Here is a 56,540-nt window from a genome sequence, read left to right as displayed (position 1 = left end):
GCCCCCGAATCGCCAACCCGGCAGGACCGATGCACACAAGACGGACTACCCCCGTGGGACTTTGGCGAGGCTCCATCAGGGGTACTTGATATGGCGCCCATACCCCCGTCTGCCTCACAAGCCGCATCCGAAAATGCAGGCCTGGGTCTTCCTTCCGTCGTCGGGCCTTCGCCCCGATCATACCGAACCCGCCGCAAGACGGCCCGGTCAAAACCCGCCTTTCCCGTCATCACGGGAACCGGACACACTTCGGGCTTCCGCCCACCGTGCAACTCGCCCGGCAAGGCCGACAGCTCCCGCCACGATCCGGGCAGGCGCGGCCAACCACAAGGCGCACCTCGGGCATCCGCCACCCAAAACCGCCCTTCCCGCGAACGCGGGAATCCAGACAGCCTTCGGGCTTCCGCCCGCCGCGCCAACAGGCCACCTTCGGCCCCACCACCCGCTCCTGCCTTCCCCGGTAATGCCGGGGTACGATCCGGGCAGGTCTTGCCACCGACAAGACGCAACTCGGGCGTCCTGACAAATGGCCGGGTTAGCGGACCGGCAGAATGCCCCCGTAATGGCTTTTCCATCCACCCGTCATGATCCTGCGGGCTGGCCCGCCGCCTTCTCTGTCCATGTAGTAACGCATCATCATCGTCTCTTTCCTCTGGCCCAAACGCAAAAACCCGCAAGGCACAAGGCCTTGCGGGTTTCGGTCCGGGCGGATTTATCCCCTTGACTTTTCTGTTATGCCACAGCGAAAAGAACAAATCAAGAACTTTTTTCAAAAAATCCGAAAAAACTTTGCAGGCCTCTGCCGCATATTCTCAAACCCGCGCCGGGATTTGAAAAAACAATATTTATTTCAATATGTTATGCGCATTTCCCGATACCTCCATCTGCGGCACCCTTGGCTGGATACCCGCATCCCGTGTGCACGATTGCACGGCAAACAAGAACAAAATTATTTCGGGTTGAAATTTATGTCTTGACCGAATTGGAAAGAAATCGAAACCTTATCCCGATGTATAGCCGGAATAGAGAATTTACATAGTATTTCCTGTCCGGCTGGAACAAGGGAGGACAGAATATGAGACCCGGTTTATCAACCTGCATTCTGGCAGGAACGGCGGCATTCGCGGCACTCGCCGCCATGACGCTGCGCCCGGCACCCGCCGCGGCATGCAATTTGAACGGCTATATCGGCAGCATCTGCTGGACCGCCATTTCCTTTTGCCCCGAAGGATATTTACCCGCATACGGGCAAAATCTCCAGATCGGCCAGTATCAGGCGCTTTATGCCCTGTATGGTACGACCTATGGCGGGTCTGCCCGGCAGGGTAATTTCAATCTGCCAGACATGATGGGCCGGGAACCGGTCGGCACCGGCACCGGCCCCGGCCTGTTTCCGATGGAGCCGGAATACCCGATTAATGGTCCGGAAAAAGTTACGCTTACGACTGCCAATCTGCCGCTGCATGATCACGGCGTCAATATCCCTGCGGATTCGAAAATTTCGGTGGCGGTTCAGGAAACAGCCGGATCGCTCACCATGCCCGCAGGAAACGTTCTGGCCGCGCCACAAAATACGAACGTTAAAATCTATGCCGATACGACCGATGCAACCATGGCCGCCGGAATGGTATCGGCGCATATATCCGGGCAACAAATTACCAGTGGCATCACCCCCGGCACAGATCCTCAACCGATGGCGGTTCTTGGTCCGCAACTGGGGATGCTGGCCTGTGTGAACTATGACGGTTACTTCCCGATCAACCCGAATTAACCGCGCCGCAATTGCCAGGTTTGATTTTCATCGATTCTATACCGGGGAACCACAAATGACCCATTACACCAAAACCCTGCTGGCAGTGGTGGCAACAGCCGCATTGACCAGCATCTTCCTGCCGCAACCGGCCTGGGCCACATGCAGTGATGATCCCATGCTCGGGGCGATCTGCTGGATGGCGACGGATTATTGTCCGAATAATTATGCCAAGGCGAACGGGCAAAGCCTTCCGGTCCAAACCAATGCGGCGCTTGCTTCCCTGATCGGAAACACCTATGGCGGGGATAACATAAACTTCAACCTCCCGGACCTGCAAGGACGCAGCGTCGTCGCCCAGGGACAATATTCTAACGGCACTGTATTGCGCGGACAAAAGCGGGGGGCGGCGACCACCACCATGACGGTCAACAACCTGCCGCAGCACCAGCACCTGATTGATCCATCCACCTTTGTACTTTCCGGGACGCTCAAGGCCAACAAAACCGCACCAACCGACAACAGCCCCGCAAACCGTTACCCTGCTGTTTCATCGGCGACCCAGATGCCCCTTTATGGCACCGGCACCCCCCACGCCGATATGCAAAGCGGCATCGTGTCGGGCGATCTGTCCGGAATGACGGGGAATACTGCTGTTTCGGGCGGCGGTGCGCCGATCGATGTTACGGCCCCCCGCCTTGGCCTGACCGCCTGCATCGCAGTCAAGGGTTACTATCCACCACGGCCTTAACCAGAACCTGTTTTCGGAAAGGAAATTCAACCATGAAAACATCTTTGAACCATATGGGCCGGGCGGGCATATTGGCTGTTCTGGCGACTGTGGCGACCTTTGGCATCCACCAACCGCAGGCCACCGCATCGGACTGCGCAGATGATGGCTTTGCATCCTCCGTCTGCTGGACAGGGGCGCGGTATTGTCCGCAAAACTACCTGCCTGCCGATGGCAGGTTACTGGCTGTCAATGGCAATGAAATGCTTTTTTCCCTGCTCGTAACCCGTTTTGGCGGCGACGGAATAACCAATTTCGCCTTGCCGGATCTGCGGAGCCGCACCATCGCCGGAACCGGTCAGGGTGCAGGCCTGCCTGCGGTTGCCCTTGCGCAATCCTATGGCGCAGAAAGATCCACGTTAACCATCGCCAACATGGCACCCCATACCCACAGTTGGACCCTTGAAACGGCAGAAGTCACCGGAACATTGCAGGGCCTTGCGACACAGGGCAATTCATCATCTCCTGAAAACAGGCTTCCGGGGAACCTTCCCACCGTCGGGGCGCTGATAGCCAGATCCCCATCTTATGGAAATGCGCCCGATGCCAGCCTGAACAGTGATGTGGTCAGCCTGACCAATACTTCCACCGCCAACCGCACGGAATCTGAGGGAGCACCCTATCCCTATGACATTCCGTTGCGCCCGGCCCAGCAACCGTTGCTGGCCTGTATTATGACACAGGGCCTTTATCCGGTGCGACCCAATTAAGAAATTGGCCGGATGTCAGATGACGCATAAACTGACATCCGGTCATGCCCGGCCCAGCAACAACAGCAATGCTTGCGCCGCCACCACCCCGCCGCCGATCACAATCAGGAATGCCATAAACAATCCGCGCCACGATCCGGTTGAAAACCGCATCTCCAGATAATATTGCAAGATCAGCCACGCCTTGATCAGACCGGCGATCATGATCACCATGACCGGCACAATGCCCAAAATGTTGGCGGTGGCGGTTCCTTCGGTTGCCCCGGCGGCCAACAGGGATGTGACCGTCATGCCAACGGCAACCGCCCAGACAATCACCGGAATTTTTACCGAACCCTGATTCTGTCTGGTCATCAGCGCACCAGATAAATCACAGGAAAAACCAGCACCCAGACCAGATCGATCATATGCCAGAATGCCACACCGGTTTCGATATTGATCCGGCTGGGCGACAGGGCGACAATCCCCAAAATCCCCAGCCCCATCCCCACATGCAGCGCATGAAACCCGGTAATCAGGAAATACAGGGTAAAGAAAGTATCGGTTTCAATGCCGATCCCGGCATCGAATTTCGCCTGATATTCAACGATCTTGATCACCAGAAACACCACACCCGCCACCGCCGCCAGCAACAGCCACAAACGGCACAGGCCAACCCGCCCCGATGCAATGGCGCGTACCGCAAAAACCGCGAAAAGGCCGCTGGTCAGCAAGATGACGGTATTGATCCCCCCGGCCACCCGGTCCAGCATGATTTGCGATTGGGCAAACCCGACGGGATCGACAATCCGCGCCCCGGAAAAAGTCAATAAAAACGCCCCGAACACCACCAGTTCCGACAGGATCAGAACCCACATCAAAGGATGACCGGGCAGGTTTTCAAGCCCGCCCCAATTATCGGACGTTTCGGATTGGTCTTGCGGCAAAGCTGTCATCGCACCAGTTGGCGGTAAATGCGTGGCAAGGCGGCGGGCAATTTTTCAAGATGGCCGACAATGGCATGCCCCCCCGCCCCGAAAATATAGGGGAAATAATCCTGGGCCTTGCGATCGATCGTCACCCCGAACAGGCCAAGCCCCTGTCGGCGGCATTCCTGTACGGCGCGGCGGCTGTCCTCGATCCCGTAACGGCCTTCGTAATGATCGATATCGTTGGGTTTGCCATCGGTAATCACCAGCATCAGGCGGTGCTGCTGCGGACGGGCGGCCAGCAATTTTCCGGTATGGCGGATCGCCGCCCCCAGACGGGTATAATAACCGGGTTTCAGCGCGCCAATCCGGTCCTGACAGATGTGGGAATAAGGTTCATCAAAATCTTTCAGCGTCGTCACCCGCACCCAGTCGCGGCGGCGCGAGGTAAAACTGAACACCCCGAAATCATCGCCACAGGCATCAAGCCCCCCCGCCAGTACCTGCAAGGCCTGTTTTTCAACATCCAGCACCCGGTGATTGTCGATCCACGCATCGGTGGACAATGACACATCCACCAGAACCGCCACCGCCAGATCGCGTGCCCGGTTGACCGTGCGCAGATAAACCCGGTCATTTTGCGCACCATTCCCCGCCAGATCACAGCGCGCCCGCACCAGCGCCTCCAGATCCAGTTCACTGCCGTCGCTTTGGCCGCGCAACATTTCATGTTTGGGGCGAAAGGCTTCAAACTGGCGGCGGACATGGCGAATTTGACGACGTTCGCGGTCTGTCAAAATCCGGGCATCCGGGTCGCTCGTGCCGGTATCCCCGACGCCGGTGATCACCTTGCAGAAATCCTTGCGATATGTCTGGCGGCGGAAATCCCATTCGGGATACAGAAATTCTCCGCACAAGGCCGGGCCACTGGCATCGGCGGGTGGCAGGTCAAGATCGAACCGCAACCGGGTCGCCGCCTTGCGCTGGCAATTGGAAATTTCCATTTCTTCCAGTTCGCTGGCCGCCCGGCGGGCATCCTGTTCGTCTTCGTCATCCATCGGACGGTTGACATTGACCATCTCGGCAATCGACAGGATTTTTTCAAACCGGTTCACCGCCAGCGGATCATTCCGACCTGCCTGATCATTTTTGCGGCGACGCGACCGTTTTTTATGATCACTGTCCCCGTCTTTGGATGTGCCATCCTCATCGGGGTCATCGGCACCGTTTTTTGCCGATGTGCCACAGGCCAGAACCTCGCCCCACAAAGGCACAGGCAGGAATGGCGCATAGCGAAACGACACATAGCCGGGCGGTGTCGCAAGCGGCGAAAAATCGCCGATGGGCGTCCCGCCGTCATCCATCTGTTGCCAGACCGGGTTATCCCCGCAGTCATCCGCTCCGTGCAAAATCGCCAGAACGCATTCTTCCACCCGCTGTTCGGCCATCGGCAATTTACGAACCGGGCGCAAGGCCATAAAGGCCTGATACAGCCGGTGACGCAAGGCCGTGATGCCGGGAAACAGGCGCTGCACGCGCAAATCCGTTTCCCGCGCCTTGTACAGACGCCAGACATCACGACGATACGGATCGTCAATGCCCTTTGGGCGATCCAGCCGGGCCGCCGCAAACCACGCCATCAACCAGATATAAAGATCACGGTTCAGGCTTTGATGCGCAAACAGCGACAATTCGGATGGCAGTTTGACCGCCGATTCACTCAGTTCCGCCAGGGAAATCTGTTCATCCACCAGCCCGATGCGCTGACGCAATCGCAAACGGTGGGCCGATACCCGCTTGTCAATTTTGGCAAATTCGGCGGCAGGATTACCGCCCAGCGCCCGAAAAATCACCGGCAGAACAGGACGCATATCGGCAAAACGGACGACCGCATCGCGATGATCGCGATAGCTGTCCTGTCCATGACTGGCAATGCGATGCCACAACATGCCGACATGTTCTTCAAATTCCAGCAGATTAACCATTCCGGTCTCCTCATCCGGACGAACCGCCCGCCATCAGCCGCGCAGAATGCTGATGGCTTCGATCAGGCCTGCCTTGACATCGGCATCATCGGACAGGGGTTCGATCACCGCACACCGCAGGGCATCATCGAATGCAAAACCGGCATCCAGCAGCGTCGCGCAATAAACCAGCAAACGGGTCGAAACGGCTTCTTCCAGATCAACCCCCTTCAGGGTGCGGATATTCCCGGCAATCCGCACCAGAAGACGCGCGGTTTCCGCGTCAATACCGGTCTCGCTCATGATGACTTCGGCCTCGATCTCCGGTGCCGGAAAATCAAATTCGATGGCCAGAAAACGTTGCCGGGTTGACGGTTTCAGTTGCTTGAGCAAATTCTGATAACCGGGGTTATAGGACGCCACCAGCATGAAATTATCGGGTGCTGTCAACAATTCACCGGTACGTTCCAGCGGCAACAAACGGCGATCATCGGTCAGCGGATGCAAAACCACGGTCACATCCTTGCGCGCCTCAACCACTTCATCCAGATAACAGATGCCGCCATGCCGCACGGCGCGGGTCAGCGGACCATCGACCCAGACCGTTTCCCCACCTTTCAGCAAATAACGCCCGGTCAAATCCGCCGCCGTCAAATCATCATGACAGGACACGGTATAAAGCGGCACCCCCAGACGGGCCGCCATATGGGACACAAAACGGGTTTTGCCGCAACCGGTCGGCCCTTTCAGCAACAGGGGCAATTTACGGTGCCATGCCGCCTCAAACACCCGGCATTCGTTACCCGCCGGGGTATAAAAGGGCATGTCAGCGGCATCGGGCAGGGCTTTAACAGTCGCAAGCATGATTTTCTCCGCAAGGGTCAGGGAAGAAAGGCGTCGGCCGGTCGCCCGGGGAGAGAGCTAAACCGGCCTCGGCCTGCCGATATGTTCTGCATCGTTTAAATCACGCTGCGCGACATACCGTCTTGATCGCGGTCATTCGGCGGGACGGGCAACCACGCGGGTCTGTCCGGCCAAAGGAACACGGCGCGGAATCACCACCAGCGACCAGACCACCAGAACCACCCCGATCAGAACGGCAACCCCTGATCCAAGACGCATCCAGTAGAAAAGGGCAACCTGATCCTGAACTTCCATATAACCCATGCCCAGAACCCGTTGCAGATGGGTTTGCACCACACCGGCAAAGGTCAGGGTAAAGGTCATGAAGGCCATGGCGCTGGTCGTGATCCAGAAACCCCACATATTGAGTTGCTGGTTAAAGGGTTCACGCCGGCGCAGATACGGCAACGCATAGGTAAAGATCGCCAGATTGAGCATCACATACGCGCCATAGAATGCGAGATGGCCGTGGGCTGCGGTAATCTGGGTGCCGTGGGTGTAATAATTGACCGCCGACAACGTATGCATAAAACCCCATACACCTGCGCCAAAAAACGCCATCACCGAACATCCCAGCGACCACAGCAAGGCCGCCTTGTTGGGATGATCGCGACCGCCTTTCCACACCATGTAGAAACAGAACACGACCATGGCAAAGAACGGCACGACTTCAAGGGTTGAAAACACATTGCCGATCCACTGCCAGTAACCGGGTGTTCCGATCCAGTAATAATGGTGCCCGGTCCCCAGAATGCCGGTAAACAGCGACAGCGACACCATGACATACAGCCATTTTTCAATCACTTCGCGGTCAACACCGGTCATCTTGATCATCAGGAACGCCAGTATCGACGCCATGATCAGTTCCCACACACCCTCGACCCACAGATGGACAACATACCACCAGTACATCTTGTCGAGCGCAAGGTTGGACGGGTTATAAAAGGCAAACAGGAACAACAGGGCCACCAGCCACAAAGCCACCATCAGGACGTTGGAAATCGCCGTCTTGCGGCCCTTGAGCAGGGTCATCGTCGCATTGAACAGAAACATCAGCGCGACAATCACAATGCCGACCTTGATGATCAGCGGCTGTTCAAGAAATTCACGGCCTTCGTGAATTCCAAACAGATAACCGACCACAGCCGCCCCTGCGGCAACCATAAACAGCCAGAACTGGATAATCGCCAGTTTCGGGCTATAGATTTCGGTTTCGCATTCTTCGGGCAACAGATAATAGGCTGCCCCGAAATACCCCATCAACAACCAGACAATCAGGGCGTTGGTGTGGATCATGCGAATGATGTTGAAAGGCAGAATTTCCGACAAAAGATTCGGAAAAACATAGACCGTACCGGCAAGGACACCGAACAGAACCTGCGCGGCGAACAATGTCAGTGCGCCGTACATGTAATACAGCGCCACTTTTTGCGATTGATATTTCATTGTAGCCTCGTTTCCATCAGAACAGCCTTAACCGGCTTCATTTGGTGGCCAGTTCTGGGTGTCGATTTTGCTGGTCCATTCCAGAAAATCGATCAGTTGATCGAGTTCCGGATCGGTCAGGTTAAATTGCGGCATTTGACGCCGCCCTTCGATCCCGGTTGGCTGTACGGCCATCCAGGCTTTGAGCGTGTCACGCGCACCTTCCGGGTCGTCTTCTCCGCCATAGCGCACCCAGACATTGCCGAGTTCCGGCGCGTAATAGGCACCTTCCCCCAAAAGCGTATGACAATTGATGCAGGAATGGCGTTCCCAGATATGCTTGCCTGCCACCACCGACGGCGACAGTTTCGACTCATCGGTCGATACTGTTTTGATGTAAATGTGGCTGTGCAGGGTCAAACCCAGGAAAACGACCAGAAAGAAGATCGTCCCGCCATAAAAGATATTTCGGGCGGCGGATTTGGTCAGACGTTCAGACATGTGAACGGATCCTCATTCCGGTTGAAACGCGAAAACCGCTCTGTCCCCAAAGCGGCAGTTGCGCATCATTTCCCGAAATCGCGAGAAGACCCTTGATAGTGGTCAAAATTCACAGGATGCCCGCCGGGTGGACATCGTTCCCCATCCCCAACCGGTTCAGTCGGCCAGCTCAAACCGTACCGAAAAAACAGCCCCGCTGTGATGTTCCGGTTGATCCAGATTGATCTTGCTGCCGTGGCGCAGGGCGATTTCGCGAACAATCGACAGACCCAAACCACAGCCATCACCGGTCGATCCCGGCCCACGGTAAAAGCGTTCAAACACCTGTTTGCGGTGTTCCAGTGCAATGCCCGGCCCATCATCCTCGACCACAAGATCAACATGCCCGTTACCGGGGCGCAAATGCACTGTTACATTGCTGCCCGCCGGGCAATAGGTCAGGGCATTATGCAACAGGTTTTTCAGCAATTCCTCAATCAGGGTGGCATCGCCCATGATCATCACTTCACCCGGCACCCCGTCATAGCCCAGATCAATACCGCGTTCGATCGCCAGCGGCACCTTGGCCCCGGTGACACTGCGGGTAATATCGCCCAGATCAACCGGACGAAAAGGTTGCCCGGCCAATCCTTCGGGCGCGGCCCGCGCCGAAGTCAGCAACTGATTGGCAAGATGGGATGTTTGCCGGGTTGCTGCCGCCAGTTTTTCCAATGTCTGGCGCAAGACATCCGGGTCGGTTTCACGCAGGCCCAGTTCCGCCTGGGTCCGCAAGGCGGCCAAGGGTGTGCGCAACTGATGTGCGGCATTGGCGGTAAAGCGTTGCATGGTCGATAGCGCATTTTCCAGCCGCAACAACAAATGATTGATCGCCCCGACCAGATGTTTGACCTCGGTCGGGACATCATGAAGGATCGGGCGCAAATCGCTGGAAGACCGACGGTTCAGGGCTTCTTCAAGCCGGGCCAGCGGTTTAAGGCCCTTCTGAACACCAAACCACACAATCAGGGCAGCAATCACAATCAGGGCGGATTGCCGCACAGCGGCGCGGGCCAGCATATCCTGACTAAGACTTTGGCGCGTACCCGTGGTTTCGGCGACCATCACCTGAAAGCGCGTTGCCATCCGCGCACTGGCGACATAGCGCGACAAGGCCCCAATCCGTACATCCTCGCCCTTATACACCGCATCGTAAAATACCGGCTCATCGCCCAGCGGCAGCAAATTATCCGGCACCGCCGGCAAATCGTCATAGCCGGTGATAAATTCGCCGGTTGCCGCCCCCACCTGATAGAAAACCCGGTCCTGTGAGGATGATGTCAACATTTCCAGCGCGACATAGGGCACATCAACTTCGATCCGCCCGCCAATCAGCACCACCCGGTCGGCAATCGCCAGCGCCGAACTCATCAGGGCGCGGTCAAAGGCCTGATTGGTGGCATGCACGGCGTTGGAGCGTGCCTCAAACAGCAACAGGGAACTGATCGCCAGTAACGGGATCAACAACCAGATCAGCAATCTTCGCCGCAGCGATGCGTTACGCCATTTCATGGTTTTTTCAACAAATAGCCCAGCCCGCGCACAGTCTGAATGCGAATACCCGCCGGTTCCAGCCGCTTGCGCAGGCGGCTGATATAAAGTTCGACCGCATTGCCACTCAGATCATCATCAAAACCGGCAAGCTGGTCGGCAATCTGGTCCTTGCTGATCACATGTCCGGCCCGCAACAGCAAGGTTTCCAGAATGGCAAGTTCGCGGCGCGGAATATCAATATCCTGATCATTGATCATCGCCCGCCGCGCCACCGTGTCATAGGATAATATGCCACAGCGCAGCGTCGTATTATGGGTCCCGGCATGACGGCGCATCAGGGCGCGTACCCGTGCCTCCAGCTCCACCAGTTCAAACGGCTTGGCCAGATAATCATCCGCCCCCAGATCAAGCCCACGCACCCGGTCGTCAATATTGTTGCGGGCCGTCAGGATCAAAACCGCGCATTCCGACTGACGATCCCGCAACCGCTTTAAAATTTCCAAGCCGTCCATACCCGGCAAATTCAGGTCCAGCACCACCAGCCCGTATTCCTGGGTACGCAGGATATCATCGGCTTCTTCACCATCTGCGATGACATCAACGGCATAACCGGCATGTTGCAACGACCGGGCAATACCATCGGCAAGGGCTTCGTGATCCTCGACAACCAGAACTCTCATTGTATCTGCCGGTATCCGTTGCTATCTGTTAATGCCATAACGATCTATACTATGTCTTTCTGTCCTGGACAGAAAGGTCCGGTCCGTATCCCGAAACACTGTTTTCAAGGCCGTGGTAACAGTAATGACATTGCGCAGTACTATCATTACATGCCTTGTCGTCGCAGCCTTTTTCCACACGTCCACAGGCCGCGCCGAAATTTTTCAGTTTCCGCCGCTGTCACAGGCCGGCAATGCTGGCCTTGCCGAAATCATCGCGCCGGATACCCCAAAAGTCATCATTTACGGGTCGGCAGATATCGAGGCGTTTCAGCCCGCTATTGATGGGTTTCGCCACCACGCGCCGCAAGTCGCCGTCGAATATCATCAGCTTCAGACCCTTGAAATGTATGATCGCGTCCTTGCTGAATCCGGTGATGGTGAACTGGCTGCCGATCTGGTGATCAGTTCATCGATGGATTTGCAAATGAAGCTGGCGAATGACGGATACGCCCGCCCCCATGACAGCAATGAAATCGCCGCCCTGCCCAAATGGGCATCATGGCGCAACGAAGCCTTTGCCATCACACAGGAACCCGCCGTCATCGTCTATAATCGCCGATTTTTCCGCGATCATAACCTGACGCCGCCGACCACCCGCAACGCATTGCTGAATATGTTGTCGCAACAGGCAGATTTGTTTGAAGAACGCATCATTACCTATGACGTTGAACGATCCGGCGTCGGATTTTTGTTTCTGGCCCGCGATGAACGCCATTATGACCCGATCTGGGATTTGATCCGCGAATTTGGCAAGGTACGGGTCAAACTGTTCAGCAACACATCGCCCATGCTGGAAAAAATCGCCGAGGGGCAGGTTGTGCTGGGTTACAACCTGCTGGGCAGTTATGCCGAAACCTTCAGCCACCGTAACCCCAATGTCGGCGTGATCCTGCCCGATGATTATATCGTGGTGTATTCGCGCATCGCCATCATCCCGCGCAGTGCCCGAAACCCCGATCTGGGTGGACAGTTTCTGGATTATATCCTGTCGGTTGAAGGACAGGAAATCCTGCAAAATGACGGCAATTTCAGCCCGGTGCGCAGTGACGTTCCATCCGGCCCCAACATGACGATCCAGTTGGATCGTCATGGCGAACGGGTGCGGTCATTCCCGGTTGGCCCCGGCCTTCTGGTCTATCTGGATCAGGCCAAACGCGAACGTTTCATTACCCGCTGGCAGGATTCCCTAATGGGAAGACGCTAATTCAATCGCGTTTGGGAACCGACCGCCGGGCCGGGCCGTCATAACTCCAGATCAGGCGGCGCGGGATCGGCCCCTTGTTGCGCCCGCCCTGTTGGGTTTGTTCCCACGCATGGGCCAAAATCCCCACCGACCGAGACAGACAAAAAAGCCCGCGCGCCAACGGCCCGGCAAAGCCCAGTTCGGCATAAATCACCGCCGTCGCCCCGTCGATATTCATCGGGATGCGTTTGCCCTTGCGCTGTTCCAGCGTTGTTTCAATTCCACGGGCAAGGGTTGCGAAACGGCCCGACACCACCCCCTTGCCCGCTGCCTCATCCACCATTGCCAACAGGCGCGGGGCGCGTGGGTCAACCGGATGAAAACGATGGCCAAAACCCGGAATATGTTTGCCGTGCTGATCGATCTGTTCATCGATCCCGGCGGCAACCGCTGCGTCCAGATCAAGCCCGGCCTGCATACGGGCATCAATATCGTGATAGAGGGTAATCGCCTGTTCCCCCGCCCCGCCATGCACATCGCCCAGAACATTTACCGCACTGGCCATCGCATTATTCAGGCCAACGCCACAAGTCGCCGCCATGCGGGCAATCGCGATACTGGGGGCCTGCGGCCCGTGATCTACGGCGGCCACCAGGGCTGTTTCCAGCAGGGCGGCCTCGGCCCGGTTCGGTAAATCACCGCGTGTCATCAACCAGATCATATCGGCAAAGCCGACCTGCCCGATCAAATCCTCGATGGCATAACCGCCATAATGGATTTTGCCCGGTTCCATATCAATGATCGAGGTCCGCCACCAGTCGCTGGCTTCCTGTTCAACAGATTGTGCGGTACGTTCGTTCATAATGCGCCCTCATGTTTCAGGGTTTCAATGTCGTCCTTGCCATACCCAAGTCTGGACAGGATATCGGCGGCATGTTCGCCCAGTTGCGGCGGCGGGGCTGCTACCGCCGGGGCATCGCCATTCATCTTGATGCCAGTACGCAAAATGCGGATATCGCGCCCCACACCGGGCACATTGTCAAACCCGGCAATCATGCCGCGCCCGGCAATCTGATCAAGCGACAGGGTTTGCTGCACAGTCAGAACCGCCCCGGCCGGAATACCGGCATCATTCATGATCGTAACCCAGTCATCGGTAGTCTTGCCGACCAGGCTTTGTTCCAGCGCCACGGTCAGGGCCTTGCGGTTTTTGATACGATGGATACGGGTGGCAAACCGGTCGTCTTCCAAAAGATGCAAAAGGTTCGTCACCTTGCAGACCGCCTCGAACTGTTCCTGCTTGTTGGCCGCAATATTGATTTTGCCATCAAGGGTCCGGAACGTGCCGGATGGGGCCGATGTGAAATTGTCATTGCCATTCGCGGTCGGTTCCTTGCCCGCCACCAGAAAATTCGACACCACCCACCCCATGGTCGCCACCACGGATTCCAGCATCGAAATATCGATAAAGCTGCCCTTGCCGTCATGATGGCCCGCCGCCCGGCCATTCAGGGCGGCGACAATTGCAAAGGCCGCCGTCAGCCCCCCAATCGTATCGGCAACCGGATAGCCGACGCGATAGGTTTCATCCTGATCACCGGTGATGGTCATGATCCCCGACAATCCCTGTACAATCTGGTCATAGGCTGGCAGATGACGCATCGGCCCGGTTTGCCCGAAACCGGAAATCGCACAATAAACCAGACGCGGATTAACCGCAGACAGCACGTCATAGCCCAACCCCAGCCTGTCCATCACGCCGGGGCGGAAATTTTCAACCAGAACATCGGCGCGTTCGACCAGTTTTTTCAGGACTTCCTTGCCGCGCGGATGTTTCAGATTAAGCGTGATGGATCGTTTCCCGGCATTTTGCGCCAAAAACGACACCCCCATCAGTTTTTCATTCAATTCCTGATCGGCCCCCAATTGCCGCGCCAGATCACCATGCCCCGGTGCCTCGACCTTGATCACATCGGCCCCCATATGGGCCAGTTGATGGCAACAGAATGGCCCGGCCAAAACATTGGTCAGGTCCAGAACCGTGATCCCGGCAAGCGGTTGGGTATATGTCATGACATTTCCTAAAAATTCTGTCTGGTAGAATTATGTTCTATTATATAGAATTTCGTATCTTCGGCAACCACATTGACCGCATCCTTTTGAGAGACAGGACAAAAATCATGACAGAACAATATGTTGGTGCAGTCGAACGCGCCCTGATCATTCTGGATGCCTTTGGCGACAAGGATGCCGATCTGTCATTAAAGGACCTGTCCGAACGCACTGGCTTCTATAAAAGCACCATTCTGCGCCTTGCCGGAACATTGGAGTCGCGCGGTTATCTGGTGTTATCGGGTCGGGGGCGGTATCGGCTTGGCCCCGCCCTGTGGCGGCTTGGGTCGGCCTATCGCCGGTCCTTTCGTATGGATGATGTGATCCGCCAGCATCTGGAACAACTGGCGGCACAAAGCGGCGAAACCGCATCGTTCTATGTGCCCGAAGGCCAAAATCGCCTGTGCCTGTTTCGGGTCAATTCATCACGCAGCCTGCGCCATCATCTGGAAGAGGGAGCATTATTACCCTGTGATCGCGGGGCGGCCGGACATGTGATCCGGGCATGGGGGCATGGGATCGATGATCGTGCCCTTGCTGTCCACGACGCCGGATTTGCACAAAGCGAAGGCGAACGCGATCCCGATATCAGCGCCCTTGCCGTTCCCGTTCTGGATCGGGACAGCCTTTTGATCGGTGCCCTTGCCCTGTCTGGTCCGCTTAGCCGGTTTGATTCTGAAAAACGCAACGCCGCCCTTGGCCTGCTGCATCAGCATGCCGCGCAATGCGCAACCGATCTTGGTCATTAAGGAAAAACCGGCCTCGAAAATCCGGGCACTCATGCCGTTTGATCAAAGATCTTGTGATTTTTTTGCATCCATCCGATGCGATGACAGGTTGGTGACAGGTTTCACTGTTAGGGTCGCGCGATTGCCGGTCCGCGGGGCAACCCGACAGGAAACCCATAAAACAAATATATCGGCAAGGGAGGTCGTCCGGCGCAAGCCGTCATCAAACGCCAGTCCGGCGTTTGCCTTTCTTGCAAGTATATATTCTTGTCATGGCCGGTATACTGCCCTTGGGTGGTTCAGGAAACAGGTCTTTATGTCCGGAGGAGACGTTTACTATGAAGAATTTGACGATGTTTTCGCGTCGTGGTTTTGTGGCGGCTGCGGCTGCCATTGCTGTTTCGGCAGCGGCTTTCGGCCCGGTTAAATCCCATGCTGCCGATATGGACAGCATCCATTTCATCATCCCCGGTGGCGCTGGTGGCGGCTGGGACGGCACCGCACGCGGTACTGGCGAAGCCCTGACCAAATCGGGTATGGTCGGTTCGGCATCTTATGAAAACATGTCGGGCGGCGGCGGCGGTCAGGCCATTGCCTATATGATCGAGGCATCCGACCGTCTTGATACCACCCTGATGGTCAATTCCACCCCGATCATCGTGCGATCATTGACCGGTGTTTTCCCGCAATCCTTCCGCGATCTGACCCCGATTGCCGGTGTTGTTGCCGAATATGCCGCCTTTGGCGTTCCGGCCGACAGCCCCTATCAGTCCTTTACCGACGTCGTTGACGCGATGAAAGCCGATTCCAATGCTGTGAAAGTCGGCGGTGGTTCGGTCCGGGGCGGTATGGACCATATCGTTGCGGCCTTTGCCTTCCAGAAAGCCGGCGGCGACGCCAAACAGCTGAAATATGTCCCTTATGATGCAGGTGGCAAGGCAATCGCCGGTCTGCTGTCGGGCGAAATTGACATGCTGTCAACCGGTCTGGGCGAATTGCTGGAACTGCACAAAGCTGGTCAGGTCCGGATTCTTGCCGTAACCTCCAAAGAACGTGTTGAAGCCGCATCCGACGTGCCGAGCCTTGGCGAATTGGGCATTGATGCCGAATTCATCAACTGGCGCGGTTATTTCGGGGGCCCGTCCCTGTCGGCAGAAAAGGCCGATGCCTATGCCGAAATGCTGAAAAAGCTTCAGGAAACCGAAGAATGGGAAGTCGTCCGCAAACGCAATGGCTGGGAAAAGCTGTATGTGCCGCGTGCTGAATTCACTGCCTTCATGGAAGAACAGGAAACCATGGTTGGCGGCCTGATGCGTGAACTTGGCTTCCTGAAATAAGCCTGGGTCACACAGTCAAGAAAATCTGAGGAAACCACGTCATGACGATCAATCGGGATAAATTCGGTGCTTTGCTGTTTCTGACACTGGCGCTGATTTATGGATATTATATCAAGGATATCCCGCTTTTATACGGCGACGAAGATGCCGCCTTTAATGCCCAAACCATGCCGACCGCTGTCGCATGGCTGATGGGCGTGGTTTCCTTTCTTCAACTGGTTTTACCGCCGCGGACCGAGGTCCACAATCTGCGCGATGCCTTTGTCGGCCTGCAATGGCGCAAAGTGATCCTGCTGTCGGTCCTGATGATTTTTTATGGCCTGACCATCCGGTATCTCGGCTTTATCATCTCGACCTCGATCTTCCTGTTGATCGGCTTCATGATCCTTGGCGAACGCCGGATCAAGGTGCTGCTGGGCGCGTCGATCCCGGTTGTGGTGGTGTTCTGGTTCCTGCTCGCCAAACTGATGGGGGTCTATCTGGCCCCTGGCGACCTTTTTCAAATTTTCGGCTAAGGCGCACGGAAAATGCTTGATGGAATTCTTTCCGGTCTGACGACCGCAATCATGCCGATCAACCTTTTGATGGTAATGGTTGGCTGCTTTGTCGGTACCTTTATCGGCATGTTACCGGGCCTTGGTCCGATCACCGCCATTGCCCTGATGATCCCGCTGACCTATGGATTTGACCCCTCAACGGGTATGATCCTGATGGCCGGGGTTTATTACGGTGCGATTTTCGGCGGATCGACATCCTCGATCCTGATCAATGCACCCGGCGTTGCCGGTACAGTTGCCACCGCCTTTGACGGCTATCCGATGGCCCAGCGGGGCGAGGCGGGCAAGGCACTGGCGATTGCTGCCTATTCGTCTTTTTCCGGTGGCACCATTGCCGCGATTTTTCTGCTGGTGGCGGCCCCGGCTCTTGCATCCGTTTCCCTGTCTTTTCAATCGGCGGACTATTTCGCCCTGATGGTACTGGGTCTGACGGCGGTAGCGGCGTTTGCTGGCAAGGGGCAGTTCCTGAAGGCTGTGATGATGACGCTGTTTGGCATCATGCTGGCGACCATCGGCACCGATCCAGCCGCAGGCGTTGCCCGCTTTACCTTTGGCAGCATGGATCTGATTGACGGTATCAGTTTCCTGTTGCTGGCAATGGCGACTTTCGCTTTGTCCGAAGCTCTGATGTCGATCCTGCGCCCGCCCAAAAACACAACTGCCGCAGAACAGGCTGCCCTTAAAAAGCTGGGTTCAATGAAGCTGTCGCGCGAAGAAATCAAAACCATGATCCCGGTGATTGGCCGATCATCGGTTCTGGGGTTCTTTACCGGCGTTTTGCCCGGTGCCGGTGCGACCATTGCGTCCTTCCTTGCCTATGGCATGGAACGCAATATCGCCAGCGCCAAGGAAAAGCTGAAATTTGGCAAGGGATCAATCCGCGGTCTTGCTGCCCCTGAAACCGCCAATAACGCGGCATGCAGTGGTTCGTTCGTGCCATTGCTGACCCTTGGCATTCCGGGGTCGGGCACCACGGCCATCATGCTTGGTGCGTTGATTTCCTATGGCGTTCAGCCCGGCCCGCGCCTGTTTGTCGAACAGCCGGAAGTCTTCTGGTCAGTGATCATTTCGATGTATATCGGCAATATCGTGTTGCTGATCCTCAATCTGCCGCTGATCCCCTATATCTCGAAATTGCTGGCCCTGCCGCAGCAAGTGCTGGTGCCATTCATTCTGTTTTTCTCGCTGATCGGGGTTTACCTCGTCACGTTCAACACCATGGATATTCATATGATGGTGTTTGCCGCGGCGATTGCCATTGGCTTGCGGTTGCTGAATTTCCCGATGGCGCCGATGTTGCTGGGCTTTATCCTTGGCAGCATGATGGAAGAAAATCTGCGTCGTGCCTTGATCATCAGTGACGGTTCGATCTCCTTCTTGTGGGAACGTCCGATCACGCTGGTCATCCTGATCATCAGTGTCGCCTTCCTGATGGCACCGCTGCTTGGGGTCGTGCGCGAACGCCTGCGTAACCGTCGTGAACTGCCAAACGACGGCGAAATGTAATCATAATTCCGGTCGGAACCATCTGGGGGAAAGATAATGCGCATTCTGGATAATTTGGGCATTGGCCTTAAAACCCTGGTGGTTCCGGTCTTTTTGATGATTGTGATTGTGCTGATGGGGGCGGCCACCGTGCTGACCCTTGAAGCCGAAAAAACTACCCTGACCAATCTGCGCGTCGAAGCCTATGAACGCAGTACCGATGCCCTGACCCTTTCCGATGAAATCAACCGTGCGCATGGATCGCTGTTTCGTCTGCTGACTTGGGATTCCAACGGCATGAATTCCAGCGCTGTGTCAAACCTGCGCGACGATGCCAGCCAGATCAAGATTGAACTCGCCCCACTGGTTGAACGACTGTCAAACGTCGGCGGGCCGGAATTCATCGCTGCCTATGACGATTATATCGCCATCGTCGATGAATTCCTGATTGCCAGCGAAACCAATGTTTATGGCGCACTCGAAGTTATTTCGCGGGCCGATATCGCCTATGAAGCCCTGCAAATCCCCCTGCGGGCAATTTTGGACGGATCGGCGGCAATAGCCGAAACCTCCTTTGCCGATGCCGCCAACCGGGCCGAAACCGTCCAGACCGTTTTTGTCATTGTCGCCCTGGTGGTGATTGTCATGGCCGTGGTGGTATCGGTGTTTGTATCGCGCCGCATTTCCCGCCCGATGACCAATATCGCCACCCTGATCGACCGCATTGCCGGGGGCGATCTTGACCTTGAAATTCGCGGACAACAACGCGGCGATGAAATCGGCGTGGTGGCCCGGTCGCTTGCAGTGCTGCAAAGCCAGTCGGTCGAGGCCGAAACCCTGCGTTCCGAACGCGAACAGGCCCGTGAAATCGAACGACAGCGCCAGCGCGAACTGGTTGCCGCCACCCATGCCTTTGAGGCCGCCGTGCAGGAAGCCCTGGGCGGGTTTGACCGGGAATTCGGATCGCTGAACGGATCGGCCACCGATATGCGGTCGGTCGCCTCATCGGCCAGTGCGCGCGCCAACGAGGCCAGCCGCCATTCCGACGATGTGTTGCGCCATGTTGAATCGGTTGCCGAAACCACCGCCAGCCTGTCCGAGGCGATCACCGAAATCGGCCAGCAGGCGCAAAGATCGGCCGAAATTGCCGGACGGGCACGGACCGAAAGCGAAAATTCCCGGCAATTATTTGAACAACTGACCAGTGCCACCCAACGCATTGGCGATATTGTCACCCTGATCGAAGACATCGCCAGTCAGACCAACCTTCTGGCCCTGAATGCCACCATCGAGGCCGCTCGCGCCGGGGATGCAGGCAAGGGATTTGCCGTGGTGGCAGGCGAGGTTAAAAACCTTGCCTCGCAAACGGCACGTGCCACCGATGAAATTGGCACGCAGGTTGGCGAAATTCGTGGTCTGACCGAAAATGTCGTCCGCGCTCTTGAAGGAGTGGCCGAAGTGATTGGCGAGGTCGATCAATCCGCCGCCGCCATTGCCGCCGCGGTTGAGGAACAACAGGCCTCCACCCATGGCATTTCACAAAGCATCCATGATGCCAATGGCGGCATGCAAACCGTGGCCGAGGCCGTCGGGGCACTGGATCAGGAAACCGGCCGCGCCAATAACGGGGCCGAAGACGTGTTGCGTGCTACCGATACCCTGAACCGCGAGGCAGCCAATCTGCGCCGGGCGATTGCCGGGTTCCTTGATCAGATCAATGCACAAAGGGTCGATGCATAATGCCCCCGGTGCCCGACGCCCCCAAACCCGCCGGTTTTATGGCGGATATGACCCCTGCCTTTTTCCGCAAACTGTTTTCCGCCCTTGGTATCGGCCTGATTGGCGGGGCGATTGCACACAGCATCGACATGCCGCTGGCCTGGATGATGGGGCCGATGCTCGCCACTTTTATCGCCAGCCTGCTGCGCGTCAAAATGGGCATTCCGATGCGGGTGCGTTCGGTTATTCTGGGCGTAATCGGTATTTTTCTGGGCGCATCCTTTACCCCTGAAACCCTTGATCAGGCATCGCGCTGGCCGCTGAGCATGATTGCGGTTCTGATCTATGTGCCGGTCATCACCCTGATCGTCACATGGTTCTACACCAAAATCGCCAAACTGGACCCTGCCACCGCCCTGTTTTCCGCAACACCGGGTGGCCTGACGCCGATGGTGGTTCTGGGGGCGGCTGCCGGGGGCAATGAACAGGAAATCGCCCTGACGCAAGGCCTGCGGGTTTTATTATTGGTGATGTCGGCCCCGCTGATTGCCTTGCTGGTGACCGGGGTGGTAGCGACCGGGCATGGCGATGATGCCGCCCTGTCGATGGATTTGACCGGCGGGGCCATCACGGTGGCCCTTGCCCTTGTCACCGTCTGGCTGTTTCGCCGCATCGGCGTTCCCGCCGCCGAAATGACCGGGGCGATGATGGCCAGCATGGTCTTGCATGTCAGTGGTCTGGTCGAAGGCAATCTGCCCGGCTGGTTGCTGGCCGGCAGTTTGTGGATTCTGGGTTCGGCCATCGGCAGTCGCTTTGCCGGTATCAAACTTGCCTTTCTGATCCGCCTTGGCGGCTATGCCGTTCTGGCCACCGCCGTTGTGCTGGCCTTTACCGGGCTTGTCTCGTGGGGGGTCTCTCAAGCGCTTGATCTTGATTTCATTGCCGTGCTGCTGGCCTTTGCGCCGGGCGGGGTGGCGGAAATGTCGCTGATTGCGTTGGCACTAAATGTCGAACCCAGTTTTGTCGCTTTTCACCACATCATTCGCATTTTTGAAATCGTCCTGCTCGCCCCGATCATGGCGAAATGGATGCAGAAACGACAGATGCGCAACGGAGCTTAAGCGCCCCGTCTGCGCCAGATCAAATCATTCACCCGGCAATCTGGTAGTCTCATGGTTCCGCCCCGGCATGTCATCATGCCTTGCGACAGGAGCCTGCCATGTCGATGGAAGAATTTCCGCTATCTGATGTTTATCAGTTGCTGGAGCCCGGCCCCGTGGTCTTGCTGACCACAGCACACCGGAACGCACAAGGCCACGCCGACAAAGCCCGGCAAAATGTCATGACCATGTCATGGCATATGATGGTTGAATTCACCCCGCCGACACTGGCCTGCATCGTCAGTGCCGCCGATCACAGCTTTCTCGCCCTGCGTGCCAGCGGCGAATGCGTGATTGCCATTCCGGCGGTGGAACTGGCGGCAAATGTCGTGGGAATTGGTAATTGTTCGGGCCGCGATATCGATAAATTTGACAAATACAAACTGACCCGCGCGAAAGCCGCCAAAGTCCGCGCCCCGCTGATTGCCGATTGTTTTGCCAATCTGGAATGCAAGGTGATCGACACTCGGCTGGTGGATGATTTCAACCTGTTTGTGCTCGAAGTCGTGCAGGCATGGCGCGACCCGGCTCAACCGGATCCAAAAACCATCCATCATCAGGGCTATGGCAAGTTTGCAGTTGATGGTGAAACCATTATCCTAGCTTCACAGATGCCGTAGTCAGAAGGAAAAGGCGGCATGTTACAAACAGTCGGTTTGTCCGGATCCTCCGTACAGATAGCCCTTAATCTAGCTTTATTTGTGAATCAACAGCACAGTCACCACTCGTTGCTCTCGATCAAATCATTTGGATATTCAAGTCCATCCCGGTTATGCTGAAACCAACGGCATCAGTCTCAGGCATGGTGACGGTCCATTTTTTGGTAAAACATTTACATCACATTCCCTTGATGCCATTCAATGACCTATAAATAGGCTCTTACCACCAGAAACTGAAAATAGTTGCACAAGTTCGTGACACACCCAGTGAAAAACGGAAAAATTACCAGTCCCCAACCTATTTTCATTAATATTTATTTAGGAAGATAAAAATGGTGGAAGAAGAAATCGGCGAAAAAAATTTGACAGATAGTGAAAAAAAAATATATGTTGAAATATGGAAAATTTCAGTAGAAACACAGATGCATTTTAATGAAATGTCCGTTAAATCTCGACAGCTTGGATTGACATTTGTTGCAGCGGCACTTGGCGTGGCGGTGGTTCTATTTACTAGAGATCAAGATTTTGTGCTAGATTTGTTTAGCATTAAAATACATGCATCTGTAATATTAATCTTAGCATCAGCATTGGCAGTTAGAGCAGTACGAGAACTTGATCTTAACGTATACCACAAGATGCTAAGAGGAGCGGTTACATTTGGGGAAGATTTCGAAGAAAATTATCTGAAATCTATATTTAAACTAGAAAAAGGAATGACGCAATCTATCAGCCATTTTAGTAGGTTCTCCGACGCAAATATTGATAAATCTCAGAACATCTATAAATACACTGGAAAAACAAAAATAACAGCACTTGATAAAATTGAATCATTCTATAAGAAAATTAATAAATATTTAGTAATCACATCAATTTTAATATTTTTAATAAACAACCAATTTTTCTTCAATCACATCAAACGTCTATGTTTAGTTATCATTTCATTTAAATAGATGACACAAAAAAGTAAAATACAGCTACTGGTATGTGACCTTGACAATACAATTTATGATTGGATTTCATATTTCGTACCTGCATTTTATGCGATGATTGACAAAGCTGTTTCTATTTTAGAGTGTGATCGAGAATTATTATTAGATCAAATGCGAGACGTTCACGTCAAAAATCATGACTCTGAACATCCGTTCGCATTGCTGGATACCGATATTGTCAAGAATCGCTTTCCAAAACAATCAAGAGAAGAGATCGCGGAGAAACTTGATGAAGCATTATATCAATTCAACTCTGTCCGAAAACAAAAACTAAAACTATACGACGGCATCAAATCAGGTATAGAAAATCTCAAAGAACAAAATATTAAAATTGTTGCCCACACAGAAAGTAAGCTATTTACAACGATAGATAGACTACATAAACTAGAATCATTCGATTATTTTGATCATATATACTGTCGAGAAAGACCAGACTCGAATCATCCAGACCCAAAAGCAGCAGAATACTGGCTTGGAAAATTTGATCTTTCAAATATTACTGAACTTGCATTCAAAGACCGAAAACCGGCACCACACATACTCAATCAGATATGCCTTCAACAAGGAATTCTTCCTGAGCAAACCGCATACATAGGCGATAGCATTGCAAAAGACATTCTCATGGCCCAAAGAGCGAATGTCTTCGCAATATGGGCAAAATACGGAACTCAAGTTCCACCGGAGATGTATGCCAAGTTAGTCAGAATTTCTCACTGGTCCAAACAAGACATCGCACGGGAAATGAAACTAAAAGAAGATGCGAAAAATATTTCTCCAGACTTAACGGTTAACTCCTTCTCAGAAGCAATACAGTATATTTTGTAAATACTCAAAAGGGCGGCCAATTGGCCGCCCTTTTGCATTCAGATTGAAATGTCGATCACCCATCCAGATGCGAAACAATTTCCTCACACATCTTTTTGGCATCGCCAAACAGCATCATCGTATTGTCCTTGAAGAACAATTCGTTCTGAATACCGGCATAGCCCGCCGCCATGCCGCGTTTGATAAACAGCACGGTTTTGGCCTTTTCGACCTCCAGAATCGGCATACCGAAAATCGGTGATGCCGGATCGGATTTGGCCGCCGGGTTGGTGATGTCGTTGGCCCCGATCACAAAGGCAACATCGGCGGAACTGAAATCGCGGTTGATTTCATCCATTTCCACCACATCGTCATACGGTACACTGGCCTCGGCCAGCAGCACATTCATGTGCCCCGGCATGCGCCCGGCCACCGGATGAATGGCATAACGGACCTTGACCCCCTGCGCCTTAAGCAGATCGCCCATTTCGCGCAGCGCGTGCTGTGCCTGCGCCACCGCCATGCCATAACCGGGCACGATGATGATGCTGGATGCATTGCGCATGATAAAGGCCGCATCATCCGCCGAACCCGATTTAACCGGACGGTCGGCATCGCCGCCCGCCGCCGACCCGGCCCCTGCGGCCTCGCCGCCAAAACCGCCAAGGATGACATTAAAGATCGAGCGGTTCATACCCTTGCACATAATATAGGACAGGATCGCCCCCGATGCACCGACCAGCGCCCCGGTAATGATCAGGGCATTGTTTTGCAGGGTAAAGCCAATGCCACACGCCGCCCAGCCTGAATAGGAATTGAGCATCGAGACGACAACGGGCATATCCGCCCCGCCAATCGGGATGATCACGGTAATGCCAAGCACAAGCGCCAGGGCAACCATGATCCAGAACGCCGTATGGCTTTCGGTGGCGACAAAGAAAATACCGACCACAATCAGGGCAATGCCAAAACCCAGATTGAGCATATGCTGCCCCTTGAACTGCACCGGCACGCCCGAGACAATGCCTTGCAGCTTGCCAAATGCCACCAGCGAGCCGGTAAAGGTGATCGCACCAATCGCAACGCCAAGGCCCATTTCAATCAGGCTGGCGAAATGGATGTTGCCAACCGTGCCAAGGCCATATGCCCCCGGCGCATACAACGCCGCCCCGGCGACAAACACCGCCGCCAGGCCGACCAGCGAGTGAAAGGCCGCCACCAGTTGCGGCAGGGCCGTCATCTTGATCTTGAGCGCAATCACCGTACCGATGGAGCCGCCAATCAGAATGCCGACAATAATCGTGGTATAGGACAACACCATTGGCGAGGCCAAAGTGGTGAGAATGGCAATCGCCATCCCGATCATGCCCAGGATATTGCCCGAACGGGCGGAATCAGGTGACGACAGACCGCGCAACGACAGAATGAAGCAGACCGAGGCCACCAGATAAAGGAAAGCCGACAGGTTTTCCGACATTTTGTTACCCCTCCCTTACTTCTTTTTCCGAAACATTTGCAACATGCGCTGCGCAACGATAAAGCCGCCAAAGATGTTGACCGACGCCAGAACCACGGCCAGAAAGCCCATGATTTTGGAGAAATTCATGTCAACCGGCCCGGACGCCAAAAGCGCACCAACAATGATCACCGATGAAATGGCATTGGTCACCGCCATCAGGGGCGAATGAAGGGCGGGTGTGACTTTCCACACCACGTAATAACCGACAAAACAGGCCAGAACGAAAACCGTCAGGCCCATGACGGTGGCACTAACACCGCCCGATGCTGCAACATTCATCGCACCATCGGCCATGTTATGGGCACCATCGGCAAGACTGTCGGCCAGTTGTGCCGCTTTTTCCGCAAGGCTAAGGGCGGCGTCGCGCACCTCTCCTGCATTTTGGGATAGGGTTTGATCAGCCATTTGCGACCTCCTCGCCACCGAATTTCGGATGCACGATCTTGCCATCTTGCGTCAGCATGGTTTCGGCAATGATCTGGTCTTCGCGATTAAATGCCAAGGTGCCCTTTTCCTTGTCCACCGACAGGGTAATGAAATTCAGCAGGTTTTTGGCATACATCGCGGTGGCGTCGGTTGCGACCGAACTGGTGATATTGGCCGGGCCGATAATTTTGACCCCATTGGCGGTTTCCACCGTTTCGCCGACTTTCGCCCCGGCAACATTGCCACCTCGTTCCGCCGCCAGGTCGATAATCACCGACCCGGCCTTCATCCCCGCCACCATATCGGCGGTGACAATTTGCGGGGCCGGACGGCCCGGAATAAGGGCGGTGGTAATCACGATATCGGTTTTGGCCAGAACCTCTTTCAGTTTGGTCGCCTGTTTCTCCTTGTAGGCGTCCGACATTTCTTTGGCATAGCCGCCCGATGTTTCGGCCGCCGCCGCCTCATCGTCATCCACCTCGATAAATGTCCCACCCAGCGACTGGACCTGTTCCTTGACCGCCGGGCGAACATCGAATGCCGACACAACCGCGCCAAGGCGCTTGGCGGTCGCAATCGCCTGCAAACCGGCAACCCCGGCCCCGACCACCACGACACGCGCCGGGGCAAGGGTGCCTGCCGCTGTCATCATCATCGGGTAAATCCGGCCAAATTCATATGCCGCGTCAATCACAGCGCGATAGCCCGCAAGATTGGATTGAGACGACAAAACATCCATCGCCTGGGCGCGCGAAATGCGCGGCACCAATTCCATGGCAAAGCCCGATACCCCGGCCTCGGCCATTTGGGCAATCAAATCGGCCCGATCATAAGGATCCAGCAACGCAATCACCGCTGCCCCCTTTTTATAATCGGCCAGTTCACTGGTTTTACCATCCATCACCGGCGGTCGCACCTTGAGGATCACATCGGCATCCTTGACGGTGGCCTTGGCGGTTTTGGCGATGGTTGCCCCGGCTTCGGCAAATTTTTCATCCGGTATGGCAGCGTTTTGACCCGCCCCCGCCTGAATTGCTACCTCAAAACCCAAACCGATCAGTTTTTTGACGGTTTCGGCTGTGGCGGCAACGCGCTTTTCACCGGGCCATATTTCCTTTGGAACGGCCAGTTTCATCGCAATCAGCCTCCTTCCCTGTGAGTAAATTCACGATTTGTGGTTTCTTGACATAAGACCTGGATAACATCCCGCAACGATACGTGGTGCGACGAAAAAAGGCGGTCCTTCCGCTTTGATATCGCAGAAGAAACCGCCCGCTTTCCCACCACGCAATCCGAGGCCGCAAAGCCTTGGTGACAAGTCAGGTCCCACCCGCCAATGATGCTCAGGACAAACATTCATTGACGCCCCGCCTTGTCTGCGTTGAATGCAAGATGCGATTTTCCCCTGTCGCCGACAACATCAAAAAACACCAAAATTCACGATTAACTTAAATAAAGTTTATACACATTCACTCGAAAAATGTGCGAAAATCCGCACATTCATAATGCCGATATACCCACACTCTTTTTCCGGACAATTTCAAAAATAATATTATTTTTCATAAACTTAACTTCATGACAGCCCAGCAGATAAAGATAATTTCCCACCCAGAACACGACCATAGAGTTTCACGCTTGCGCGCAAGTCGCAAGCGACAATAACAAAAAAAATTTCGGGATTTTCCGATTTATTGATCAAACAGTCCGCAATCACCGCCCAAAGCATCCCTTGTGCGATTCGGGCGGTATTCTTGCAATGACACTTATTGCGGGCGGTCCAACCCGACCAGATCAAGGGCCGTTTGCTGATTTTCTGCCAGTTTGGCCGGGTCGAAATCGCCAATCAGATCATGAAAAATCCGATACCAGTTCACATGAGCATCCAGACGCAAAAACACCGCGCCAAGGCCAATCGCCGCCCGATCCACCAGCACAAATTCACGCGGCGGCTTGACCCCGCCCAGACGGCGCAATTCCTTGTGAACCTTGGTCGCAACTTCGGCGCCATAGGCCACCGAATTGCTTTCTTCCATCCGGCGGGGCCGGTCATCCAGCAACGGGCCATAAACAAACCCGGCCCAGACATTCAAAACGTCGATCAATTCATTCGACAGGTTTTGAAACCCCCAACTTTCATAAGCCGCCACCGCCTTGTCGGTATCGTTGTCGCGCAGCGCTTCATAAAGCGAAATCACCGCATGGACGAAACCGGGCTGAAAAATGCGGATACAGCCGAAATCCAGAAGATTGACCGAAAAATCATCGCGCAAACTATAATTGCCCAGATGCGGGTCGCCATGAATAACGCCATAGCGGTAAAACGGCACATACCAGGCGCGAAACATATTCAGCGCCACCGCATTGCGACTGTCGGCGTCCGGGTTGGTATCCAGAAAATTTTGCAATTTCCGGCCATTCAGCCATGTCATCGTCAACAGGCGCTGTGTTGTCAAATCGGCCACCGGTTCGGGGATATGAACGGCGGGTTCATCTGTCAGCATATGACGATATAGCAACATGTTGCGCGATTCCCGCTGATAATCCAGCTCCTCGCGCAGGCGGGCAGTCAGTTCCAGCAGGATATTGTCGGCATCAATTGCACTGTCATAACGGCGATAAATTGCAAAGGCAGCACGCAATTGTTTCAAATCCGCCTCGACCGTCGCCGCCATATCGGGATATTGCAATTTGCAAGCAACATCCCGACCATCATGCAAACGGGCGCGATGGACCTGCCCCAACGATGCGGCCGCGGCGGCCTCCTTGCCAAAATCGGCAAAACGACCTTGCCATTCGGCTCCCAGTTCGCTGCGCATCCGGCGTTTGACAAACAGCCAGCCCATTGACGGCGCATCGGCCTGAAGGCTGGCCAATGCCTGGCTGTATTCACGCGGCAAGGCATCAGGGATGGTAGACAGGATTTGCGCCACCTTCATCAGTGGCCCCTTAAGACCGCCAAGGGCGGCGGTCAGATCGGCGGCGTAACGGGCATGGTCCATTTCGCCGCCGAACATCCTGCCAGTCGCCAGTTTGGCCGCCAGCTTCCCTGCCGACGCCCCCACCCGGGCATAACGACGAACACGTCCGCCCAATCGATTATCTTCGGACTGACGCGGTGTGTCGTCGTTATCGGTGGTCATGTCAGGAAAGCTCCTCCAACTCGTCGATAAAGGATTTGATCATGTTCAGGCCGCGCTGCCAGAATGCCGGGTCGGTCGCATCCAGCCCGAACGGTGCCAACAATTCCTGATGGCGTTTGGTGCCGCCGGCTTTCAGCATATCAAGATATTTCTGCTGAAAACCACCATCGGCATTCTGGTATACGTCATACAAAGAATTGACCAGACAATCACCAAAGGCATAGGCATAAACATAAAACGGCGAATGGATGAAATGCGGGATATAGGACCAGTAATATTTATACTCGTCATCAAACCGGATCGCATCACCCAGACTGTCATGTTGTACGGCCAGCCAGATCGCGCAGATTTCCTCGACGGTTAATTCTCCTTCGCGGCGCGCATCGTGCAGGGCCTTTTCAAATTCAAAAAAGGCAATCTGGCGCACGACGGTATTGAGCATATCCTCGACCTTGCCCGCCAGCATGATGCGGCGCATCTTCGGATCGGTTTCGGCCCGCAACATCGACTGAAAGGTCAGCATTTCGCCAAATACCGATGCCGTTTCCGCCAAAGTCAGCGGCGTATCGGACAGGAAATATCCCTGATCCCCGGCCAGAACCTGATGCACCCCATGCCCCAATTCATGGGCCAGCGTCATCACATCGCGGGTTTTGCCATGATAATTCAGCAACAGATACGGGTGCGCAGACGGCACCGTTGGATGGGCAAAGGCACCCGATGATTTACCGGCCCGCGGCGGCACATCAATCCATGCATTATCAAAAAACCTTTTACCAACGGCGGCCAGATCAGGGGAAAATTCACCATATGCCGTCAGAACCGTTTCACGGGCCTTATCCCACGAAATTTCGCGATCATCGGCATCGGGCAAAGGCGCATTGCGATCCCAGTAATCGAGACGATCCACACCAAACCATTTGGCTTTCAGGCGATAATAACGATGTGACAGGCCTTCGTAAGAATCGCGAACGGCGGTCGACAGGGCCTCGACCACATTATCTTCGACCTGATTGGACAGGTTGCGTGCGCTGACCGGCGTTGCAAAATTGCGAAGACGGTCGTCAATTTCCTTATCCTTGGCCAGCGTATTGGTGATGTGAGCCAGCAATTTGATATTTTTGCCCAGAACCTCGCCAATCGATTTGGCTGCGACCTTGCGATCCTCGACATTGGTCGATGACAGCATATTGGCGGCGTCCGACATCGTCAGGTCTTCACCATAAATCGGAAACCGCAAATCGGCCATCGTCTGATCAAACAGGCGAATCCACGCGCCCGATCCGGCGATGTGGCGTTCATGCAGAACCTGTTCAACCTCGTCGGACAATTGATGCGGGCGGTAGGACCGGTTTTCATCCAGCCATGGCCGATAGCGACGCAAGGCCGTACTCTGGTCATACTTCGCTTCCAGAACATCATCCTCGATCCGGTTCAGCTCCAGACCGAAAAACAGCGTGACGCTGGAAATCGCGGTTAATTGTTCACGGATATACTGATAAAACTGGCCAATAACGGCGTCCGAGCTGTCCCCGGCATACATCAATTGGGAATAGGAACCGATTTTGCCACATAATTCACTGATCGCTTCATATTCGGTAATGGCGGTAATCAATTCATCGCCCGACAAACCGGCAAGATTACCCTGATATTTCTTTTGAAAAGTGTCAGACCGCTTGCGGGCAGCATCCAGATCGGCCTTGATCGCCGGGTCGCTGGTCGAGGTGTAAAGGTCGCTCAGATCCCAGGTCGGCAGGTTCTTGTCGATCACGTTCATCGGTCCTCCGGAATTATCGAAAAATAAAATCGCTTTAATGCGATATAAGACACAGTTATTTTTTACGCCAGTCATCTGACAGGAAAGTTTGAACGGTGGTACGCTGATCACCGTAAAAAAACAAACGCGATTAAAAAAGCAGGGCAAGGAAACCGCCATGACGCATTTGCAGGATTACGCCAACTGGCAAAACTTGCCGACCATGTTTTTCGATCAGGCCGAAAAATTTGGCGACCAACCCGTTTTGTGGACCCGGAAAGACGACGGTTATGTCGCGACAAGCTGGCGCGATGCCGCCGATCAGGTCCGGGCACTGGCGCGTTCGCTTTACAAGGCCGGAGTGCGGCCCGGCGACCGGGTGATCCTGCTGTCGGAAAACCGTACGGAATGGGGCATTGCCGATCTGGCGATTATGTCGGTCGGGGCGCTGACAGTTCCGGCCTATATCACCAATACCGAACGCGATCATTTGCACGTCATTCAGGATTCCGGGGCGGCGGTCGCTATCATTTCGACCAAAAAACTGGCCCAGCCTTTTTTACATGCGGCCCTTGATTCCGGGCGCTGCCGCCATGCGATTATCATGGAAGAATGGGGGCAAAGTTTTGTCGGCGACATCACCATTTCAAAATGGGATGACCTGATTGCGCAGGGCCGCGGTCTGACCGATGAGGTCGGCGACTGGATCGCTGGAATCAAACGCACCGATCTGGCCTGCCTGATTTACACATCGGGTACCGGCGGTGCGCCCAAAGGGGTGATGCTGACCCACGGGGCGATCCTGTCAAACTGTGCCGGGGCCTTTGACATCATCGAAACCCTGAAGATCGATAATGAAGTATTTCTGTCATTCCTGCCTTTATCGCATTCCTATGAACATACTGCCGGGCTTTATTTCCCGATGAGTATCGGCGCACAGGTTTATTATGCCGAAAGTCTGGAAAAACTGGCGGCCAATATGGCCGAAGTCCGTCCGACCATCATGACCGCCGTCCCGCGTCTTTATGAAATGCTGTATCAACGCATCAGCCGGGCGGTGGAAAAGGACGGCGGTTTCAAGAAAAAACTGTTTGAAATGACCCTGCGTCTGGGACGCAAAACCTATGAAGGTGAAAAACTTTCACTGATCGAGAAATTACAGAACTGGTTATGCGAAATCCTGCTGCGGCGGAAATTGCGGCAACGGTTTGGCGGACGGCTCAAGGCGATGGTATCGGGTGGCGGACCACTGAATTATGAACTGGGCGTTTTGTTTGTGTCTTGTGGATTGCGGGTCTTGCAGGGATACGGCCAGACCGAATTCAGCCCGGTCGTGTCATGCAACCGGGCAGAAAACAACAAATTGCGCACGGTTGGCCCCCCGATGGTCGGGGTCGAAGCCAAAATTGCAGAGGACGGCGAAATTCTGTTGCGAGGCGAAAGCATGATGGCCGGATATTGGCAAATGCCCGATGTCACCGCCCAAACCATCATTGATGGCTGGCTGCATACCGGCGATATCGGGATGCTTGATAATGAAGGCAGCCTGATCATTACCGATCGCAAAAAGGATATCATCGTCAATTCCGGTGGTGACAATATTTCGCCGCAACGGATCGAAGGCTTGCTGACCCTCGAAACTGAAATTTCACAGGCGATGGTCTATGGCGATAACAAGCCTTATCTGGTTGCCATCCTGTGGCCTGACGAAGACGCCCTGCGCGATTTCGCCCGCGACAAGGGCTTGCCGATTGATGATATCAAGGGCCTGCTACAAAATGAGGAATACCGCAAACATGTTCGCAAGGCCGTTGATCATGTCAATTTACGACTGTCGAGCCTGGAAAAAGTGCGCAGCTTTGCCTTTGCCGACGAAGCTTTTTCCATCGACAATGAAATGCTGACACCTTCCATGAAAATCCGCCGCCACAAAATCCGCGCGGTTTATGGCGAACGGCTTGAAAATTTATACAACCGGAAACGTGCTGGTGGGTAACTCACCCACCTTTTCCCTGACCCTGATACGCGGATTGCCGGGATCGGGCAAATCGACACTGGCGCAGCAGATTTGCCCGGCGCGGGATGCGGTGCATCTTGAGGCCGACATGTTCATGGTCGATGCCGCCGGAAAATACGTTTTCGACAGAAGAAAGCTTAAAGACGTACATGCCCGGTGCGAACAGGAATGTGCAGATCATCTGCGTCATGGGCGCAGTGTGGTGGTATCAAACACCTTCAGTCAAATCTGGGAAATGCAGCCCTATATCGATATGACAGCCCGATGGACCATCCCGCTTCAGATCATCGAATGCCACGGCAATTTTGCCAATATTCACGATGTTCCCGATGACCGCATTACGGCAATGCAGGATCGTTGGGAAACCCTGCCCCAAATTTTATTGCGCCGCTGAAAATACCTTTTTGAGGATATCGGTGGTCCATCGGCCCGGATTTTGCCGGATATCGGCTTCCTGTACTGCCAGATAATGGAATATCCCGTCCATCGCCGCCCCAGTCGCATGATCCTCCAGCGACGCCTTGACATCGGGCACCAGAGGCAGGCTTTGATATTGCCCCATCATCTGATCATACATGCCAATGGCACCGGTTTCGGCCAAGGCATCATTCATCACCGGTCGTAGTTTTCCTTCAATCTCGCCGCCTGATACCCGGCGCAAATATTGGGTCGCGGCATCTTGCGGTCCGTCCAGAATGCTGCGGGCGTCGGCCATCGTCATCTGACGCACGGCGTTTAACAGGATATCCCCGGCATCGCTCATTGCACTTTCGGCCGCACGGTTCATGCGCAATTCAATTTCATCGCCATAACTGCCCAGCCCGGCGGTGGTCAGCAAGGCCTGCACCCGCTGCACGCTGGCGGGTAGCGGAATATGCGCCACTGGATCAGCGTTAAAACCGTCGGTTTTGCCCAGTTGCGCCGTCACCAGATCAATCCCGGCATCCAGCGCCTGTCGCAAACCATCGGCAACCGTATCCTGTGACAGCGACGATGATGATGACGACGCATTCCCGGAAGAATTCCCGCTTAACGCCCCGCCCAGCGCATTTTTGGCGGCATCAAACAAGGATTGTGCGGCAACATTGCCACTAACCGACAAGGCCGCGACAAGGCACCCTGTCGTCATCGTCAAACGAAAGTACCGGGGGAATTTGCGATGCATCGGATATCCTTCTTGATCAAAAATGATCGCCTATCATGACCGTCTTTATCGCCACATCAAAGCACAAAACCCCGGCACAAATTGTACCGGGGTTTTGCAAAGCCGTTTCCGATCAGGTCAGTCAACCATTTCGATTTTCTTACCATTGATGGTCAGAAAACCACCTTCGGCCGAGACCGGTACGGTGCTGCCATCGGCAATCGTGCCTTCCAGAATCTGCATCGCCAGCGGGTTTTGCAGATAACGCTGGATCACCCGTTTAAGCGGACGTGCCCCGTAAACCGGATCATAGCCCTTGTCCGCCAGCCAGGATTTAGCAAATTCATCAAGTTCCAGACTGATCTTGCGATCAAACAGCAATTTGTCCAGACGTTCCAGCTGGATATCGACAATATGATCCATCTGGACCCGTTGCAGACGATGGAACAGTAAAACCTCGTCCAGACGGTTGAGAAATTCCGGTCGAAAGGCTGACCGCACCACTTCCATCACCTGGCTGCGCAATTCGCCGCTGTCATGGCCTGGTTCCTGATTGGCAAGGATATCTGCGCCAAGGTTCGAGGTCAGAATGATCATGGTATTACGGAAATCAACCGTGCGACCCTGACCATCGGTCAAACGCCCTTCGTCGAGAACCTGCAACAGCACGTTAAAGACATCCGGATGGGCTTTTTCCACCTCGTCAAACAGCACCACCTGATAGGGGCGACGGCGTACTGCTTCGGTCAACGAACCGCCTTCTTCATAGCCAACATAGCCGGGAGGCGCGCCAATCAACCGCGACACAGCATGTTTTTCCATGAATTCGGACATGTCGATGCGGACCATCGCCTGTTCGTCATCAAACAAAAACTGCGCCAGTGCCTTGGTCAGTTCGGTTTTGCCAACCCCGGTCGGCCCCAGAAACAGGAACGATCCAATCGGACGATTGGGGTCCTGCAACCCGGCCCTCGCCCGGCGCACGGCGTTGGAGATCGAGCGCACCGCTTCGTCCTGTCCGACCACCCGCTTGCGCAGGGTGTCTTCCATTTCCAAAAGCTTTTCACGTTCGCCTTCCAGCATCTTGTCCACCGGTATCCCGGTCCAGCGCGACACAACCGAAGCAATGTGCTTTTCCGTGACCGCCTCGTCCTTCATGCCGGTTGTCGCCTGATCATCCTCGGCCTTGGTCAATAACCGTTCAAGGGCGGGGATTTCTTCGTATTGTAATTGCCCGGCCCGATCCAGACGGCCTTCGCGCATCGCACGTTCCAGTTCGCTGCGTGCCTGATCAAGCTGTTCCTTGATATGGGTCGCCGCCGCCATTTCATTTTTCTGGGCCTGCCATTTCGCCGTCAGTTCTGCCGATTTGCCTTCCAGTTCCGCCAGTTCCTTGTCCAGACGCACCAGACGGTCTTTCGACGCCCGGTCGTCTTCCTTTTTCAGGGCTTCACGTTCGATCTTGAGCTGAATGATCCGGCGGTCCAGTTCGTCGATTTCTTCGGGCTTGGAATCCAGTTCCATCCGCAGGCGGGCGGCGGATTCATCCATCAGGTCAATCGCCTTGTCAGGCAAAAACCGGTCGGTAATATAACGGTTCGACAGGGTAGCGGCCGCCACCAATGCCGCATCAGCAATCCGTACTCCGTGATGGAGTTCGTATTTTTCCTTGATCCCACGCAGAATCGACACCGTATCGGCCACTGTTGGTTCCGATACAAACACCGGCTGGAACCGCCGGGCAAGGGCTGCGTCCTTTTCGATATATTTGCGATATTCTTCAAGGGTGGTCGCCCCGACGCAATGCAATTCGCCGCGTGCCAGCATCGGTTTGAGAAGGTTCGACGCATCCATCGATCCTTCGGCCTTACCCGCCCCGACCAGCGTGTGCAATTCGTCAATAAACAGAATGACCTGACCGGCCTCGGATTCAATTTCCGACAGCACGGCTTTCAGGCGTTCTTCAAATTCACCGCGGAATTTTGCCCCGGCAACCAGTGCCCCAAGGTCAAGCGATAAAAGTTTTTTGTCTTTCAGGGTTTCCGGCACATCGCCCTTGACGATACGTTGCGCCAACCCTTCGGCAATCGCGGTTTTCCCGACACCGGGTTCACCGATCAAAACCGGGTTGTTTTTGGTCCGGCGCGACAAAACCTGAATGGCCCGGCGGATTTCCTCGTCCCGGCCAATCACCGGGTCCAGCTTGCCATCCCGTGCCGCTTCTGTCAGGTCACGGGCATATTTGTTCAGGGCGTCATACTGGTTTTCTGCCCCGCTACTGTTCGCCGTGCGCCCCTTGCGCAAATCGTTGATCGCGCTATTGAGTTTTTGCGCCGAAATTCCAGCATCCGCCAGAACCTTGCCTGCCACCGATTTCGGATCAAGGGCAATCGCCAGCAGCAGTCGTTCGGCGGTGACATAACTGTCCCCGGCCTTTTTCGCGACTTCCTGTGCCTGCTCAATCAGGCGGGCAAAATCGCCCGACAGGTAAATCTGGCCATTGCCACCTTCGACCTTTGGCAGTTTCGCCAGTTCCTGATCGGCGCGCAGACGGGCCTGTTTGTGATCGCCGCCTGCCGCAGTGATCAGATTGGCTGCCAGCCCTTCTTCGTCATCCAAAAGAACCTTCAGAAGGTGTATGGGCACAAATTGCTGATGGCTTTCGCGCAGGGCAAGCGATTGCGCTGCCTGTAGAAAACCTTTGGAACGGTCGGTAAATTTTTCAAATTCCATGCTGTCACTCCACGAGCCAACAGTTACACACGGGCGGACCTTCCCGGAAGCATCCGCACTTTTTGGGGATCATCCCCATGGTTTTGATCCTGACGCAATTGATCGGGATTGTCATTGATATGTGTCACCAAATCCGCATCGCAAGTTGCCTGCCCTACCAAAGTTGCAGGAATTCTTTTTGCACCGCACACAGATTTTCTGGCATGATTTCAATATACAAGGCAACGGCGTGGATTTACCGGTATTTTTCTGTGATTACCCGCTATCTGGCGCTATAACAGCGGAAAGACCCCGCACGACAGGACACAGAACAATGACAGCACATCTCACAGCAATCAAACGATACCCGGTCAAGGGATTGCGTGGCATTGACATGATTGATGCCACCATCACCCCCCACCAAATCCTGGCCGATGACCGCCGCTTTGTGATTGCCACCAGCGGGTCCTTTGAGCAGGAGCAGCTTGAAGGCTGGGCACGCAAAAGCAATTTTTTGCAACTGGTCAATACCCCGAAACTGGCGGAACTGGGCATCGAGTATGACGATGCCACCTGCAGCCTGACAATTTTGCGCAATGGCCGCACCATTTGCAAAGGTGCACTTGATACGCCAATGGGCCGCACCGTGATCGAGGATTTCCTGACCGCCTTTCTGAAAAACGACATCGCCGGTCGCCCGAAAATCATGTCGGTGCCCGATATTGCGTTTTCAGATATGGAACAACCCTATATTTCCGTGATCAATCTGGCATCCGTCCGTGATTTTGGCGACCGCATTGCCCGTCAGGATGTTGATCCGATGCGCTTTCGCGGCAATCTTCTGATTGATGGCCTGCCCGCCTGGCAGGAACTGGACTGGACCGAAGGCCAGATTGTGAAGATTGGCGACGCCACCTTCCGCGCCATTCATCCGATCACACGGTGCAAGGCCACCACCATCAACCCCGACACGGCCATATCGGATATCAATGTGCCGCGCCTGTTGCATACCGGCATGAACCATCTGTTCATGGGTATGTATCTGGAGGCGACGGACGGCGGCACCCTTAAACCGGGTGACACCGTTATCGCCGCTTAATTAAAGGTCGGGGCATGCACCGCCATGCCCCGAAAAATTTCATCGTGATACCAGTCGATCCGCCATGCGCGGATTGGCGGTACGCCTTTGCGAAACAGGATTTGTTCCTCGGACGGAAAACGGGCAACTTCGGTTGATTTCAGGATTGGCTGATTATCGCGGGGCCGCAAATGCACTGGCGAATTGCGATCCGCCCCTGCCCCGCCGGTATCTTCAAACCGCGACATCGCTGTCAAGCCAGCCACCCAGTCCAAGTCAAAGGCACCGTCCTGACCGAATACCTGAATAACATCGCTACGCCCGACAATATTTTCCCAGTTATGGCACACATCCATCAGGCCGCTGACCCCGCTCAGACAGGTCCAGACCGTAATCCCGTCGGCCAACGCCCCACCCAACATGCGTTCAAACATCGGCAGGCGGCCCAGTTCCTCAATCCCGTCCAGCAACACCAGATAATCCGGGTCGCCACTTTTGAAACTGCGTTTTTCAATCACAGACAACATCGTGCCCAGCAAAACCCGGCCAAAGGCGGCCAGTGTTCCGGCCTCTTCTTCGTTGCTGTGCCCGACGATGAAAAGCGATACAGGTTTTTCCAGCAAAGCATTCGGCGCAAAAGAACTGCTGCTGATCGAACGCGCAATGGCCGGATTGTCAAAAATCGCGGTGGCCGCCCGGCAGGCATTGACGATCGACATGCGCTGGTCCTCGGTCATATCCAGAATCGTCAGGGCAATTTCAGAAATCCGGCCATCGGCGGTTTCGATATTCATCAATTCTTCAAGAATTTTGTAGAACCGGTGCGACTGCATCACCAGATTGCGGCGCACTTCGGCAAGATTGCGGTTTTCGGTTAGCGCTTTTTGCACGGTAAAAATGATAAACCCCTGCAACAGGGTGCGGGCCGTGCGGGCCTCGTGGGTATCCAGATCGCTAACATAGGACGGGGCCAGCAAAAGATCGGCAATCATCCCGGCATCGGCGACCAGCCCCTCGCCCTGATGGCGGATGAATTCCAGCGGATTGAACGTGCTGGCAGTACTGCCGGTCTGACCAAAAGGATCAACCACAAAAACATGTTGACCCATTTTTTCCCGGCGTTCACGGATCGCCCGGAAAATTGCCCCGCTGCGTTCATACACAAACAGATTTCCGGGATGCAGCAAGGCATTTGGCACTGCTGCCGACCGGTAATAATCATCGGCATTATTACCAAATGTCATCAGGCGGCTGCATGCAACTGCGCCCAGTGCCTTTTTTTCCATTCCCCACCGTCCCAGAATAACCGACGGCTTGGCATCGAACATTTTGCGCCCGTCAAGGTCTTCGGCCTTGGCCCATTGCCCCTCGGCACGCTGACGCGCTATCTGGGCCGGGGATTTGACCGGTTTTTTCGGACCTGATTGTGGAATGCGGTTGATCAAAATCACAACCATCGGCAAAAACAGCGGTATGACAAAACATACACCACCAACCAGAACCAGTGCATAGTCGCCATTGAACAGACCAAAGGCGACAATCAACCCGCCCAGTGTCCATAGCAGCACCATGATGATCCGGAACATACCTGTTCCCATCACCGAATCTCCCCCAAATACGTGGCTTTGCCACATGATGCAGAATAACTTTCTGCATCCTTGATCTTTTATTTCACTGGCGCACTTTTCAACGCCTGAAAAATAACTTGAGGTTTAAGTTACCTTGAGACACTCCCCATATCCATCTATCCAGAAGTATCAGGCTCCCAGCCCCAAAACAAAACCCGCCACGGTAATAACCGGGCGGGCTTTGTTTTGGGAGATGCATGAAGGCCAGATCAGGCCGAAACGATTTCCGGATCGTTATCCGGCGCATCGCCTTCTTCACCGTCTTCGCGACCACCAACGCGGCTGCGTCCACGGCGCGTGGTTGGATGACGCCCGCGTGTCCGGGTCGCCGCAGCGGCCCGCTTGCGCGGTTTTTGTTCGTCATCGGCAGAACCGTCACCATCGCTGACAGGAACCGGCGCAGATGCTGCGGCCTCGTCATTTCCCGGTGCGGCGGTAACTGGTGCCGCACCTTCGGCATTATCAGCATCAGATGCCCGGTTGACCGTCCGCGGACGCGGTGCACGACGGGGCCGCGGGGCGCGTTTCGGGGCCTGATCATCAACGGCATCATCGCTGCCGGAAACATCGGCAGTACCATCATTACCACCGGTATCGGCAACAGTTGCACGATGTTCCGGTCGGTTATCAGACCGGTTGTCCCGACGATTGTCGGTACGATTATCGTATCTGTTGTCGGATCGGGGCTGGCGGGTATTTACGCGACGACCGCGATTCTGATCAATCGTCTGGACGGCATTGTTATCGTCTTCCGCGCCATGATCACCATTGTCGTCCTGATCGCTATTTTCGGTATAATCATCATTCTGGTTTTCAGAACGATCATCCCGCGAAAAACGATTGCCATTACGATCAGAAGAACGGTCCTCGGACTGCCCTGCCGGGCGATCCGTGCGTTGTTGCTGGGGTTGTGGCTGGGGCTGACTGACAGCACGTTCATCGCGCCGCTGATTTTCCCATTCCACAGATGATTGATGTACCCGATAATAATGTTCGGCATACTGATAGTAATTTTCAGCCAGAACCTGATCATCTGTACAGTCTTTGGCCAGCGAAACATATTTTTCATAGACCTGCTGCGCATTACCACGAACGCGCCCATCAGGACCATTGCTGTCAAAGCTTTGAAATTTCGGGTTTACAGGACGTTTATTCGATTGTTGCCGTCCGCGTGGACGTTTATTGTTATTTCTCATATCAACATACTGTTGGCGTTGAGGACAAACCCGGGATTACAACACTGTCCCGGAACCACTCCGTGTGGAATCACATTTCCCGAAAAAACAGCACCGGAAAAAACGGTACTGCGACAAACCCGCTGAGCGCCATAGATCAAACGGATATTTGCAACTGTTTACAGGGGAACACGGCGCTACCAAAAGCGCGTCGGGCACCCGGCCCGCTGAAATCAACTTATATGCCCCGAGACCTTATTCCAACTGTTTTTTTTGCCTTTGATGCGTTTTTTTCGCCAGCAACCCCCAAAGCCTCTTATGGCTTGTCCGCCGCCACACAGCGAATGATCCCGCCCAGATCTTTTCGATACGCAATTCCCGCAAACCCGGCCTGTTCCAGCAGAGCAGAAACATCGGCTTCCTGTCCGCGCCCGATTTCAAACATCACAAATCCGCCAGGTCGCAACCGCTCATAGGCCACCCGCGCCAGAATACGATAGGCCGAAAGCCCGTCCGCCCCGTCAGTCAGGGCGATTTCCGGGTCATAATCCCGCACTTCGGCGCTAAGACCTGCCATTTCAGGGCGCGCGATATAGGGTGGGTTGGAAATCACGGCATCGAAATTGTGGCAGACATGCCCGGACGGCAAGGACGCATCCCAATCGGACACATAAAAATCGCAGCGCCCGTCCACCCCCAGCGCCACGGCATTATCCCGTGCGCAATCAATTGCCCGTGGGCTAATATCGATAGCCATACCGGTAGCATCCGGCACATCGGCCAGCACCGATAACAACAGGCAACCGGTCCCGGTGCCAAAATCCACCAACCATCTTTGCCCGCCCATCGCGGTGATTTTTTCAATGCACCACGCCACCAGCGTTTCACTGTCGGGACGCGGATCAAGGGTGGCCTCGTTCAGGGCAAAGCTGTATCGCCAGAAATCCCGCCGCCCCAAAATGCGCGATACCGGTTCGCGGGCACGGCGCCGGTCGATCAGGGCATCAAATATGGTGACTTGTGCATCCTCAACGGTTTCATCGGTAAAGGCCATGATCCGGCCGGAATCCATCCCGGTTGCCGCCGACAACAACAAACGCGCATCCAATCGCGGCGTATCGCATCCGGCCTGTTGCAGGCGCAATGTGCCATCCGCCATCAGAGAACCCAGTGTATGGCGCTTGCCGATCACTGGGTCAGGCCCCGATTTCGGCCAGTTTTTGCGCCTGATCCTCGCTGATCAGGCCATCAATCATTTCATCAAGCGCCGGGCCACCCAGAATGAAATCATCCAACCGATACAGCGTCATATTGATGCGGTGATCCGACACCCGGCCTTGCGGAAAATTATAGGTGCGGATGCGTTCGGATCGATCCCCTGACCCGACCTGCGATTTGCGGTCAGCGGCACGGGCGGTATCCTTGCTTTCACGTTCAAGGTCATAAAGACGCGAAGCCAGCATCTTCATCGCCTTTTCCTTGTTCTTGTGCTGGCTTTTGGCTTCCTGGCTGGCGGCAACCACACCGGTTGGAATATGGGTGATGCGCACCGCACTGTCGGTGGTGTTGACATGCTGGCCACCCGCCCCCTGTGATCGATAGGTATCGACGCGCAAATCCTTGGGGTCAATATGAATATCAACCTCTTCTGCCTCAGGCAGAACGGCCACAGTTGCCGCCGATGTATGAATGCGGCCACTGGTTTCGGTCACCGGCACGCGCTGCACACGGTGCGCACCGCTTTCGTATTTCAGGCGGGCAAACACCCCGGCACCCGATACATTGACGATGACTTCCTTAAACCCGCCCAGATCGTTTTCGCTGGCATCCATCAATTCAAATTTCCAACCCATGCGTTCGGCATAACGCTGATACATACGGTACAGATCAGCGGCGAACAGGGCGGCCTCATCGCCACCGGTTCCAGCGCGAATTTCAAGAATGGCGTTTTTCTCGTCGGCGGAATCCTTGGGCAACAGCATCAATTTGACCGCATGTTCGGCGGCAGGCAATTTTTCAAGAATGTCGTATTTTTCCACCTCGGCCATCTCGCGCATTTCGGCGTCCGATGACTTATCGGTCAGCAATTCTTCTGCCCCGGCCAGATCATCATGCAGGCGCTGGTAGGCCTCGATGCTCTCGACCACCGGCAACAAATCGGCATATTCCCGAGACAGTTTGGCAAAAGAATCACTATCGCCCAAACCACCCGACAACAATGATTTCAATTCTTCAAACCGGCGGACAATGCCATGCAGTTTTCCGGGATCCAGACTCACTCTTTATTCTCCTTGTCCTGTGCCGGATCATCTAGCGGGAATAACCGCACAAGTAATTTCTGGGCCTTAAGCCATTCCACCGTTCCCGCCCCTTCGGTGGTCGCCGCAAGGTCTTTAAGGGCTTGGGTCGGTGCATGCAACAACCGATTGACCAGAAGCCGCGTCGCCTTGTCGGCATCGCCGTGGCTTTCGTGTAAAACCTCGGTGCGGACAGCCTCGAAATGCTGCCGCAGACCGGCAAGGGCAGGAACGGCGGCACGCTGGGCACGCACCTTGACAAAATGATCGACTTCCTCATCTATCAACGCCCAGGCTTGGTCAGCTTTTTCCTGACGCCCGTCGCGGCCCTCGGCAGCAATTTTTTCCAGATCGCCAAGTCGATAGAAAAACACCTCGGCGATATCATCGACCTGTGGGTCTATATCGCCCGGCACCGCCGTATCGATCATCAGGATCGGCCGATAACGCCTGCGTTTAACCGCATCCTGTGCCCGGGCATGGTCAATCATATAGCGCCGCGATCCCCCGGCGGTCAGGACGATATCCGCCTCGGCCAACAAACGATCCAGATCACCGATATCGGACCAGTGACAATCCAGCCTGCGCGCCACCAGCCGGGCACGCGCCGCCAGACGGTCTGTGACCATAATCCGCCCCATGCCGCGTTCGGCAAGGGATGCCGCAATCAGTTCGCCCAAATCCCCGGCCCCGGCCACCAACAACGTGCAATTGGCGATATCGCCATGCAGGTCACGCGCCACCGATTGCGCGGCGGCAGCTATCGACACCGCCCCCTGTCCGATGCCGGTCTGGCTGCGGACCTTTTTGGCGATGGCATAGGCCGCCTGATACACCAGTTCCAGTTCGCGCCCGGTAATCTGATGATGGCGGGCAATGCGATGCGCATCCTTGACCTGCCCGAAAACCTCGGGTTCGCCAATCACCAGACTGTCCAGCGATGCCGCCACAGCAAATACATGGCGCAAAGCCTCGCGACCGGACCGGATATACAGTTCCGCAGCCAGTTGATCGCGGTCGATATCCGCCCACAGGGCCAGCAGGTCAATCAGCTTTTCCCGCCCGCGTGTTGCGTCTTCGGCCAGAAGATGAACTTCGGTGCGGTTGCAGGTCGATACCACCACCGCCTGCCCCAGACGCGCCTGGGCAATCACCGACAGGAATTGTGGCAACCGCACTTCGTCGATAAACAGACGGTCACGGGTTTCCTCGCCGGAGCGTCGGTGATTGGTGCCGATCACCATCAGGCGATCCAGCGGCCAATCTCCGGCATCATCACGGAAGGCGCCGTCTGTCACCCGTCATTTATCCCTTGCTGACTGTCTCGATCAACACGTTCAGGGCGACTTCGCGCTGATCGCTGTTATCAAGATCACGCAATTGCGCAACACCTTTGGCCAATTCATCATCGCCCAGAATAACCGCCAGACGCGCATTGGCCTTGTCTGCCCGTTTCAGGCGTTTTTTCATATTACCGGCATAACCCAGTTCAACCGCAATCCCGGCTTCGCGCAAATCCTGCGCCAGTTTGCGGCAATGACGTTCGGCATCATCTCCCATCGGGATCAGGGCAACCGGGCGGGCGGCGGGCGGTGCCTCGCCCACCATCAGGGCCAGACGTTCGACACCGGCGGCCCAGCCCACACCGGCGGTCTGCGGGCCACCCATCGTCGAAATCAGTCCATCGTAACGGCCCCCGGCCATCACAGTTCCCTGCGCACCCAGCGTATTGGTCGTGAATTCAAAACAGGTATGGCAATAATAATCCAGCCCGCGCACCAAACGCGGATTTAACTGATAGGCAATACCGATATCGCCAAGGCCTTCGGTCAGGCCTTTGAAAAACTGTTGCGAATTTTCATTCAGGTAATCGGCAAACAGCGGCGCATTGGCGACCAGTTCCCGGTCGCCTTCATCCTTGGAATCCAGAATACGCAGCGGGTTTTTATCAAGACGGGTGCGGCTGTCTTCGGACAGTTTATCAAAATGCCCCTTGAAATAATCAACCAGAACGGTGCGATAGGCTGCCCGGCTTTCGGGATCGCCAAGGGTATTCAGTTCCAGCGTGACGTCATCCCACAGGCCTAGCTGTTTAAGGATATGCGCACCATAGGCAATCATTTCGACATCGCCCGCCACCTGTTCAACGCCCAGCAATTCCGCCCCGATCTGGTGGAACTGGCGCTGACGACCTTTTTGAGGCCGCTCATAACGGAACATCGGCCCGATATAACTGACCTTGACCGGCGACATTTGCTGCATGCCGTTTGAAATATAGGCGCGTGCAATGCCTGCCGTGCCTTCGGGCCGCAGTGTGATGTGTTCGCCGCCACGATCCTCAAAGCTGTACATTTCCTTGGTCACGACATCGGACGTATCGCCAAGGGTACGGGCAAAGACATCGGTAAATTCAAAAATCGGGGTGGTCATCCGGTGATAACCATACAACTCCCCGATCGCCCGTGCGGTTTCGGCGATGTGGTCATGCAGACGGTTCTGTTCTGGCAGAAGGTCATGCGTGCCACGGACGGGTTGAAGCGATGCCACGTTGGTTTCTCCGATCTTGTGTCTTCTGGACGGTTGGGCGATGCAGGGACAAAAAATAGCCTCCCGTCATCGGGACGGGAAGCCTAAATCACAAAAGTACGGGCTATTGCGCCGCAGTCTGTTCAAGAGCCTTGGCTTCCTCGATCCGGGCGGCGCGTTCCTCAACCAGTTCGACGATATGATCGATCATTTTTTCGGTGCTGACATTATGGTCGGGCTTGCCGGAAATATACATTTTGTGGCTGCCACCACCCCCACCGGTCAGACCGATATCGGTTTCACGCGCCTCGCCCGGACCATTGACGATACAGCCAATCACCGACAGGGAAATCGGGGTGGCAATATGCGCCAGACGTTTTTCCAGTTCGGCCACCGTATCCACCACGTTGAAACCCTGCCGGGCACAGGACGGGCAGGAAATGATCTGAACCCCGCGTGACCGCAGGCCCAGTGATTTCAAAATATCAAAGCCGACATGGATTTCCTCGACCGGATCAGCCGACAGCGACACCCGCAAGGTATCGCCGACCCCGGCCCACAACAGATTGCCGATGCCAATAGATGATTTTACGGTACCGCCACGCAGGCCACCGGCCTCGGTAATACCCAGATGCAACGGATAATCGCAGGCCTCGGCCAGGCCGTAATAGGCGGCCACCGCCAAAAACACATCCGACGCCTTGACCGAAATCTTGAATTCGCGAAAATCCTGATCTTCAAGGATGCGCGCATGGTTCATCGCACTTTCGACCATCGCCTCCGGACAGGGTTCGCCATAACGTTCCAGCAATTCCCGTTCAAGCGACCCGGCATTGACGCCGATCCGCATCGAACAACCATGATCCTTGGCCGCCTTGACCACTTCGCGTACCCGTTCGGTCGATCCGATATTGCCCGGATTGATCCGCAAACAGGCGGCACCAGCCTCGGCGGCCTCAATGGCGCGTTTGTAATGAAAATGAATGTCGGCAACGATGGGCACCTTCACCTGTGGGATGATGTGCTTTAACGCCGCCGTTGATTCCTGATCCGGGCAGGAAACGCGCACAATATCGGCCCCGGCATTTTCCAATGCCTGAATTTGCGCAACTGTACCGGCAACATCGGTCGTCAGGGTATTGGTCATCGATTGCACCGATATCGGTGCATCTCCACCAACCTCAACCGATCCGACGCGGATCTTGCGGCTTTTGCGACGTTCAATGTCTCGATAAGGGCGGACGCTCATTTCCGGTTCCGTGGCAAATTTCATGTCTGACAAGCTGTGGCCGACTATATAGCTTATCAGGGGGCGTTTAGAAACCACCCCATCAGGTTTTCTTGCTCTTTTTCATCCAGACAGAAAAAAAAGCGGCTCCGCAGAACCGCTTTTTCCTGACAGGATCAAAATTGCTTATTGTGCCGCAGGTGCCGTTCCACTGGCGGTCGCCAGAATATCATCGGCATTCAGCGAGAAATCCGAAATCACCGCCCCATAATCCCCAACTGAAATACCATCCTGTCCATCAACATTCAGGGCCAGCGCCCCGGCATTGCCGACTTCGAGTTTCAGGCCATCACGATTGGGCACACGGTAAGTATCACCGGGGCTAAGCATCCGGGTCAGCAGGATATTGCCATCATTCTCGCGAATGCGGACCCAACTTGTTTCCACGGCAGAAATCGTCACCCGGCTATCGGTGTTCAACGCCCCGAATACTCGCGCGCCCCCGGCAGCTCCGACTTCGGGTGCAGCCGGAACAGCAGCAATTTCTGCCGGAGCCGATGCTTGCGGTGCCGGTTCAGGCACAGCTTCGACTTCCGGCGTTACCGTTATTTCAGCCGGAGCCTCTGCAACTTCATCCGGATCGACACCAGCCTCAGGCTCTTCGGCGATTTCGGCAGGGGTTTCTTCTGCCACGGTCGGTTGTTCGGTCACATCAACCGACGTTTCACCTTCCGGGACAATGACGGTTGCAGGCGCATCAGCCGGAGCTTCGGCGGCACGGGCATCGGCCGCTGTTTCGATCGAGCGCGGCGCAACAACGACTTCTGCGTTATTCGTCTTCTCGGTCGTGTTTGACAGCCCTTCAAGACGGTCCGGCAACGGGTCCACCAGATCGGCAAATGTCTTGCCCTGACTGGACATGTAATACCAACCGCCATAGGCTCCCAGACCCAATAAAACAGCAACCAGCAAAACCCCGCCACCCGGCACCCGGCTTTCCTGCACCGGTTTGGGAAAGCTCAGTTCGCGCCGCATTTCGGGCGTATTGCTTTCTTCCTTGTAACGGCGCACGATTTCGCTGCCATCAAGCCCCAGATGTTCAGCATAGGCCTTCACAAAGCCCAGACCATACGGGGCACCGGGCAAGGCGCTGTAATCACAGTTTTCGATGGCCTCGATATAAATCTTGCGAATACGCAAAAGCTGGCAAACATCTTCGATGCTTTGCCCATGGCTGGTCCGGTGGTGGCGCAACAAACGCCCGACCTTGCCCGGCTCTGCCGATTGCGTGTTTTCAGCTTCCATTTTCATATCATTTGAAGGTTCACCACCTGATAGCGGTCTGAAACGCAACCGCCCTCCAGCTTCCTTCTCCAAATGATCGTCCTTTCGTTTTCCGATCGCCAACTCCCGCACCCCCACATTACGATCCCGCAATAAAAATAACAGATGCCCCAGCCAAAAGCGATTGTTTTTAAAGTTTTACGCCGTGATCTATTGCAAAAGCCTTAAGACGGGACCGTAAAGTTCTGGCCGGACTATTCATAAGAGTAAGAACATAATCCTGCACCGAACCGGCACCCATACTTCTGACCATCTCTTTGACCGGCCCCACCGAAGCAGGAGCCATAGACAAACGTCGTATGCCCAATCCGATCAACGCCATAGCTTCCAGCGGACGTCCGGCCATTTCGCCACAAATGGTCAAACGCACCTTTTTTTCATCACATAACAGCACCAATTGCCGCATAAAGGCAAAGACACCCGGCGACAATGTATCATATCGCCCTTCCAGACGGGGATTACCACGGTCTGCAGCAAACATAAATTGCAACAGATCGTTGGTTCCAACCGACAGAAAGTCAACACGTTCCAAAAGGGCTTGCGCCTGCCAGAACAATGCCGGGACTTCCAGCATCGCCCCGACATCAACCCGACGGGGGACAAACCCGCGTTCGGCTTCACGGGCAAGCTGCCTGTCCAGCAAAGCTTTGGCCGCATCAAATTCGGCGACCTCGGCAATCATTGGAAACATGACATACAGGTCGCGATCATGCGCAGCGCGGATCAAAGCCCGTAATTGATGGATCAGAACAGCGGGACGATCCAGCGTGATGCGGATCGACCGCCATCCCATCGCCGGGTTCTCTTCGACCATATCCTGCCAATAGGGCAACAATTTGTCACCGCCGACATCCAGGGTGCGAAAAACCACCGGGCGACCTTCGGCCTGTTCAAAAATCCGGTTATATAATTTGGTCTGATCTTCGATATCGGGCATGGCGGAGCGCACCATAAACGGAATTTCCGTGCGATACAGGCCAATGCCATCGGCGCCGCTTTCAGCAACATGCGGCACATCAATCAGCAAACCAGCATTCACATTCAGCGATATGTCAACATCGTCCGTGGTTCGCGCCGGAAGATCGCGCATCTGCGCATACAGCATCTTGCGTTCGGCCCGTGCCAGCAATGCCCCTTCGATCACGGCCCGCACATCTTCGCCGGGCCGGACAAACAATTGCGCATTGTCGGCATCAACAATCAGCGGATCGCCGGTTTCAACCCGGTCAAGAACCCCTTTGACCCCGCCCAGCACCGGAATATCCAGCGCGCGGGCAACAATCGCCACATGCGAGGTATGTGACCCTTCTTCAAGGGCCAGCCCGCGCAACCGGGTATGATCGTAATCCAGCAATTCCGCCGGGCCGATATTGCGTGCCACCAGAATGATTTCATCAGGCAGATCGCCAAAGGCCGGGGACTGAAATTGTCCAGACAGATGTTGCAACAACCGGTTGGCAAGGTCTTCCAGATCGTGCAGTCGTTCGCGCAGATACGGATCGGTAATCTGCGCCATGCGTGCACGGGTATCGTCATGAACCTTTTGCACGGCGGCTTCGGCAGTCAATCCCGTATGCACCGCTTCGGTAATCCGGTTCAGCCAGCCGGTATCCTGCGCAATCATGCGATAGGCTTCAAGGATATCGCCGGGCTCTTCACCTGCCCCGTGATTGATGCCCTCAACCGCCTCCAGCATCTTGTCGAGATGGCTTTGCAGCCCGTGCATGGCCTCACGCAGCCGCGCCAGCTCCTCGTCCGGGTCCTCGGCCACCATGCGGTCGATGACGATGCGCGGTTCATGCAGGACGGCAATACCCTTGCCAATCCCCGGTGCCAGACGCGCACCCGACAGACGCAACGGCAACAACGCGATGCCATCGGTCTGCACCAGTTCATCCCGGCTAACCAACTCGCCCCCGGCAACCATTTCCGCCAGAACCATGGCGACGTTTTCAAGGGCTTCCTGTTCGTCGTCGGTATAAAGCCGCTCGGTGCGATTCTGAACCGCCAGAACCCCGATGATACGACCGCCGCGCAAGACAGGAACACCTATCATTGAATGATAGATTTCTTCGCCGGTTTCCGGGCGATAGGCAAAATTTGGGTGTGATTGCGCGTCGCGCAAATTCAGCGGCCTTGCATGGGCCGCCACATCCCCGACAATCCCCTCACCAACCCGCAAACGGGTCAGGTGGACGGCCTCGGCCGCCAGACCACAGGTGGCAAACAGTTCCAGAACCTCGCCCGCTCGCATGACATAGACCGAGCAGACTTCGGCGACCATGTCGGCCGCGATGATGGTTACGATCTTGCCCAGACGTTCCTCGGCAGTGCCCGGCCCGGCCATGACGTCGCGCACGCGCTTGAGAAGGCGTCGCGGACCTGTGACTGCGGCGGGCAACATGCTCATCAGGATTATACGTCTCTGTGTGCGAGGGACTGAACGGCCTGTTCAACCAGTTCGGCAAGAATTTCCGCAACCGGCTGTTCTTTCTTTACCATACCAACCGATTGTCCCGCCATCAATGATCCGCCATCAACATCGCCATCAATAACGGCCCGGCGCAGCGCCCCGGCCCAGAAATGCTCAATTTCAAGCTGTGCCGCTCCCTGATCCAGTTCACCAGCCCGGAATTTCTCAATTACCACGCGCTGGGTCTGCATGAATTCGTCCGTTCCCTTGTTGACAAGGGCACGGACCGGGATCACCGGAAAACGGTCATCCAGTTGAACGGTGGTGATTGCATCACGTGCGCTGGCGCGGATAAAGGCCTTTTTGAAATCGGGATGGGCGATGCTTTCGGTGGCACAAACCAGACGTGTGCCAATCTGCACCCCGGCAGCTCCCATTTCCAGCAATGACGCCATCGCCTCGCCCCGACCAATGCCCCCGGCACAGAAAATCGGAATATCGTCGATTTCCGGCAGGATTTCCTGCGCCAGGACCGTCAGCGACACCGGCCCAACATGGCCGCCCGCCTCGGAACCTTCAATCACCAGCGCATCGGCACCCGACCGTTTCAGTTTTTTCGCCAAAACCATTGCCGGTGCAAAACAAACAACCTTTGAAAATTCCTTGGCCTGCTTGATCGCAGCCGATGACGGCAAACCGCCCGCCAGAACGACATGACCGACATTATGTTCGCGGCAGACATTGATCAGTTGTTCAAGTTGCGGATGCATGGTGATGACATTGACGCCAAACGGCTTGTCGGTCATCGCCTTTGTTGCGGCAATTTCGGCGGACAGCAAATCCGGGTTCATCGACCCGCAGGCAATAACACCAAAACCACCGGCATTGGACACCGCCGCTACCAGATGGCGTTCCGACACCCACGACATCGCCCCGGCCATGATCGCGTAATCCGTGCCAAGAAATTCCCGTCCGGACGCCCACAACCGGTCAAGACGGGCGCGGGCGGCATCGAATTTCGGATCATTCATTGTTCTGTTCCCCAATGCAGAAATGCAGGAAACCAAGGTTTCCTGCGATTTCATCACGTCGGCCGGAACGATATGTCCACGGCGCTGTCATTATTAAAGATCGGCCTTTAACAGGGCCTTAACCGCAACCAGACCGGCATTATTCCGTATCCAGACCATAGGCCGTATGAAGGGCTCGCACGGCCAGTTCGGTATATTCTTCGGCAATCAGGACACTAACCTTGATTTCGGATGTTGAAATCACCTGAATATTGATGCCTTTTTCGGCAAGGGTTTCAAACATCTTGCGAGCAACGCCAACATGCGACCGCATGCCAACCCCGATGATTGATACCTTGGTCACATCCGACGCACTGATCAGTTGCTGATAACCGATCTTGTCACGGTTGGATTCAATGACTTTAAGCGCCCGCTGAAACTCGCCGCGCGGCACGGTAAAGGTCATATCCGTGCTGTTGCCGTCTTCCGACACATTCTGCACGATCATATCGACATTGACATTGGCATCAGCCAACGGACTGAAAATAGAAGCAGCGATCCCCGGTTTGTCGGCAACCTTGACCAAAGTAATCTTGGCTTCATCCCGACTATAGGCAATCCCGCTGACGACTTCCTGTTCCACGATCTCGTCCTCGTCTACAACAAGTGTTCCTTGCGCATCGCTGAAGGTCGAACGGACCTGCACCCGAACGCGATGGTTCATGGCCATCTCGACGGAACGGGTCTGCAAGACCTTCGCACCAAGCGATGCCAGCTCCAGCATTTCTTCGTAGGTAATTTTATCGAGCTTGCGCGCCTTGGGCACAATCCGCGGATCGGTCGTGTACACACCGTCAACATCAGTATAGATGTCGCAACGATCCGCCTTCAGGGCCGCGGCCAGTGCCACGGCCGAGGTATCCGATCCGCCACGGCCCAGCGTGGTAATCCGGTTATCCGGGGCGATCCCCTGAAAACCGGCGACACATACCACTTCTCCACCCTCAAGACGACGGATCAGTTCGGTGGTATCGATATCCTTGATCCGTGCTTTGGCATGGGCCCCATCGGTCCGCAACGGAATTTGCCAGCCCAGCCACGATCGCGCAGGAACGTCAATCGCCTGCAAGGCCATCGCCATCAGGCCGACGGTCACCTGTTCGCCCGACGACACAATCACGTCATATTCGCGCGCGTCATACATCGGCGAAATCGCATCGGCCCAGCCGACCAACTGGTTGGTTGTACCCGACATTGCCGAGACCACCACCGCAACCTGATTGCCTGCATCGACCTCGGCTTTGACCCGACGGGCGACATTCCTGATTTTTTCGACATCGGCAACAGACGTGCCGCCGAATTTCATGACAATACGGGCCATGAAGAATCCCCGCTAGAGTGTGATCCGGCCTCTGATCTGGTAGGCCGGCCTGTAAAATGGCGCACCACCCTGATCAGGGCGGCGATATCAATACTGCCATAACGTTCCGGAAACAAGCGCGAACGCGGCCCCAAATCGCCGGGATGTATTTTTTGATCGATCCGCCCCGAATTACAGTAGAAATAACCGATGGTTACATGCCATTTATTACCAAAAAACCCGTAGACATGACGACCATAACAAGACATCCTCCCCATGAACAGCCACATTCCCCTTCCTGTCGTCGCAAGCATAAGGTTGCGCCGCACGCCGCCCCCGCGTAAACAGGGAACCAACCATGATCGCAGAATCAAGATTGCCATCGGAGCCCCTTAATGCCCGCCCAAAACAGCCGCACCGCCAACCCCGATGAAATTGCCCGTTTTTCCGCCATGGCCGAAGAATGGTGGGACCCGGAAGGGGTGATGAAGCCTCTGCATAAATTCAATCCGGTGCGTCTGCAATTGCTACGTGATCATATCGCCGCCTGGTATCGCCGCGACATCCGCGACATGAACATCCTTGCAGGCTTGGATATTGTCGATATCGGCTGTGGTGCAGGGTTGCTATCCGAACCGATGGCCCGGCTGGGCGCGAATATGACGTCGCTGGATGCCGCCGAAAACAATATCAATGTCGCCCGCATTCATGCACAACAAGCTGGCCTGACCATTGATTACCGTCACGGCACACCGGAAATGCTGGCAGATGAGGGCAAACAGTTTGATGTCGTCCTGAATATGGAAGTGATCGAACATGTCGATGATCCGGCCTTTTTCATGCAGGCGTGTGCTGCGTTGCTAAAACCGGGCGGCATGATGTTTATTGCTACCCTGAACCGCACCCTGAAATCACTGGCGCTGGCGAAAATCGGCGCGGAATATGTGCTGCGCTGGGTACCTGCGGGCACCCATGACTGGCGTAAATTTGTCAAACCATCTGAAATGTCGTCGTATCTGCGCGGTGCCGGACTGGAATTACGCGATATTACCGGCGTAGCCTATCAACCGCTTTCAGACACATGGCAGCCTGCCCCACGCGATCTGGATATCAATTATCTGGCGATTGCCGTCAAACCCGGAACACCGGAATGAAACAGGCCCGCCTGCATAGCGAACGCCTGATCCTTGAACCGTTTGGCGAAGACCATATCCCGACCCTATCCGTGATGGATATGGACCCGGACGTGATGCGTTATATCCGCCCGGCCAGCAGCAATTTGATCGCCGCCGAAAACCGAATTCGCGATATTCTGATGCGCGATGACGGACAACTGGGCATTTGGGGATTGCGCGACCAGGAAAGCAGCATCGTAATTGGCATGGCGATCCTGCGCCCCCTGCCCGATAACAGCGATATCGAAGTCGGTTATCGCCTTGCCAAAGAACATTGGGGCAAGGGATATGCGACCGAAGCCACGACACGCCTGATCTATCACGGGTTTGCCGTACTGGATCTGACCGATATCGTCGCAACCTTTGACGCCGCCAATACCGCATCGCGCCATGTGCTGGAAAAATGCGGACTGACCGATGATGGTATCACCACCGCCTATCATGCAGCCGGCACACCGCGCGTCAGGATCACCCGCAATCGGTGGCTGGCGCGTGATCAGGCAAAACTCGCCGCTTCTTCCTGAACTGCCGCACCGTCATCCACCACCCGGTTGCGCCCGGTTTCCTTGGCCCGGTACAGGGCCGCGTCGGCCTTTAACAACATCCGGTCCAGCGACAGATCGCCGCCGCCATCCTGATACACCAGCCCGGCACTGACCGATAGGCGCGAAACCTCGCCAGTGTCATGGGTGATAACGGCCTGATCCACGGCGAGGCGAATACGTTCGGCAATTGCGCGGGCATTTGCACCATCGGTATGAGGTAATAACAATCCGAATTCCTCACCACCCAACCGGGCGAACAAATCCTGTCCGCGTAAATTGTTACGCACGATGCAGGCAAATTCACACAAGACCCGATCCCCGGCCGCATGTCCGAAACGGTCATTGATCCTTTTGAAATGATCGATATCCAGCAACAGAATCGCCACGGATGAACGGTCACGTGCCAGTTGCTCCAACATCATTGTCCCGCGCTGCATAAAGGCCCCGCGCGACAAAATGCCGGTCAGGTCATCATGACTGACGGCATGGTCAAGACGATGCACCAATGCACTGCGCACGGAATTGATGCTCGATACCGTCAACGGTGCCAGCGCCAAAAGAGCAATGCCCATGCGCAGGGAAAACATCACATCGGTATAATCGTCAGGCGACAGCAGGGCGACAATTTCAGGCTCGACCCCGGTCATCAGCCACAAACAGGTCAGCATGACCATCAGGGCCGTGGTTGCAAACCGGTAACTCAGCGCACACCACAACAAGGCCGGAACCGGAAAGACAATTGCACCCGGCCCGCCAACCACATAGCCGAAAACCAGACTACCCACCAAAGTCAGGAGCGGCAAGGCAGCGCGGAAAAGCGTCCGGCCCTTGTCACGCATCCGCATCAATGCCGACATATCCGCCATCACATCACGCGGATGGGGAAATGTCAGAACCAAGGGCAAAATCACCACATAATTGGCGAATTGTTCGGCAAACCATAACCGGAACGCCACCAGCGGATCGGTCGGAAAAACCAGCACGGCAATTACGCCACCAAACATCGCCGACATGCCCGCCGCCGCAATGCTAATCAAAAACAGATACAACATGGAATGGGGGCGGTGGAGCTTGCGATCTTTAAGCAACAGATACCGAAATAAAACAAAACCCACTGCCACACCGGCAACATTCGCCGTTGTCAGCCACAAGGTCGCATACAGGGATGTACCTGTTAAAAGGTCGGCGGCCATAAAACCGGCAAAGGCAAACCCCCACCCCCACACAGAAGCCAGCCGCGGATACCGCACCAGAACGCCCAGCATAATGGCATTGGCAGGCCACATCACAGCCAGCATTCCTTCGGGGCGGGTCAGAATCCCCAAAAGCGCAGTCCCGAACATGGCCACACCCAGCGCCATTGCCGCGCCCAGATGCGTGATCATGGCACGATGACCGGATTGGAAATCTGCTTTCATCCGTCTTCCCCCTATTTTCTGATGCCCTGCCATCAGAAACGCGAGATGTATAAGGTCACAAAACGGAAAAATCCAGAACCCAAACAAAAACCTTGGGTTTTAACTGTTTTAAATTCAAACAAAACAGGCGGACAGAAATTCCAATCTGCCCGCCTGCATAATGTGGACGGCACCGGGATTTAAATCAGGCTGTGGCGCACCTTGGCCGATACCCATTCGCTGACCAGAACCGTGCCCAGAATAACCAGAAAAATGGTTGTCACTTGACCCCAGGCCAGAACATTGATCGATGCCTGAAGTTTCAAGCCAATGCCCCCGGCCCCGACCAGCCCCAACACGGTTGATTCACGGATATTGATGTCCCAGCGAAACACCGTAATCCCGGCAAAAGCCGGCAGGATTTGCGGCACAATACCATAATCAAGGGTTTGCAAGCCCGATGCCCCGGTGGCATTAATAGCCTCGACCTGAGTGGTATCGATTTCCTCGATGGCCTCATACAGCAATTTGGAAATAAACCCGATGGATCGCAGGGCAATGGCAATGATCCCGGCAAAGACCCCCGGGCCAATCACCGCTACCAGCAACAATCCCCAGATCAGGGCATTGATCGACCGCGATGACACAATAACAAACAACGCCACCGGACGCACAAAGCGCGTGCTGGGCGTTGTGTTGCGTGCCGCCAGAAAA

The 56,540-nt window shown here is 55.2% G+C and carries 48 protein-coding genes (1 of these 48 only partly in view); 18 read left to right on the top strand and 30 right to left on the bottom strand.

Features of this window, described 5'->3' with window-relative positions; genetic code table 11:
- Window positions 1-1,075: 1,075 nt before the first annotated feature.
- From Q8O73_RS10085 to Q8O73_RS10075, 3 genes are read left to right on the top strand one after another with little or no spacing between them, the layout of a single operon-like run.
- On the top strand, window positions 1,076-1,771 hold the full coding sequence (locus Q8O73_RS10085) for a phage tail protein (RefSeq protein WP_305558030.1): 696 nt from the start codon (window positions 1,076-1,078) through the stop codon (window positions 1,769-1,771).
- A gap of 55 nt (window positions 1,772-1,826) precedes the next feature.
- On the top strand, window positions 1,827-2,501 hold the full coding sequence (locus Q8O73_RS10080; RefSeq protein ID WP_305558029.1) for a phage tail protein: 675 nt from the start codon (window positions 1,827-1,829) through the stop codon (window positions 2,499-2,501).
- Window positions 2,502-2,533: 32 nt separating this feature from the next.
- Window positions 2,534-3,250, top strand: coding sequence for a phage tail protein (locus Q8O73_RS10075; RefSeq protein ID WP_305558028.1), 717 nt, complete (start codon window positions 2,534-2,536; stop codon window positions 3,248-3,250).
- A 42-nt stretch (window positions 3,251-3,292) separates the two neighbouring features.
- Here the strand turns inward: Q8O73_RS10075 and Q8O73_RS10070 are convergent, their stop codons facing one another.
- The 8 genes from Q8O73_RS10070 to Q8O73_RS10035 form a co-directional block, all read right to left on the bottom strand.
- Complete coding sequence (locus tag Q8O73_RS10070; protein ID WP_305558027.1) at window positions 3,293-3,604, bottom strand: cytochrome C oxidase subunit IV family protein; 312 nt, start codon at window positions 3,602-3,604, stop codon at window positions 3,293-3,295.
- Window positions 3,604-4,185: a cytochrome c oxidase subunit 3 family protein gene (locus Q8O73_RS10065; RefSeq protein ID WP_305558026.1), complete on the bottom strand. Its 582-nt coding sequence runs from the start codon at window positions 4,183-4,185 to the stop codon at window positions 3,604-3,606. The genes Q8O73_RS10070 and Q8O73_RS10065 overlap by 1 nt, the downstream gene beginning before the upstream one ends.
- Window positions 4,182-6,143: a nitric oxide reductase activation protein NorD gene (locus Q8O73_RS10060; RefSeq protein ID WP_305558025.1), complete on the bottom strand. Its 1,962-nt coding sequence runs from the start codon at window positions 6,141-6,143 to the stop codon at window positions 4,182-4,184. The genes Q8O73_RS10065 and Q8O73_RS10060 overlap by 4 nt, the downstream gene beginning before the upstream one ends.
- Before the next feature lie 33 nt (window positions 6,144-6,176).
- The gene (locus Q8O73_RS10055) at window positions 6,177-6,986 is read right to left on the bottom strand and encodes a CbbQ/NirQ/NorQ/GpvN family protein (RefSeq protein WP_305558024.1); all 810 of its coding nucleotides are present in this window, start codon (window positions 6,984-6,986) and stop codon (window positions 6,177-6,179) included.
- Between the two features lie 132 nt (window positions 6,987-7,118).
- On the bottom strand, window positions 7,119-8,471 hold the full coding sequence (locus Q8O73_RS10050; RefSeq protein ID WP_305558023.1) for a cbb3-type cytochrome c oxidase subunit I: 1,353 nt from the start codon (window positions 8,469-8,471) through the stop codon (window positions 7,119-7,121).
- 27 nt (window positions 8,472-8,498) lie between these two features.
- Window positions 8,499-8,951 carry a cytochrome c gene (locus Q8O73_RS10045; RefSeq protein WP_305558022.1) on the bottom strand — a complete coding sequence of 151 codons (453 nt, stop codon included), beginning with the start codon at window positions 8,949-8,951 and terminating at the stop codon, window positions 8,499-8,501.
- Window positions 8,952-9,107: 156 nt separating this feature from the next.
- Complete coding sequence (locus tag Q8O73_RS10040) at window positions 9,108-10,499, bottom strand: sensor histidine kinase (RefSeq protein WP_305558021.1); 1,392 nt, start codon at window positions 10,497-10,499, stop codon at window positions 9,108-9,110.
- A complete protein-coding gene (locus tag Q8O73_RS10035; RefSeq protein WP_305558020.1) occupies window positions 10,496-11,161 on the bottom strand; it encodes a response regulator transcription factor in 666 nt (221 codons plus the stop codon). The genes Q8O73_RS10040 and Q8O73_RS10035 overlap by 4 nt, the downstream gene beginning before the upstream one ends.
- 124 nt (window positions 11,162-11,285) lie before the next feature.
- On the opposite strand from Q8O73_RS10035, the gene Q8O73_RS10030 reads away from it, so the two are divergent.
- Entirely contained in the window at window positions 11,286-12,407 is a 1,122-nt protein-coding gene (locus Q8O73_RS10030; protein WP_305558019.1) for an ABC transporter substrate-binding protein, read from the top strand.
- Between the two features lies 1 nt (window position 12,408).
- Here Q8O73_RS10030 and Q8O73_RS10025 read toward each other — a convergent pair whose 3' ends face one another.
- Both Q8O73_RS10025 and Q8O73_RS10020 read right to left on the bottom strand, forming a co-directional pair.
- Entirely contained in the window at window positions 12,409-13,248 is an 840-nt protein-coding gene (locus Q8O73_RS10025) for a citryl-CoA lyase (RefSeq protein WP_305558018.1), read from the bottom strand.
- Window positions 13,245-14,459, bottom strand: coding sequence for a CaiB/BaiF CoA-transferase family protein (locus Q8O73_RS10020; RefSeq protein ID WP_305558017.1), 1,215 nt, complete (start codon window positions 14,457-14,459; stop codon window positions 13,245-13,247). The genes Q8O73_RS10025 and Q8O73_RS10020 overlap by 4 nt, the downstream gene beginning before the upstream one ends.
- Window positions 14,460-14,566: 107 nt before the next feature.
- Between Q8O73_RS10020 and Q8O73_RS10015 the strand changes: the two genes are divergently transcribed.
- The 9 genes from Q8O73_RS10015 (at window position 14,567) to Q8O73_RS09975 (ending at window position 23,957) form a co-directional block, all read left to right on the top strand.
- A complete protein-coding gene (locus Q8O73_RS10015; RefSeq protein ID WP_305558016.1) occupies window positions 14,567-15,247 on the top strand; it encodes an IclR family transcriptional regulator in 681 nt (226 codons plus the stop codon).
- Window positions 15,248-15,564: 317 nt separating this feature from the next.
- Window positions 15,565-16,563, top strand: coding sequence for a tripartite tricarboxylate transporter substrate binding protein (locus Q8O73_RS10010; RefSeq protein WP_305558015.1), 999 nt, complete (start codon window positions 15,565-15,567; stop codon window positions 16,561-16,563).
- Window positions 16,564-16,604: 41 nt separating this feature from the next.
- Complete coding sequence (locus Q8O73_RS10005) at window positions 16,605-17,078, top strand: tripartite tricarboxylate transporter TctB family protein (protein ID WP_305558014.1); 474 nt, start codon at window positions 16,605-16,607, stop codon at window positions 17,076-17,078.
- Between the two features lie 12 nt (window positions 17,079-17,090).
- Window positions 17,091-18,626, top strand: a complete 1,536-nt coding sequence (locus Q8O73_RS10000) for a tripartite tricarboxylate transporter permease (protein WP_305558013.1) — start codon at window positions 17,091-17,093, stop codon at window positions 18,624-18,626.
- A 36-nt stretch (window positions 18,627-18,662) separates the two neighbouring features.
- Complete coding sequence (locus Q8O73_RS09995; protein WP_305558012.1) at window positions 18,663-20,345, top strand: methyl-accepting chemotaxis protein; 1,683 nt, start codon at window positions 18,663-18,665, stop codon at window positions 20,343-20,345.
- Entirely contained in the window at window positions 20,345-21,445 is a 1,101-nt protein-coding gene (locus Q8O73_RS09990) for an AbrB family transcriptional regulator (protein ID WP_305558011.1), read from the top strand. The genes Q8O73_RS09995 and Q8O73_RS09990 overlap by 1 nt, the downstream gene beginning before the upstream one ends.
- Before the next feature lie 98 nt (window positions 21,446-21,543).
- Complete coding sequence (locus Q8O73_RS09985) at window positions 21,544-22,104, top strand: flavin reductase family protein (RefSeq protein ID WP_305558010.1); 561 nt, start codon at window positions 21,544-21,546, stop codon at window positions 22,102-22,104.
- A 371-nt stretch (window positions 22,105-22,475) separates the two neighbouring features.
- Window positions 22,476-23,093, top strand: a complete 618-nt coding sequence (locus Q8O73_RS09980; protein WP_305558009.1) for a hypothetical protein — start codon at window positions 22,476-22,478, stop codon at window positions 23,091-23,093.
- Window positions 23,094-23,957: an HAD family hydrolase gene (locus Q8O73_RS09975; RefSeq protein ID WP_305558008.1), complete on the top strand. Its 864-nt coding sequence runs from the start codon at window positions 23,094-23,096 to the stop codon at window positions 23,955-23,957.
- A gap of 55 nt (window positions 23,958-24,012) precedes the next feature.
- On the opposite strand, the gene Q8O73_RS09970 is transcribed toward Q8O73_RS09975, so the two are convergent.
- From Q8O73_RS09970 to Q8O73_RS09950, 5 genes are all read right to left on the bottom strand, one after another.
- Window positions 24,013-25,413, bottom strand: a complete 1,401-nt coding sequence (locus Q8O73_RS09970) for an NAD(P)(+) transhydrogenase (Re/Si-specific) subunit beta (RefSeq protein ID WP_305558007.1) — start codon at window positions 25,411-25,413, stop codon at window positions 24,013-24,015.
- A gap of 15 nt (window positions 25,414-25,428) precedes the next feature.
- Complete coding sequence (locus Q8O73_RS09965) at window positions 25,429-25,860, bottom strand: NAD(P) transhydrogenase subunit alpha (protein ID WP_305558006.1); 432 nt, start codon at window positions 25,858-25,860, stop codon at window positions 25,429-25,431.
- Entirely contained in the window at window positions 25,853-27,016 is a 1,164-nt protein-coding gene (locus Q8O73_RS09960) for a Re/Si-specific NAD(P)(+) transhydrogenase subunit alpha (RefSeq protein ID WP_305558005.1), read from the bottom strand. Before Q8O73_RS09960 ends, Q8O73_RS09965 begins: the two co-directional genes overlap by 8 nt.
- A 628-nt stretch (window positions 27,017-27,644) precedes the next feature.
- Complete coding sequence (locus Q8O73_RS09955; RefSeq protein ID WP_305558004.1) at window positions 27,645-29,021, bottom strand: AarF/ABC1/UbiB kinase family protein; 1,377 nt, start codon at window positions 29,019-29,021, stop codon at window positions 27,645-27,647.
- Window position 29,022: 1 nt separating this feature from the next.
- Complete coding sequence (locus Q8O73_RS09950) at window positions 29,023-30,798, bottom strand: M3 family oligoendopeptidase (protein ID WP_305558003.1); 1,776 nt, start codon at window positions 30,796-30,798, stop codon at window positions 29,023-29,025.
- 157 nt (window positions 30,799-30,955) lie between these two features.
- On the opposite strand from Q8O73_RS09950, the gene Q8O73_RS09945 reads away from it, so the two are divergent.
- Both Q8O73_RS09945 and Q8O73_RS09940 read left to right on the top strand, forming a co-directional pair.
- Complete coding sequence (locus Q8O73_RS09945) at window positions 30,956-32,773, top strand: long-chain fatty acid--CoA ligase (RefSeq protein ID WP_305558002.1); 1,818 nt, start codon at window positions 30,956-30,958, stop codon at window positions 32,771-32,773.
- Window positions 32,766-33,188, top strand: coding sequence for an ATP-binding protein (locus tag Q8O73_RS09940; RefSeq protein ID WP_305558001.1), 423 nt, complete (start codon window positions 32,766-32,768; stop codon window positions 33,186-33,188). The genes Q8O73_RS09945 and Q8O73_RS09940 overlap by 8 nt, the downstream gene beginning before the upstream one ends.
- Here Q8O73_RS09940 and Q8O73_RS09935 read toward each other — a convergent pair.
- Both Q8O73_RS09935 and clpB read right to left on the bottom strand, forming a co-directional pair.
- Window positions 33,174-33,959 (bottom strand): DUF4197 domain-containing protein, encoded by a 786-nt coding sequence (locus tag Q8O73_RS09935; RefSeq protein ID WP_305558000.1) that lies wholly within the window; start codon window positions 33,957-33,959, stop codon window positions 33,174-33,176. The genes Q8O73_RS09940 and Q8O73_RS09935 overlap by 15 nt on opposite strands.
- A 117-nt stretch (window positions 33,960-34,076) precedes the next feature.
- A complete protein-coding gene (gene clpB / locus Q8O73_RS09930) occupies window positions 34,077-36,671 on the bottom strand; it encodes an ATP-dependent chaperone ClpB (protein WP_305557999.1) in 2,595 nt (864 codons plus the stop codon).
- Between the two features lie 313 nt (window positions 36,672-36,984).
- On the opposite strand from clpB, the gene Q8O73_RS09925 reads away from it, so the two are divergent.
- The gene (locus Q8O73_RS09925; RefSeq protein WP_305557998.1) at window positions 36,985-37,749 is read left to right on the top strand and encodes an MOSC domain-containing protein; all 765 of its coding nucleotides are present in this window, start codon (window positions 36,985-36,987) and stop codon (window positions 37,747-37,749) included.
- Here Q8O73_RS09925 and Q8O73_RS09920 read toward each other — a convergent pair.
- From Q8O73_RS09920 to Q8O73_RS09870, 11 genes are all read right to left on the bottom strand, one after another.
- Entirely contained in the window at window positions 37,746-39,326 is a 1,581-nt protein-coding gene (locus Q8O73_RS09920; protein ID WP_305557997.1) for a type IV secretory system conjugative DNA transfer family protein, read from the bottom strand. The two genes, Q8O73_RS09925 and Q8O73_RS09920, sit on opposite strands and share 4 nt — an antisense overlap.
- Before the next feature lie 239 nt (window positions 39,327-39,565).
- Window positions 39,566-40,552, bottom strand: coding sequence for a DUF4167 domain-containing protein (locus Q8O73_RS09915; protein ID WP_305557996.1), 987 nt, complete (start codon window positions 40,550-40,552; stop codon window positions 39,566-39,568).
- A gap of 295 nt (window positions 40,553-40,847) precedes the next feature.
- Window positions 40,848-41,723: a peptide chain release factor N(5)-glutamine methyltransferase gene (prmC, locus tag Q8O73_RS09910; protein WP_305557995.1), complete on the bottom strand. Its 876-nt coding sequence runs from the start codon at window positions 41,721-41,723 to the stop codon at window positions 40,848-40,850.
- Between the two features lie 4 nt (window positions 41,724-41,727).
- Window positions 41,728-42,810, bottom strand: a complete 1,083-nt coding sequence (gene prfA, locus Q8O73_RS09905) for a peptide chain release factor 1 (protein WP_305557994.1) — start codon at window positions 42,808-42,810, stop codon at window positions 41,728-41,730.
- Window positions 42,807-44,126 carry a glutamyl-tRNA reductase gene (gene hemA / locus Q8O73_RS09900; protein WP_305557993.1) on the bottom strand — a complete coding sequence of 440 codons (1,320 nt, stop codon included), beginning with the start codon at window positions 44,124-44,126 and terminating at the stop codon, window positions 42,807-42,809. Before hemA ends, prfA begins: the two co-directional genes overlap by 4 nt.
- A 7-nt stretch (window positions 44,127-44,133) precedes the next feature.
- Complete coding sequence (hisS, locus tag Q8O73_RS09895) at window positions 44,134-45,375, bottom strand: histidine--tRNA ligase (protein ID WP_305557992.1); 1,242 nt, start codon at window positions 45,373-45,375, stop codon at window positions 44,134-44,136.
- 103 nt (window positions 45,376-45,478) lie between these two features.
- Complete coding sequence (gene ispG, locus Q8O73_RS09890; RefSeq protein WP_305557991.1) at window positions 45,479-46,603, bottom strand: flavodoxin-dependent (E)-4-hydroxy-3-methylbut-2-enyl-diphosphate synthase; 1,125 nt, start codon at window positions 46,601-46,603, stop codon at window positions 45,479-45,481.
- 165 nt (window positions 46,604-46,768) lie between these two features.
- On the bottom strand, window positions 46,769-47,887 hold the full coding sequence (locus Q8O73_RS09885) for a helix-turn-helix domain-containing protein (RefSeq protein WP_305557990.1): 1,119 nt from the start codon (window positions 47,885-47,887) through the stop codon (window positions 46,769-46,771).
- A gap of 169 nt (window positions 47,888-48,056) precedes the next feature.
- Window positions 48,057-50,336 (bottom strand): phosphoenolpyruvate--protein phosphotransferase, encoded by a 2,280-nt coding sequence (gene ptsP, locus Q8O73_RS09880; protein WP_305557989.1) that lies wholly within the window; start codon window positions 50,334-50,336, stop codon window positions 48,057-48,059.
- A 5-nt stretch (window positions 50,337-50,341) separates the two neighbouring features.
- Window positions 50,342-51,370, bottom strand: coding sequence for a nitronate monooxygenase family protein (locus Q8O73_RS09875; RefSeq protein WP_305557988.1), 1,029 nt, complete (start codon window positions 51,368-51,370; stop codon window positions 50,342-50,344).
- 139 nt (window positions 51,371-51,509) lie between these two features.
- Entirely contained in the window at window positions 51,510-52,730 is a 1,221-nt protein-coding gene (locus Q8O73_RS09870; protein WP_305557987.1) for an aspartate kinase, read from the bottom strand.
- Window positions 52,731-53,104: 374 nt separating this feature from the next.
- Here Q8O73_RS09870 and ubiG point away from each other — a divergent pair, with 374 nt between their 5' ends.
- Together ubiG and Q8O73_RS09860 are read left to right on the top strand one after the other, a co-directional pair.
- Window positions 53,105-53,863, top strand: coding sequence for a bifunctional 2-polyprenyl-6-hydroxyphenol methylase/3-demethylubiquinol 3-O-methyltransferase UbiG (gene ubiG / locus Q8O73_RS09865; RefSeq protein WP_305557986.1), 759 nt, complete (start codon window positions 53,105-53,107; stop codon window positions 53,861-53,863).
- Window positions 53,860-54,408, top strand: coding sequence for a GNAT family N-acetyltransferase (locus tag Q8O73_RS09860; protein WP_305557985.1), 549 nt, complete (start codon window positions 53,860-53,862; stop codon window positions 54,406-54,408). Before ubiG ends, Q8O73_RS09860 begins: the two co-directional genes overlap by 4 nt.
- Here the strand turns inward: Q8O73_RS09860 and Q8O73_RS09855 are convergent.
- Both Q8O73_RS09855 and phnE read right to left on the bottom strand, forming a co-directional pair.
- On the bottom strand, window positions 54,381-55,847 hold the full coding sequence (locus Q8O73_RS09855; protein WP_305557984.1) for a diguanylate cyclase: 1,467 nt from the start codon (window positions 55,845-55,847) through the stop codon (window positions 54,381-54,383). The genes Q8O73_RS09860 and Q8O73_RS09855 overlap by 28 nt on opposite strands.
- A 179-nt stretch (window positions 55,848-56,026) precedes the next feature.
- Window positions 56,027-56,540, bottom strand: partial view of a phosphonate ABC transporter, permease protein PhnE gene (gene phnE, locus Q8O73_RS09850; RefSeq protein WP_305557983.1) — the 3' portion only. The gene runs 305 nt beyond the window's last position; the window shows 514 of its 819 coding nt (coding positions 306-819); its start codon lies beyond the right edge, outside the window; the stop codon is at window positions 56,027-56,029.

The organism is Thalassospira sp. (assembly GCF_030690045.1).
Taxonomy (GTDB): Bacteria; Pseudomonadota; Alphaproteobacteria; order Rhodospirillales; family Thalassospiraceae; genus Thalassospira.
Note: the sequence above shows the minus strand (reverse complement) of the source record. Positions and strands in the feature narration are given on the sequence as shown.

What these genes read in the sequence shown, in the direction of transcription:
- Q8O73_RS09860 (WP_305557985.1), top strand. Translation starts at nt 53,860, where the DNA reads ATGAAACAGGCCCGCCTGCATAGCGAACGCCTGATCCTTGAACCGTTT.
- Q8O73_RS09855 (WP_305557984.1), bottom strand. Translation starts at nt 55,847, where the DNA reads ATGAAAGCAGATTTCCAATCCGGTCATCGTGCCATGATCACGCATCTG.
- clpB (WP_305557999.1), bottom strand. Translation starts at nt 36,671, where the DNA reads ATGGAATTTGAAAAATTTACCGACCGTTCCAAAGGTTTTCTACAGGCA.
- Q8O73_RS09870 (WP_305557987.1), bottom strand. Translation starts at nt 52,730, where the DNA reads ATGGCCCGTATTGTCATGAAATTCGGCGGCACGTCTGTTGCCGATGTC.
- Q8O73_RS10075 (WP_305558028.1), top strand. Translation starts at nt 2,534, where the DNA reads ATGAAAACATCTTTGAACCATATGGGCCGGGCGGGCATATTGGCTGTT.
- Q8O73_RS09935 (WP_305558000.1), bottom strand. Translation starts at nt 33,959, where the DNA reads ATGCATCGCAAATTCCCCCGGTACTTTCGTTTGACGATGACGACAGGG.
- ispG (WP_305557991.1), bottom strand. Translation starts at nt 46,603, where the DNA reads ATGAGCGTCCGCCCTTATCGAGACATTGAACGTCGCAAAAGCCGCAAG.
- Q8O73_RS10030 (WP_305558019.1), top strand. Translation starts at nt 11,286, where the DNA reads ATGACATTGCGCAGTACTATCATTACATGCCTTGTCGTCGCAGCCTTT.
- Q8O73_RS09995 (WP_305558012.1), top strand. Translation starts at nt 18,663, where the DNA reads ATGCGCATTCTGGATAATTTGGGCATTGGCCTTAAAACCCTGGTGGTT.
- Q8O73_RS09915 (WP_305557996.1), bottom strand. Translation starts at nt 40,552, where the DNA reads ATGAGAAATAACAATAAACGTCCACGCGGACGGCAACAATCGAATAAA.
- Q8O73_RS09950 (WP_305558003.1), bottom strand. Translation starts at nt 30,798, where the DNA reads ATGAACGTGATCGACAAGAACCTGCCGACCTGGGATCTGAGCGACCTT.
- Q8O73_RS09875 (WP_305557988.1), bottom strand. Translation starts at nt 51,370, where the DNA reads ATGAATGATCCGAAATTCGATGCCGCCCGCGCCCGTCTTGACCGGTTG.
- Q8O73_RS10005 (WP_305558014.1), top strand. Translation starts at nt 16,605, where the DNA reads ATGACGATCAATCGGGATAAATTCGGTGCTTTGCTGTTTCTGACACTG.
- Q8O73_RS10070 (WP_305558027.1), bottom strand. Translation starts at nt 3,604, where the DNA reads ATGACCAGACAGAATCAGGGTTCGGTAAAAATTCCGGTGATTGTCTGG.
- Q8O73_RS09975 (WP_305558008.1), top strand. Translation starts at nt 23,094, where the DNA reads ATGACACAAAAAAGTAAAATACAGCTACTGGTATGTGACCTTGACAAT.
- Q8O73_RS09980 (WP_305558009.1), top strand. Translation starts at nt 22,476, where the DNA reads ATGGTGGAAGAAGAAATCGGCGAAAAAAATTTGACAGATAGTGAAAAA.
- Q8O73_RS09945 (WP_305558002.1), top strand. Translation starts at nt 30,956, where the DNA reads ATGACGCATTTGCAGGATTACGCCAACTGGCAAAACTTGCCGACCATG.
- ptsP (WP_305557989.1), bottom strand. Translation starts at nt 50,336, where the DNA reads ATGAGCATGTTGCCCGCCGCAGTCACAGGTCCGCGACGCCTTCTCAAG.
- Q8O73_RS10035 (WP_305558020.1), bottom strand. Translation starts at nt 11,161, where the DNA reads ATGAGAGTTCTGGTTGTCGAGGATCACGAAGCCCTTGCCGATGGTATT.
- Q8O73_RS10015 (WP_305558016.1), top strand. Translation starts at nt 14,567, where the DNA reads ATGACAGAACAATATGTTGGTGCAGTCGAACGCGCCCTGATCATTCTG.
- Q8O73_RS09955 (WP_305558004.1), bottom strand. Translation starts at nt 29,021, where the DNA reads ATGACCACCGATAACGACGACACACCGCGTCAGTCCGAAGATAATCGA.
- Q8O73_RS09925 (WP_305557998.1), top strand. Translation starts at nt 36,985, where the DNA reads ATGACAGCACATCTCACAGCAATCAAACGATACCCGGTCAAGGGATTG.
- Q8O73_RS09920 (WP_305557997.1), bottom strand. Translation starts at nt 39,326, where the DNA reads ATGGGAACAGGTATGTTCCGGATCATCATGGTGCTGCTATGGACACTG.
- Q8O73_RS09965 (WP_305558006.1), bottom strand. Translation starts at nt 25,860, where the DNA reads ATGGCTGATCAAACCCTATCCCAAAATGCAGGAGAGGTGCGCGACGCC.
- ubiG (WP_305557986.1), top strand. Translation starts at nt 53,105, where the DNA reads ATGCCCGCCCAAAACAGCCGCACCGCCAACCCCGATGAAATTGCCCGT.
- Q8O73_RS10025 (WP_305558018.1), bottom strand. Translation starts at nt 13,248, where the DNA reads ATGAACGAACGTACCGCACAATCTGTTGAACAGGAAGCCAGCGACTGG.
- Q8O73_RS10060 (WP_305558025.1), bottom strand. Translation starts at nt 6,143, where the DNA reads ATGGTTAATCTGCTGGAATTTGAAGAACATGTCGGCATGTTGTGGCAT.
- Q8O73_RS09990 (WP_305558011.1), top strand. Translation starts at nt 20,345, where the DNA reads ATGCCCCCGGTGCCCGACGCCCCCAAACCCGCCGGTTTTATGGCGGAT.
- Q8O73_RS10050 (WP_305558023.1), bottom strand. Translation starts at nt 8,471, where the DNA reads ATGAAATATCAATCGCAAAAAGTGGCGCTGTATTACATGTACGGCGCA.
- Q8O73_RS10020 (WP_305558017.1), bottom strand. Translation starts at nt 14,459, where the DNA reads ATGACATATACCCAACCGCTTGCCGGGATCACGGTTCTGGACCTGACC.
- Q8O73_RS10080 (WP_305558029.1), top strand. Translation starts at nt 1,827, where the DNA reads ATGACCCATTACACCAAAACCCTGCTGGCAGTGGTGGCAACAGCCGCA.
- Q8O73_RS10000 (WP_305558013.1), top strand. Translation starts at nt 17,091, where the DNA reads ATGCTTGATGGAATTCTTTCCGGTCTGACGACCGCAATCATGCCGATC.
- Q8O73_RS10010 (WP_305558015.1), top strand. Translation starts at nt 15,565, where the DNA reads ATGAAGAATTTGACGATGTTTTCGCGTCGTGGTTTTGTGGCGGCTGCG.
- Q8O73_RS10040 (WP_305558021.1), bottom strand. Translation starts at nt 10,499, where the DNA reads ATGAAATGGCGTAACGCATCGCTGCGGCGAAGATTGCTGATCTGGTTG.
- Q8O73_RS10065 (WP_305558026.1), bottom strand. Translation starts at nt 4,185, where the DNA reads ATGACAGCTTTGCCGCAAGACCAATCCGAAACGTCCGATAATTGGGGC.
- Q8O73_RS10085 (WP_305558030.1), top strand. Translation starts at nt 1,076, where the DNA reads ATGAGACCCGGTTTATCAACCTGCATTCTGGCAGGAACGGCGGCATTC.
- Q8O73_RS09970 (WP_305558007.1), bottom strand. Translation starts at nt 25,413, where the DNA reads ATGTCGGAAAACCTGTCGGCTTTCCTTTATCTGGTGGCCTCGGTCTGC.
- Q8O73_RS09960 (WP_305558005.1), bottom strand. Translation starts at nt 27,016, where the DNA reads ATGAAACTGGCCGTTCCAAAGGAAATATGGCCCGGTGAAAAGCGCGTT.
- Q8O73_RS09885 (WP_305557990.1), bottom strand. Translation starts at nt 47,887, where the DNA reads ATGGAAGCTGAAAACACGCAATCGGCAGAGCCGGGCAAGGTCGGGCGT.
- Q8O73_RS10045 (WP_305558022.1), bottom strand. Translation starts at nt 8,951, where the DNA reads ATGTCTGAACGTCTGACCAAATCCGCCGCCCGAAATATCTTTTATGGC.
- Q8O73_RS09985 (WP_305558010.1), top strand. Translation starts at nt 21,544, where the DNA reads ATGTCGATGGAAGAATTTCCGCTATCTGATGTTTATCAGTTGCTGGAG.
- Q8O73_RS10055 (WP_305558024.1), bottom strand. Translation starts at nt 6,986, where the DNA reads ATGCTTGCGACTGTTAAAGCCCTGCCCGATGCCGCTGACATGCCCTTT.